The sequence below is a fragment of the Ralstonia psammae genome, from assembly GCF_958405935.1.
GTDB lineage: Bacteria > Pseudomonadota > Gammaproteobacteria > Burkholderiales > Burkholderiaceae > Ralstonia > Ralstonia psammae.
Genome location: NZ_CATZBU010000013.1, coordinates 113,901 through 154,972 on the forward strand (window position 1 = coordinate 113,901; position 41,072 = coordinate 154,972).

Genomic DNA, 41,072 nt, shown 5'->3' on the forward strand with positions numbered 1-41,072 from the left:
CGCGGGCAAAGCGCCCGTGACACAATCCTGCGCATGCGAAAACTGCCACCCCTGAGCGCGCTGCGCGCCTTTGAAGCCACCGCACGCCACCTCAGCATGAAGCGTGCTGCCGAAGAGCTGTCAGTCACACCCACGGCCGTCAGCCATCAGATCCGCCGCCTGGAAGACGCGCTGGGCGTGGCACTCTTCGAGCGCCAGGTGCGTGCGCTGCGCCTGTCGGCCGCCGGCGAGCAGTTGTATCCCGTGCTCAATACCGGCTTTGATGCGTTTGCGCAGGCCATCGATGCCATGCGCGGCGCGCAAGTGCGGCCGGTGCGCCAGCGCGTCACGCTCACGGCGCCGATGGGGCTTGCTGCGCGCTGGCTCGTGCCGCGGCTGGGTGAATTCGCTACGCGGCACCCGGAAGTGGATCTGCGCATTCATGCGTCCGACACGGTGGTCGATCTGCATGGCGGCAGCGCAGACCTTGCCGTGCGCTATGGCGACACGCCCACCACGGGTACCGGCCTCATCACCGAACATCTCTTTGGCGACGCCTATGCGCCGGTCTGCCATCCGGGCCTGAACGTCCAGTCGCACGACGATCTGGCGCGCGTGCCGCTCATCCACTCCGAGTGGCAGCGCACGCTGCCGCAACCGATCGGGTGGCCGATGTGGGCACGCGCCGCCGGTATCGAGCACACGCTCAAGACCGACACGGGCATCGTGCTGTCCGACGACGGGCACGCCATGTCGGCAGCAATGGCCGGGCAGGGCGTGATCCTGGCGAACCTGCCGCTGGTGCGCGATGCGCTTGAGGCTGGAGCGCTCGTCCAGCCTTTTCCAGCGCCAATCATTCAGCGCTATGCCTTCTGGGCCGTGGCGCCGTCTGCGCGGCTTGAAGACGCCGCTGTGCGTTCTGTGTGGGACTGGCTATCCGCGTGCCGCGACAGCCAGGCACGCGTGCATCGCTCAGCGCAATAGCGGCGACGTCGTGCGCGCCGGCGCAAACGCTTCGTGCCACGCGGCAGCAAGTTGCAGCAGCGCAAACTCCGACCGGGGCGGAGCCATGATCTGCAAGCCCAGCGGCAGGCCATCGGCGGTAAAGCCCGATGGCAGGCTCGAGGCCGGCACGCCCGCCAGCGTGGCGCCAATCACAACTTCCATCCAGCGGTGATACGTGTCCATCGCGCGGCCGGCGACGGTCTTGGGCCAATATTCTTCTGCGGGGAACGGCGCAATCTGCGTGCAAGGCAGGACGAGGAAATCGTACTGAGCAAACTGTCCCAGCAGCGCCTGGTACCAGTTCGCACGCGTGGCGATGGCACGGTTGATGTCGATGGCGGTACGGCTGCGTCCGTGCTCGATTTCCCAGATGGCTTCGGGCTTGAGCACCTCCCGCGTGGCCGCGTTGGCGTACAGCGGCCCCAGGTTGCCGGACACGCTCAGCGCGCGCAGCGTGCACCAGCATTCCCACAACGCATCCATTGCGAAGAACGGCCGGACGGTTTCGACATGGCAACCCAGCGTTTCGAACGTGTCGAGCGCTTGCTCGTTGACGGCAAGCACTTCGCGGTCGACTGCAAGGTAGCCACCAAAATCGCCCAACCAGCCAATGCGCGCCTGCCGGAAATCACGGCGCAGCGGCTGCACGAAGCACGATGGATCGTCACTCAGTGACAGCGGCGCACGCGGGTCGTACCCGGCCTGCGTGGCGAGCAACCAAGCGAGGTCTTGCGGGTTGCGGGCCATCGGCCCTTCGGTGCCCAGTTGTTGGAAGAACACGTCGCCGGTTGGGCCGTAAGGCACGCGACCGAGGCTCGGGCGCAGGCCGTAGATATTGTTCCAGGCGGCAGGGTTGCGCAGCGAACCCATCATGTCGCTGCCGTCCGCCACCGGCAGCATGTTCAGCGCCAGCGCGACGGCCGTACCACCGCTGCTGCCACCGGCCGAGCGCCCTGGGTTCCAGGCGTTGCGTGTGATGCCGTACACGCGGTTGTAGGTGTGCGACCCCAGGCCGAACTCCGGGGTGTTCGTCTTGCCGATCAGTACGGTGCCCTGCCGGCGGATGCGCTCGACGACGATGCTGTCGTGCGTCGGCACATTGCGCGCCATGGCAAGACTGCCCATCGCCGTCACCATGCCGGCGGTGGTCGCAAGATCCTTGGGCGCTTGCGGAAAGCCATGCATCCAGCCGCCGGACAAGCCTTGCGACAGCAGCACATCCCGCTCGCGTGCCAGGTCGATGGCCGATTCAGCGTCGATGCGCGCCACGATGGCATTCACCGCCGGGTGATGGCGATCGATCTGCGCGAGGTACGCTTCCATGACTTCCACGCACGACACATCGCGCGCGTGGATGCGCCGGGACAGCTCGATCGCGCTCCATTGCACGATCTCTTCGTTGGCGACCGCAGTGGTTGCAGCGTGGCTCAGATTTGCTTGCATTGCTTGACTCGAAGTTCACTTCACGCGCTCAGGTAGGTCTGCGCCAGACGCACCCACGCAGCAGCCCCCAGCGGCAACACCTGGTCGTTGAAGTCGTAGCCGGGGTTGTGCACCATGCAGCCGCCGAATTCGCCTTCGCCGTTGCCGAGAATCAGGTAACAGCCCGGCACTTCATTGAGCATCCAGGCAAAGTCTTCACTGCCGTTGAGCCCCTTGGGCGCCTGTGTGACAACGTTGGCCGCGCCCACCAGTTCGGTACAGACCTCCTGCGCCAGTCGCGTCTCGGCCTCGGTATTGACCATGGGCGGCGTCAATTGACGATAGTCGATCTGCGCCTCGACGCCATGCGCTTGTGCGGTCAGGCTGACGATCTCTCGGATGCGCATTTCCACCAGTGCGCGCGTTTCCGGCCGCGCCGCGCGCACATTCAGACCGATCGTCACCGACTCGGGAATCACGTTGTGCGTCGCGCCGCCACGAATGAAACCGACCGACACCACCGCCGTGTCATCGGGTGCAACGTTGCGTGCGACCACGGTCTGCAACGCGGTGATGATGGCGGCGGATGCGGCAATCGGATCGCGCGCGCGATGCGGCATCGCGCCGTGCCCGCCCATGCCCTTGATGATGACGTCGGCCACGTCGGAAGACAGGCTCACCGGCCCCGGCAGCACGCGGAAACTGCCGGCCGGCACACCCGGCATGTTGTGCAAGGCATAGACCGCATCGCACGGGAAGCGCTCGAACAGCCCGTCTTCGATCATGGCGCGCGCACCGCACAGGTTTTCCTCATCGGGCTGGAAGATGAGGTTGAGCGTGCCGTCAAAGCTGCGGCTCTCGGCCAGCGCCTTGGCCGCAGCGAGCAGGATGGCGGTGTGCCCGTCGTGGCCGCACGCGTGCATCTTGCCGTGGTTGCGGCTGGCGTAAGGCAGGCCGGTCGCTTCAACGATGGGCAGGGCGTCCATGTCCGCGCGAATGCCAAGGCGGCGCGTGCCGTTGCCGAGCTTCAACTGGCCCACCACGCCGCTCTTGCCGATGCCCGTGTGGACCTCGTAGCCCCAGCTCTTGAGTAGATCGGCCACCAATGTGCTGGTGGCGCCCACTTCGAAACCCAGTTCGGGCTGCGCGTGGATCTGGCGACGGATGTTGACGAACGTTTCTGCGTCGATGTGGACAGGCGGCAGCAGATGCGGCAGCAACTGGAACGGCGTAAGCGTGGGGGCTTGGGTCATGTCGGGGCTCCGGGTTGGAAAATCGGGCTTAGTGGGTTTCGCGCGCTTCGCGCAGGCTCAGCACGGTCAGCAGCGTGATGGCGCTGCACGCCATCATGTAAAAGGCAGGGGAGAGCGGATTGCCGGTGTGGGCCAGCAGCCATGTCACGACAAACTGGCACGAACCGCCAAACACCGTGACGCCGATCGCATAGATGACCGACAGGCCGCTGGCACGGACCTTGATGGGCAGTAGCTCCATCATTATGAGCAGCATGGGCGTGGTGCCCAGGTACAGCGTGCCGGTCAGCAACGCCGACAGCGCCAGCACCAGCGGCACGCTCGGGTAACGCGTCATCAGCCAGAAGGCCGGGTAGAGCGCCACCACGGTCACCAGCGTTGCGCCCACCACCAGCGGCTTGCGGCGCGGCAGGCGATCAGCCAGCCAACCCGAGAGCAGCGATGCACCAAAGCTTGTCAGCCCGGTCACGCAGCCGGCAAGCAGCGACAGCGAAGCGGGCAGATGCAGCTCGCGAATCATGTAGGTCGGCATGAAATAGATCACCAGATACGTACCCACTGTCCCGCCAATGATCGCGAGCACGCCCTTGATGACGAGCCCGCCGTGCTCGCGGAACAAGGTGCCGAGCGGGCTCGGAGCATGCGCTTCGGCGGTGTGCGTTTCATCGAGGTGCGAGCGGATATAGAGGCCCACCGGCGCGATCAGCAGGCCGAGGAAGAACGGCACACGCCAGCCCCAGCTTTGCAGCGCTTCCGGCGACAGGGTGCCGTACAGAATGGCCGCAGTCAGCGCGCCGCACAGGGCTGCAATGCCCTGGCTGCCCAATTGCCAGCTCACGCGAAAGCCGCGCCCCCGGATACCGCCAGACTCCATCAGCATTGCGGTTGACGCACCGATTTCACCGCCCAGCGAAAAGCCCTGCAGCAACCGCCCGGCCAGGATGACCAGCGGACCGAGCAGGCCCGCGGTGGCGTACGTAGGCGCAACCGCCAGGCACAGCGTGCCGATGACCATCAGCCCGATCGTCAGCGTCATTGCGGCCTTGCGTCCGTGGCGGTCTGCATAGTTGCCGATCACGAAGCCGCCCAGCGGCCGCATCACAAAGCCGATGCCGAACGTCGCCACCGCCAGCAGCAGCGAGCCATACGCGCTGTCGGACGGAAAAAACAGCTTGCCGATCATCAGCGCGAAGAAGCTGTAGACCGTGAAGTCGTACATCTCCAGTGCATTGCCGATCGAGCACGCGGCGATCAGTCGTGCCTGGCCGGAAGGCTTGGGCACAGCAGCGACCGAGGCGGGCAACGGCGGCTGCAGGGTGGCGTCATTCATTGAGGTTCTCCATCCGGGGTATTGGCAAGAGGGCTTCTGCGAACCCTTGGGCGCTTGCAGTATTCCGCCAAGCTGCCGTCCGGAAAAAATCGTAAATTTTCATCCCGATAACCAAATAGAATCGCCGTCATAACCGGCCCGCATCCGCCATCGGGGAAAGCCCGCGAACCCTGGAGGCCGAACGGGGTGACACGCCAAGTGCCGGGCACTGCGCCCAACAATGGGGAGGAGCGACGTGAAGCTGCACCAATTGCGCATCCTGCTGGCCGTGGCACAGCACGGCAGCATCCACGAGGCCTCGCGCGGGCTGCACATCTCGCAGCCGGCGTTGTCCAAGGCGATCGCGGAACTGGAACGGGAGCTGGGCGTCACGCTGCTGTCGCGCTCGGTGCGCGGTGTGAGCCTCACCGCATATGGCATGGCGCTGGTCAAGCGCGCCAGTGTCGTCGAACAGGAACTGCGTCACGCCCTGGAAGACATCGAAGCCATTCGCGGGCACGCGGAGGCCGAGCTCAACATCGGCTTCACTGCCGTGGCGTCGAGCGGCCCGCTGCCGGATGCGATGGCGGCGCTGCGCAAGCGGTTCCCCAACGTTGCGCTACGCGGCTTCGAACAGCGTCCGCAGCAGATCCTGGAAGGGCTGCGGGAAGGCCGGCTCGATATCGGATTGATCTCCAGCAACAGCGGCCCCGGCACGGGCAGTTTTCAGTGGGAGCCGCTGTTTTCGGTGCCAATGCGCTTGGCGGTGCGCCCAGGCCACCCGCTGCGCCGCGTGCGCCGGCTACGGCCGCTGCTGGATGCCGACTGGCTCGTGCTCGACCCGCTGGATGATCCCGGCAGCCCGATGGCGAGCCTGATGCGGCTGCACCGCCTCGAAATACCGCGCCGGATCGTGCAAAGCGCATCGAACCTGCTGGGGCTGCAATTGGCCACAAAGACGGACGTCGTCAGCATGTGGTCGGAGTTTGTCTTCAGCGGCACCGGCGGGCCGCTGCGCATGGTTCCGGGCTCGCTTGAAGTCTTGCCGATGGAAGATGAACTACCGGATTTCAGCGTCTATATGGTCTACCGCTCGGCTGACCTGATGACGCATGTGTGCGCGGAATTCAGCAAGGAGATTCGGCACGCGGCGCAGCACTATCGTCGTCGCTGAACCATCGCTGAACATCACGCCTCGATTTCTGCGGCTTCCGCGCGCATCGCCCCTGGCGGCCGTCCGACCACCCGCTTGAACGCGCGGCTGAACGCAGCGAGGGACCCGTAGCCGAGCCGGTACGCGACGGCTTCAATCGCCTCGCGGTCACGCGTGATCCATTGCGCGGCGAGCCGCATCCGCAGTTCGGTCAGATAGCGTACGGGTGTCATTCCGGTCGCTGCCAGGAAGCGCTCGGCAAACACCGAACGCGACACACCGGCTTGCGCGGCCAGCTCCGCGACACTCCAGTTGCGGCCCGGGTCGCGATGCAGCGCGACGATCGCGCGACCCAGTTTCGGCTCGCGCAGCGCCTGCACCCAGCCTGTCGCGTCTCCGCAGCCGCATTCCACCCAACCACGCACGATAAATGCGGCCACCACGTCCGCAAGCCGCGCAAGGATGCCCGCAAAACCTGCGCGCTCCGAGCACGATTCACGCTCCATCGCATCGAGCATCGGGCGAATTTCCGGATAGCGGGCGAGCAGGGTGCCGACGTGCATGAACTCCGGCATCGTACCCACCAGTGGCTGCATGCCGCCCAGGTCCAGCTCCATGCACGCGCTGAAAATGAGTGCGTCGCCCTGGGCCGATTCCGTACCGGCACCGACCGACGCCACCGTGTCGCAAATCTTCGCGGCTTCAAAGCCAGCGATCTCGCGGCACGGCGCATCCGGATCGGACAACAACGCGTGCGTGGTGCCCTGTGGCAGCAACACCGCATCGCCGGCCTCAAGTTGCATCGTGGCGCCCGTCGCGTCGCGCAACAGCACAGGCCCGCGCCCGACGAAGTGGAACTGTGCACGGCCCGGTGCCTGGCTAAAGCTCAGCCCGAACGGCCGCGCTACGTGGATGCGGCGGTACTGCACGCCGCTCAGCCGCATGCCCAGCAACAGCTCGCTGACAAGGTCGTGCACGTCGGGCAGGGCAGAAGGCAGGGGAGAGGGCATCTCGAAATCGGACGATTGATCAAGAAGACCGGATTGTATGCCATAGACCGTCCGGCTATCGGGCCCTACCATCCGGTCTTATTGGGACTTTCCCTGATTCTTTCCTACGGAACGACGCATGAACCCCGGAATCTCCACGGCCGCCTCAATCGCGGCCCCCCGTGAACCCGCCTGGGGCGCTGTCTTTGCGATGGCGCTGGGCGTGTTCGGACTCGTCACGGCCGAATTCCTGCCCGCAAGCCTGCTCACACCGATGGCGGAAAACCTCGGCGTGACCGAAGGCGTGGCAGGGCAGGCCGTCACGGCCACAGCAACAGTCGCGCTCGTCACCAGCTTGCTGACCGCCGCCGTCACGCGCGCCATCGATCGGCGGCGCGTGCTGCTCGCGTTCTCGGTGCTGCTGGTGGCGTCCAATCTTGCCGTTGCGTTTGCGACCAACCTGACGACGATCCTGATCGGCCGCGTTGTGCTTGGCATTGCGCTCGGCGGCTTCTGGACAATGGCCACCGCCACCGCAATGCGGCTCGTGCCTGCCGCGATGGTGCCGCGGGCGCTGTCGATCATCTTCAGCGGCGTGGCCGTCGCCACGATTGCCGCCGCGCCGCTCGGCAGCTACTTCGGCCACCTGATCGGCTGGCGCAATGTCTTTCTCGCCGCGGCTGCGCTGGGTGTCATTGCCTTCGTGTCGCAGGTCGCAACGTTGCCGTCGATGGCGCCAAGCGGCACAACGCGGCTGCGCACACTGATCGACGTGCTGCGCCGGCCGAGCGTCGGCATCGGGATGTTCGCAACGATCCTCGTGTTCACCGGGCACTTTGCGTTCTTCACGTACCTGCGGCCGTTCCTCGAACAGGTTGCTGGCGTCGGCGTGAATGGGCTGTCGGCGATCCTGCTGGGCTACGGCATCGCCAACTTCGTCGGCACTTCGCTCGCAGGCCGCGTGCTTGAACACCGGCTGCGGCCGATGCTGATCGCGATGCCCGCGCTGATGGTTGTGCTCGGCATCGCGCTCGTCGCGTTGGGCCGCGCGCCGGTCGTCGACGCCGTGCTCATCGCACTGTGGGGCATGGCGTTTGGCGGCGTGCCCGTTGCGTGGTCGACATGGGTCACGCGCACCGTGCCCGATGAAGCCGAAAGCGCGGGTGGCCTGATCGTCGCGGCGGTACAGCTTGCGATTGCAACCGGTGCGGCAGCCGGCGGCGTGGTGTTCGACGCGAACGGCGCGGCCAGTGTATTCATTGGCGCCGCCGTGGTGCTGGCCATTGCCGTCGCGACGATCGTGACGGGCGTGCCGAAGCGCGTGGAGGTGGTGCCGGCACTGGCTGAGTGACATGGAGAGATGCGCGCCGCTGGGCTGGTTGGCGATGAGCTGATGCAGCCCGGTGCGCGCATCTGTTGCTGCCCATCTTTTGTACGCATAATTTGCATTATGTTAAATATTGGATCGACCAGCAGTCACTGGCCCCGACCAACACACCCCGCTACGCCTTCTTCAAAAACTCCGGCTTGAGCAGATAGCTCACACCATCGATCTTGCAGTCGATCGGATGGTCGCCCGCCACCAGCCGGATATTCTTGATCTTGGTGCCCGCCTTGAGCGTGCCCGACCCGCCCTTGAGCTTCAGGTCCTTCACCAGCGTTGCGGAATCGCCCGCATTCAGCGGGTTGCCGTTGGCGTCTTTGATGACCACCGCCACCTCATCCTCATCTTCCTGTGCCGACGGATTCCATTCGTGCGCGCAGTCCGGGCAGATATAGAGTTCGCCGTCCTGATAGGTGTTCTCGGCGGCGCATTGCGGACAGGCAGGAATCGTAGACATGACGAAAGTCGTGAACGTGATCAAAGGGGTCGCACTATATCAGCCGGGATGCGCTCGACGGTTGCCGACTGTCACCAGGCAGCAGCCAACGCCTGTAGCTTGCAGCCGGATCCGCCACAAGCTATACCCTGGCAGTCCTGCCATGCACGGTTGCCGCCCACACATCAAAGACACAGGAGACTCACATGTGGATCCACGAAGACAGCATTGAAACGACCGCCTCCCCCGCCCGCGTCTGGGAACTGCTCGCCAACGTTGCGCAATGGGGCGACTGGAATGCCGGCATCGAGCGGATCGAACTCCACGGGCCGTTTGCCAACGGCACGCAGTTCACCATGCAGCCGCCGGGGCAAGCGCCGTTCGTCAGCACGCTTGTAGACGTGCGCCCGAATGAAGGCTTTGTCGACGAGACGGTCGTCGACGGCACGCGCGTACTGGTGGATCATCAGCTCGTCAGTCTGCCCTCCGGCTACACGAAGATCGTTTATCGCACTGAGATCACAGGACCGGATGCCGCCGCTTTCGGCCCGATGGTCACGGCCGATTTTCCGGACGTTTTGGCAGCCCTCAAGCGGTTGGCGGAACGCTGAGGAGGCTGCGTCCCCTGCCAAAGATGCCGCGCCGTTCGGTATGATCCACACTCCAATCATCTGAAATCAGGAAGAACATCATGGGCGAAGCCAAACGACGCGGCTCACAGGCCGACCGCATTTCTCAGGCTCACGCCCGGCTGGACGCGCTGCGCCCTGAAAAGCTGGTCTGCGGCGCCTGCCAGACCGCCTTTACCGAGTTCGAAGGGATGGAGCCACGCGACATGCCCGGCATCCACGCCATTTTCGGTGGCGAATGCCCGAACTGCGGCGAGAGCGTGATCTCGTTCAACGGCGAGCCCGAAGCCGTGGCCGCCGCCATGCTGGCGTACCAGGACGCCATGGAAGACGCCAAGCTCGGCGCGCAGACGCAAGAGGGCAAGCACATGCCCTACGTCGACCAGGAAGACAAGCCCACGCAACACTGAAGCCGCCATGCAGAACGTGCCAACCCGCCGCTACCGTCACTACAAGGGCGGCGAATACGAATGGCTGTGCGAGGCCACGTACGAGCCCGATCCCGCCATCCAGATGACGGTCTATCGCGCCGCCAACGGCACGATCTGGACGCGCCCCTCGACGATGTTTCACGAGATGGTTGAAGTCGACGGCCGCAAGGTGCCGCGCTTTGCGCTGATCGACTGAATGCCGACCGAAACCCTCTCCTTGCGAGCGGGCTTGCGGGCCCGTTTTACGTATTGGCGCGACCAGACCGGTGTTTGGGCCGCGCGCCATGGCCGGTTGGCGGCCGGGCTGCACGAGTTTGTTGTGTTCGGCATCAAGCAGGCATGGGCGTGTTTGTTTGGCGGCTTGATGGTTGCCCTGCTGATTGGCACGCACTTCTGGTATCCAGTTGATGCGCCGATTGCCCGTTACGATACGCTGACAGTGGCCGCCGTCATCATCCAGATTGCCTTGCTCCGGCTAAAGCTGGAGACGTGGGACGAAGCCAAGGTGATTCTGATGTTCCACGTGGCCGGTACGGGCATGGAGGTGTTCAAGACTGCGGTCGGCTCGTGGATTTACCCCGAGGCCTCGGTCCTGCGGATCGGTGGCGTACCGCTGTTCACGGGCTTCATGTATGCGTCGGTTGGTAGCTATATCGCGCGGGCGTGGCGCGAGTTTGACCTGCGTTTCTCGCATCACCCGCCGTTGGCGGTGACGGCCCTGCTCTCGCTGGGCATCTACGCGAATTTCTTCCTGCACCACTATTGGTGGGATCTGCGCTACGTGCTGATGGCGCTGGTTGCGGTGGCATTCCGGCGCTGCTGGATCCACTTCCGCATTGATCGCGCCCACCGGCGCATGCCGTTCCTGCTGGGCTTCACGCTGGTGGCGCTATTCATCTGGCTCGCGGAGAACATCGGCACGTTCACGCGCACGTGGCTTTACCCGAACCAGTTGCAAGGCTGGGAGATGGTGTCCATAGCCAAGCTCGGCGCTTGGTTCCTCCTGACCATCATGAGCTACGTAATGGTCACACTGGTCAGCCCGCCGCGGCCCGTTTCTCGCGCTTGAACCACGCGTGCTCGCCAGGCGCCCAGTCGCGCAGTTCGAAGGTGATGCGCACGCGGCGAGAGACTTGCAGGTAGACGCCGCACGTGAGCGTCAACGCAATCGCCATGACAATGCCGTCGATGAAGGTCGAGCGCGCTCCAGGAACACCGCCTGCCATCAGTGTCAGCCCGATCAGCGGCGGCAGCAGCGCCATGTGCACGATCATGGCCGGCCGGAACGCGCCGTCGTGCGTGGTGGCCAGCACCAGCACCGTCACGCAGGAAATCAGGTAAAGCAGCGTGGTCAGGTTGATCGCCCCGCTGCCCGGCGTTGTGGCGTTGAAGAGATCGGCGCCGGCCAGTTGCAGCGCATCGACCGATAACCCCTGCCAGAACACCCATGTTGGCCCGGCGATGGCGATAGCCAGCACCCACGACAGCCATCCGGCAATGCCGTACAGCGGATGATGTACCGCTGCGATCGGGTCGATGTCGACCCAGCGATGCGTCAGCATGATGCACCCCCAACAACGCTCGCCCGTTCTGATGACGGTTGCTTCCGACAAGCGCCAACGGCGTCTGCCTCCCCTTTTTCTAGCTTAGGTCGCCACGCAAAGCCCGCAATGCCGGGGGAACCCTAAACGCACAATCGGATTGCGCCGCCTCAACTTCCGGCCAGCTATCGACGGAACAGTCGCGGGCGGTCCGGATCGTAGAGCGGATCGGGCGTGATCTGCGTGAGTTGCAGTACGCCGGCGGGGTCGAAGTAGAAATGCATCAGCGACGGCCAGACGTCGTCCGCCTTGAAGCGGTACGACCAGACAAGCCGTTCCATGCGTGGGAAATACGCCGTTTCGACCGGCTGGCCGAAATGCCGCAGCACGTCATCCCGGGTCCAGACGCCGATCTTGGCCTGGGCAAATTCCAGGCTGCTCAGGACTTGCTTGAAGGCCACGAGCTTGCCGCTGGCATCAAAGTCCGCCGCGTAGGTGAACTGACCGTACGGCTTGGTCGGATAGAGCCAGCGGGTGCCTCCATCGAGCGGATAGGTCTCGCGCGGCGGCCCGAACTGCGCCTGCACGGCGGGCTCGTCTGCGCCCACCAGTCGCTGCCCCTTGGTGACGGGCGATTCCAATGCCGCACATCCCGCCGTTGCCGCCACCACAATCGCTACCGTCAGCCAACGCATTGCGCGCATGACAACCGTCCCTTTTGCACTGAGTGAAGCGGGCAGTTTACCGCCGCGCGGCGGCTCAGCGCGTGAGCAGCGGCGCGATATCGACGTGGGTTGCGGCGACGCGCGCATCTGCGTACGGCAATCGCGGAATCGTGCCCAGATGCGGTGCGTTGATCCAGCGGCGCAGGGTGGCGACGTTGTCGTCAAGCCCTGCCATGGACGCGTCGACCACGTTGCCGACCCAGCCGGCCAGATGCAGGCCGCGCGATGCAATCGCCTCGGCAGTGAGTGCGGCGTGGTTCAAACACCCCAGGCGCAAACCGACCACCAGCACCACGGGCAAGCCCAGTGCCACGGCCAATTCAGCCGTATCAAAATCGTCCGACAGCGGCACGCGAAAACCACCCACGCCCTCCACCACAACGGCATCCGCAAGCGATCTGGCATGCGCAAACGCATCGAGAATCGGCGGCAGCGTGATCGTCACGCCTTCGCGCGCGGCGGCCAAATGCGGAGACATCGGCGCGTCGAGCAACCATGGGCAAACGGTGTCGAGCGGCAGATCGACTGACGCGGCGGCGCGCAGTTGCTCGATGTCTTCGTTGGTGCGCGTGGGCGCCCCCGTCAGCGTGCCCGCGGCAATCGGCTTGAGGCCTGCGGCACGGTAGCCGGCATCAGCCAGCTTGGTGAGCAGGGTCGCGCTGACCAGCGTCTTGCCGATCTCCGTGTCCGTGCCGGTCACAAAGCAATCGAAGCGCACCGGCATATCAGGCTGCCTTGCCCGGCTGCAGCGATTGGCCGGCCGCTTCCAGCGCCTGGGCAAGGCGTTCGATGTCTGCGTCGGTATATGCTGCCGACAGCGTGATGCGCAGGCGGGCCGTACCCTCCGGCACCGTCGGCGGGCGGATGGCGGCGATGCGGATGCCTTCGCGTTCGAGCGCGGCGGCCAGCTCCAATGCGGGCGCGTTCTCGCCAATCACGATCGGCTGGATGGCCGTGGGCGATGGCATCCATTGCCAACCAAAGCGCGCAGCCAGACGTTGCGCATGTGCACTCCATACGGCGATGTGGCGGTCGAGGCGGGTGCGACGCTCCGCCCCCTCTTCGCCTGCAATCAGGTCCAGTGCTGCTTGCACCGCACATGCCGTGCCCGGCGGCGTGGCCGTTGTGAAGATGTACGTGCGTGCGCGCTGGACCAGCCAGTCGATCACCAGGCGATGCCCGACGATGGCCGCGCCCGATCCGCCGGCCGCCTTACCGAACGTACCGACATAGACAAGGCGTTTGGAGCGCAGCCCGAAGTGCGACAGCACCCCTGAACCGTTCTCGCCGAGCACGCCCAGGCCATGCGCGTCGTCAACGATCAGCCAGGCGTCGTAGCGCTCGGCCAGCGCAAGCAGTTCGGGCAGCGGCGCGATGTCGCCGTCCATGCTGAACACGCCGTCGGTCACGATCAGCTTGTTGCGGCTGGTGCTGGCGGCCAGCAGCGCTTCCAGCGCAGCCAGGTCGACGTGCGGATAGACCTTGATGGGCGCCCGCGACAACCGGGCGCCGTCGATCAGCGAAGCGTGGTTCAGCGCGTCGGAAAAGATCGTGCATTCGTCCGCCGGGCGAATGCCGCCGGCCTGCGCCATGGCACTCACCACGGCCAGATTGGCCATGTAGCCGGTGCAGAAGAACAGCGCGTCCGCCTCGGGAATGTGGGGGGCTTGCAGCGCAGCCATGCGTGCTTCCAGCTGCGCGTGTGCAATTGAATGGCCGCTGACCAGATGCGATGCGCCGCTGCCAAAGCCATATTGCTGCATGCCCTGCGTCACCGCCTCGGCCAAGGCTGGGTGCGCTGCCAGCCCAAGATAATCGTTGCCGCAGAAGCCGAGAATGTCGCGCGGCTCCCCACCGGGCACGCTGATGCGCTGGCTGCGGTCGGTCGGGCTGTACGCGGTGCGGCGCACGCGGCGCAGGTGCGCGGCGTCGATGGCGTCCAGGCCCGCCTGCAGGTCGTCAAGCAATCGCATAGGTGTGTCCTTCTGTTTCGCCCGTGGCTTGCGCGAGCGTGTCTTCAAGCGTCTGCAGCGTCCGTTCGACCAGGGTGTCGGTCTCTTCGTCGCTCAGCACATACGGTGGCAGCAGATAGACCGTGTTGCCGATGGGGCGCAGCAGCAGCCCATGCGTGCGCGCGGTCAACGCAAAGCGTTCGGCAAAGCGTGCGCCGGCCACTTCGGGGTGCACGTCGAACGCGGTAATCATTCCCGTCTGCCGCAGATGGGCAAAACGCGCATCGTGCGACAGCGGCGCCAGCCCCTGGGCGATGCGTGCCGCGGTCACGCGGTTGCGCGCAAAGACGTCTTCTTCAGCAAACAGATCGAGCGTGGCCAGCGCCGCACGGCATGCCAGCGGGTTGCCCGTATACGAATGCGAATGGAGAAAGCTGCGTACCGGCGCATCGTCGCTGAAGGCGTCATAGATGGCATCGCGCGACAGCACGATCGATAGCGGCAGATAGCCCCCGCTGATGCCCTTCGACAGGCACAGCAGGTCCGGCCACACGCCCGCCTGTTCGCACGCGAAGAACGTACCGGTGCGTCCGCAGCCGACGGCAATCTCGTCCGCAATCCAATGCACGCCAAACTCATCGCACAGCGCACGCACGCCGCGCAGATAACTCACGTCGTGCATGGCCATGCCGGCGGCGCACTGCACCAGCGGTTCGATGATGACGGCGGCGATGGTGCCGGCGTGGGTGCTCAGACAATCGCGCAGCGCGGCCAGCGCGCGCTCGGCCACGTCGGTGGCGGTCTCGCCCGGGCCGGCCAGACGCGCGTCCGGCGATGGCACCCGGTGCGATTGCAGAATCAGCGGGTCATACGCATCCCGGAAGATCGCGACATCGGTCACGCCCAGCGCGCCGAGCGTTTCACCGTGGTAGCCGTGTTCCAGGCAGACGAAACGGCTGCGCGCGCCCTGCCCTGCATTGCGATGGGCGTGGAAGCTCATCTTGAGCGCGATTTCCACGGCAGAAGCACCATCCGAGCCAAAGAAACTGTGGCCCAGCACGCCGCCCGTCAGGTCGATCAAGCGCTCCGCCAGCTCCACTGCCGGACGATGCGTGGCGCCCGCCAGCATGACGTGCTCCAGCGAATCGAGCTGCGTCTTCAGCGCCGCGTTGATGTGCGGATTCGCATGGCCGAAGAGGTTGACCCACCACGAGCTGGTGCCGTCCAGGTAGCGCTTGCCGTCAAAGTCGATCAGCCAGGGCCCCTGGCCGCGTGCGATCGGCAGCGGCGGCATGGCATCGAGCCGCGCGTTCTGCGTGCACGGATGCCAGACGGCCGCGCGGCTGCGCGCCTGCCACGCCGTGTTGGCGCTGGGCGCGCCGTCAACCGGCACCGGGATTGGGGGGTACGCCATACGAGGCCTCCTCGAAACAGAAGCGGGGGATTCGGCGGCGTATGGTAGAGGGCTTGTTGATCAAACAACAAGCCCGCACGTTAAATGAAATTAACGGCACATAAGGCGACAAAGAAAGAAGAAGCGCACTTCTTCGGCGGACATTCAACGTCCTGCGCGGAACTTGTCGTTAAAAAATCTTTTGCGACGCCGTAAAAAGCGTATTGAAAATCACATTGAGCGGACCTCGATCGAGTTCATCCATGGAAGCTGCGTGACGGTGGGCGCGAGGTCTTCTGATGGATTATTTACTTGGAGTGATGTTCAGAATGGACCGCATGTTTGCGTTGCATCATTGCTCAACCCTAGGGGTAACCCTATACTCGGGAAAACCCTAGATAACGCAACGAGAGAACACATCATGGTCCAGCAAGCCTATTTCACCCCGAAGTTCGCCGGCGAAGTGCAAGTCCAAGCCGCCAACCGTACGTCCCTGCTGCGCGCAGTAATCAACTATTTCCGCAACGGTTGGGATGACAACCTGGCGTACGCAGAAGTGGTTGGCAAGTCCGGTTCGTACCTGGGCTGAAGCCCGTGGCTGAATCGTCAGCCATGCCGCGAAGGCACGTAGAAAAAAAACGGCGCATCGGCGCCGTTTTTGTTTTGGGGCGGCGGACCACACGCCTAGCCTAAATCTCCACCACCTACCGGCAACACCGTTCCGGTGATGTACGAGGCCTCGGCCGACGCCAAAAACAGGATCGCCCGCACCTGCTCATCGATCGTTCCGTAGCGGTGCATCAGGCTGCTGGCGATGGTCTGGTCGACGATGCCCTGGTACCAGGCGGTTTCCTGCTCCGACATGGGCGCGGTATTGCGCGGGATCTTGCGCGGCGGCGCTTCGGTGCCGCCCGTGGCGACGGCGTTGACGCGGATGTTGTCCTGCGCATGCTCCAAGGCGAGGCTGGCCGTGAGCGCATTCACGCCGCCCTTGGCCGCCGAATACGGGATCCGATAGATGCCGCGGGTAGCAATCGAAGATACGTTGACGATCACGCCCTGCTGGCGCTCCACCATGTGCGGCAGCACTGCACGGCAGCACCACAGCGTGGGAAACAATGAGCGGCGGATCTCCGCCTCGATCTGCGCTTCTTCATAGTGCTGATACGGCTTCGCCCAGATCGTGCCGCCGACGTTGTTGATGAGTACATCAATGCAGCCGAAGGCATCCAACGCGGCTTGTACGGCATGTTGGGCGCCGGCGTAGGTTTCCAGATCGGCTGTGGTGGCATGGGCCCGACCGCCCGCTGCAGCAATTTCAGCCTGCACTTCGTAGACCAGCTCCGCGCGATCCACGAGCAGCACTTGGGCGCCCTCCTGCGCCGCAGCCAATGCCACGCCGCGCCCGATACCTTGCGCCGCGCCTGTCACGACGACGGCCTTGCGTGAAAATCGTTGCATGCTCATGCCGCCTTCGCGTCCGGTAGTGCGTTGGGCGTGAACTTCTCGTAGTGGAAGCTGTTGGGCTTCACGCCTTCGTCATCAAAGTACTTGCGCACGGCATCGACCATCGGCGGCGGCCCGCACAGATAGACATCCACGTCGCCATCGTTGAGCGCGTTGGCCGGCACGTGCTGCGTCACCCAACCCTTGCGCGGATGATTCGAGGCGGCATCGGCCACGACGGTGGCGTAGCTGAAGTTCGGCAACCGCGCCGCATAGGCGTCGATCGCATCGACCTGCACCAAGTCGAGGTCACGGGTCACGCCATAAATCAGATGCACCTGCTGCTGCGAGTTGGCGCGCGCCAGCACTTCAAGCATCGACAGGAACGGAGCGAGGCCCGTACCGCCGGCCAGGAACAACAGCGGCCGCTGCACATCGCGCAGATAGAAGCTGCCCAACGGCCCGTGCAGATCGAGCTTGTCGCCCGGCCGCGCAGTTTCCAACCACCGGCTCATCACGCCGCCGGGAATCTTCTTGATGAGGAAGCTGACCTTCGATTCGCCGGGCGCGGATGAGAACGAATACGAACGATGCAAGCCGCTGCCGGGCACACCGATGTTGACGTACTGGCCCGGCAGAAACACCGGCACCGCGGCATCCACGTCCAGCTCGAGTACGACTGCGGCATCGTTGTGCAACTCGACTTTCGACAGCGTTGCCCCGAAGCTGCTCTGCCCCGTCTTGCACGTGGTCGACGTGGTCGGCACCGCGATCACGCAATCGCTTTGCGGCACCATCTGGCACGTCAGAACAAGGCCGGAGTGCTTCTCGTCTTCGGTCAGGGCGTCGTCAATGTAGTCATCACCGAGGTCGTAGCTTCCGCTCTCGGCGCGGCACTTGCAGGTTCCGCAGACGCCATCGGAGCAATCCATGGGCAGGTTGATCTTGGCGCGGAAGGCGGCATCGAGCACCTTCTCCCCCGCTTTGCAATCGATGAAACGGGTCACACCGTCCTCGAAGTTCAATGCAACTTTGAAACTGGACATGGGATACCTCCGCTGCCTCTTGTGCGTGTCCTATACGTGGGTGCGATCTCAGACGTGATAGACGTCGAGCACCTGCCGGATGTAGTCGTTCTTCAGGACGATCTTCTTGGATGCGATCAGAAAGCCATCGCCGGCCCTGCGCAAGGTGACGAACATCGTGCCGAAGAAGTGATCGGTGACCTTGTACCGGTGGCTGAGCGTGTGAAAGTTGTAGCGCACGTCGACTTCATCGTCGCGTTCGGCCATGACCTCCACGTTGCTGACGGTGTGACTCGTTCTCGGCTCAGGCGTTGAAGCACCGCTGCGCTCGGTCTTGATGCGAAAGACGCGATCCTCCAGCCCGCAACGATTGGCGTAGTACATCAACGAGATCCGGCTCTGCGGGTCGTCGGTCAACTGGTCGTCGTCGTCCCATGCGGGCATCCAGTACGTGACGTCCTCGGCGTAGCACTCGAGCCACATGTCCCACTGGCGGTCGTCAAGAAGTCGCGCCTCGCGGTACAGGGTGGCGCAGATGTTCTGGTAATCAGCGCTCATGCTGGCACCCCTTCGCATTCCTGCTTTAGTGCCTCGCGCATGACGCGCACCCAGTATTCGTGCTGGCAGACGAACAAGCCTTCGTCTTCACTGCGCTCGCCCGAGATGAGCGGCTTCAACCCCATCTTCGTTGCGTTCTCGTCAGGGCCGTGAACCCATAGTGGCGCGCCGCGCGACAGGTCGTTCCACAGCGCTGCGGTGCCGGCATATCCGTTCTGGCAGGCGCGGAATTCCTCCAGGTCATCGGCGGTGCCCATGCCGGTAACGTTGAAAAAATCCTCGTACTGGCGGATGCGCGTTGCACGGTCGGTGGCGCTCTCGCCCTTTGGCGCGAAACAGAAGATCGAGACCTCGGTCTTGTCCACACTGATCGGCCGTACCACGCGAATCTGCGTGCTGAACTGATCCATCAGGAACACGTTCGGATACAGGCACAGGTTGCGCGTCTGGTTGATGATGAAGTCGGTCTTGATTTCGCCCACACGTGCCTTGATTTCGTCACGGTGTGCATAGACCGGTCGCACTTCCGGATTCATCGTCTTGGTCCACAGCAGGATATGGCCGTGCTCGAACCCGTAGACGCCGGCCACCGACTTGCTCCAGCTGTTCGCGTCCACTGCCTGCGTGCCGCCCTCCTTGCGCCGGCCCATCGTCGCGGCGTAGTTCCAGTGCACGGTGCTCACGTGGTAACCGTCGCAGCCGTTCTCCATCTGCATCTTCCAGTTGCCGTCATAGACGTACGAGGAGTTGCCGCGCAGCACCTCCAGGCCATCGGGCGCCTGATCGACGATCTGGTCGATGATCACGCACGCTTCGCCCAGATAGGCCTCAAGCGGTTGCACATCGGCATTGAGGCTGCCAAACAGGAAGCCGCGATAGTTCTGGAATCGCGCCACCTTCTTCAGATCGTGCGAGGCGTGCGTGTTGAACTGCACCGGATACTCGGTGGTCTTTTCGTCCTTGACCTTGAGCAGCTTGCCGGTGTTGGAGAACGTCCAGCCGTGGAACGGGCACGTGAAGCTGCCCTTGTTGCCATGCTTGCGCCGGCACAGCATCGCACCCTTGTGCGCGCAGGCGTTGATGACCGCGTGCAGCTCCCCGGTCTTGTCGCGGGTGATGACGATCGGCTGGCGGCCGATCCACGTGGTGTAGTAGTCGTTGTTGTTCGGAATCTGGCTTTCGTGCGCCAGATACACCCAGTTGTTCTCGAAGATGTGCTTCATCTCCAGCTCGAACAGATCCGGGTTGGTAAAGATGTCGCGGCGGCAGCGGAAAATTCCGGCTTCCGCGTCATCCACCACGGCGGTTGACAGAAGTTGGTCCAGTTCGTTGGCTTTGTCGATCAAGGCGGACATGGTCTTCTCCACGTTGAGGCAACGGGCCTCAGGCCTCGGCCGAAGCGCGCAGACGGTTCACGCGCTGGTTGTCCTTGCCCTGAACCAGCGGCGTCAAGACGACGTTGAATTCAATGTCCTTGTACATATCGGCCTTCAGGTCGAGTGCGGTACCGCCGGTTTTTTCCACCACGTGCGGAATCAGCTCTTCGCGGGTGGCATAGGCGAAGTCGTCCCAGATCAGCGGGTCGCCTTCGATGTTGAATTGCGTCGTCAGCTTGCGGTGTCCGTCGCTCGTGACGAAGAAGTGCACATGCGCGGGCCGGTTGCCGTGGCGCGCAAGCCCGTTGAGCAGTTGCTGCGTGGCACCCTGCGGCGGGCAGCCGTAGCCCACCGGCATCAGCGTGCGGAATTCATATTTGCCATCGGCACCTGTCCTGACAGCGCCCCGCAGGTTGAACGCGCTCTGCTCGCCGGTCGGATCGAAATGCGAGTAGAAGCCGTTCGAGTTCGCATGCCAGCACTCGACCACGGCACCGGCCACCGGCTGGCCGTCGGGCCCTGTCACCGTGCCGTGAATGATCAGCGGGCCTGCCGCCGGGTCCGGGTCGATGTCGATCCTGGACACGCCATCGCGCACCGTCGCGCCCGCCACGTACAGAGGGCCCTCAATCGTGCGCGGCGTACCGCCGTTGACGCCAAGCGCCTCGTCCGCAGCGTCCATGCGAATGTCGAGGTACTTTTCCAGGCCCACGCCGGCGGCCAGCAACGCCGCCTCCCCATCCTGGCCGAGCTTATTCAGGTAGTTGATGCCGGACCAGACCTCATCCGGCGTGATGTCGAGATCGTCGATGGCCTTGAACAGATCGGCCAACAGACGGTGGGTGATCTGCTTGAGGCGGGCGTTGCCCTCCTTGCCGTCCAGATTGGTGGCTGCCTTGAGCAGGTCTTGCACTTCTTTCGTTTGGAATACGCGCGCGTTCATGATGGGTGTCTCCACGTGGTTTTCTGGGGAATGTCTCAGGCGTCGTCGCCGTGAACCGACGACGGGTGACGGCACAGCGGCGTCACGGAAATCTGCATGTAGGGAAACAGCGGCAACGCCGTCAGGATGTCGTGCAGTTCGGCGTTGCTCTGCACGTCGAAGACGCTGTAGTTCGCGTACTCGCCAACGAGGCGCCAGATGTGGCGCCATTTGCCGCTGCGCTGCAGATCTTGCGAGTAGGTTTTCTCGCGCGCCTTGATCTCGTTGGCGACATCGGCGGGCATGTCGGCAGGCAGGCGGACATCCATACGAACGTGGAACAGCATCGTGGTCTCCTTGGTGGGGTGTCTGAGTCTGGTTGTTGTTATGGACGGCGCAGGCGCGCGAGCTTGTCGCGATCGATCTGGATGCCCAGGCCGGGGCCGGTGGGCACCTGCAACGTGAAGTCGCGGTACAGAAGCGGCTCGGTCAGCAGTTCTTGCGTGAGCAACAAAGGACCAAACAGCTCGGTGCCGAACTGCAGCTCGCCAAAGGTTGAAAACACATGGGCCGACGCAGCCGTCCCGACCGCGCCTTCGAGCATCGTTCCGCCGTACAGGCCAATGCCGGCAAGCTGCGCGATAGCCGCCACCTGCATGGCCGGCACGAGGCCGCCGGATTGCGCGATCTTCACAGCGAAGACGTCGGCGCTGGCCGAGCAAGCCAGCTCAAATGCATCCAGCGGACCGTGCAGTGCTTCGTCGGCCATCATCGGCACGGTGAACTGGCGAGCAAGGCGTTCCAGCGCGGCGCGGTTTTCTGCACGCACCGGTTGTTCGATCAGATCAATGCCGCCCGCTTGCAACGCGGCGATGCCGTTGGCGGCGTCGAGTTCGCTCCACGCCTGGTTGACGTCCACGCGCACGCTCACGGCGTCACCCAGTGCGCGCTTGATGGCCAGCACGTGGGCCACGTCCTCGGCCACCGGGCGCAGGCCGATCTTGAGCTTGAAGATGCGATGGCGACGCTCGGCGAGCATCGCTTCTGCCTCGGCAATGTCCTTCCGGGTGTCGCCACTGGCGAGCGTCCAGGCTACCGGCAGCGCATCACGCAGACGCCCGCCGAGCAGCTCCGACAGCGGCACGCCAAGCCGGCGGGCCTGCGCATCCAGCAGCGCCGTTTCCAGCGCGCACTTGGCAAAGCGGTTGCCTTGGATCGTCTTGCGTACGCGGGCCATGGCGGCAGCCACATTGCTTGCCTCCATGCCGATCAGCAGCGGCGCAATGTGCGTGTCGATGTTGACTTTGATGCTCTCGGGGCTCTCTTCGCCGTAATTGAGGCCGCCAATGGTGGTGGCCTCGCCCCAGCCTTCGATGCCGTCTTCGCAGCACACCTGCACGAGGACGAGCGTCTGCGTGTGCATGGTGGCCACGGACAGCTTGTGCGGACGGATGGTGGGCACATCCACTAGAATGGCCTCGATTGAGCGAATCATGTTTTCCAGGTATCAGAAGAACTGCTATCAACGTGGAAACCAGATTACGCAGCGCGATTTATTGCGTCCAACACCGATTTAGTATCAGTCTCATACCCCACAGGTATAGCAATGGAACTGCGCCACCTTCGCTATTTCGTTGCCGTCGCAGAAGAGCTGAACTTCACGCGTGCGGCTGAACGGCTGCACATCGCGCAGCCGCCGCTCTCGCGGCAGATTCAGCAACTGGAGGAGGAGGTCGGCGTGCTGCTGTTCGAGCGCGGCAGCCGCCCGCTCAAGCTGACCGAAGCCGGCCGCTTCTTTCACGCGCATGCACGGCAGTTGCTCGCACAGACGGCCGAACTGGCCTCGATGACGCAACGCGTCGGCCAGATCGAGCGGCGCATGTCGGTCGGCTTCGTCGCTTCAACGCTGTATGGGATGCTGCCGAAGGTCATCCGGCGGTTTCGGGCGGAGTACCCGATGGTCGATCTGACGATGCACGAGATGACCACCATGGACCAGATCCAGGCGCTCAAGGACGGCCGCATCGACGTCGGCTTCGGCCGTATCCGCTATGAAGATCCGAACGTGCGGCGCATCCTGCTGCGCGATGAACGTTTGATCGTCGCCTTACCTTCGGGCCACCCGCTCCTGGGCAACAAGACGACGGTATCCCTGCGCGACCTTGTAGGCGACACGCTCATCATCTATCCGCGCACACCGCGTCCGAGCTATGCGGACCAGGTGCTCGCCCTCTTCCACGATCGCGCGCTGGAACCCAGCAAGATCTACGAGGCACGGGAATTGCAAATCGCCTTGGGGTTGGTGGCGGCAGGCGAAGGTGTATCGGTGGTACCACGCAGTGTGGCGGGCCTGCGGCGCGAAGATGTCTGCTACATGGAACTCGACGATCCGCAATTGGTCTCGCCCATTATCTTCAGCACGCGCCTGCTCGATGAGTCTGAAGACATCCAGGCCATACTGGCGCTGACGTATCGGTTGTATGACGAGCAGAAGATCCCGTATTACGCTCCCTCGTAAGGCTTGCAATGGCGGCCCCAAAGTTACAAGCCGCTGGACACGACGGCCGCATGGGCTAGATTGAAGTCATAAGGCGCCCGTCCGCCTGCGATTGGAGCGCAAGCGAGTGAAAAGAATACGCGGCCCCATCATCAAGTTGTCCATCATCCTGGCGCTGTTGTTGGTGCTGGCGATGGCCGCCTTTCTTGCCGCTCACGAACTCCGCACCTCCGCCTGGCAAGCCCGCTACTTCGCACATCTCGCGACATCGCAAACCTTTCCTGTCAAGCCCGGACCGACCGATTCGGCCCGCTATCCGAACTCCGGCCCCTATGACGAGCGGCTCGGTTATCACGATCTCCCCACCTTTCTAGACCGTCTGCGCTCGCGCGGCTATGTCATCGCTCAGCAGGCCGTGCCATCCAAAGAGATGGTCGCGCGAATGGACGCCGGCATGAACCCGCCCTATCGCGAGAAAGACCAGGCCGGCCTGGAATTGGTCGACGACGATGGCCGCCCGATCTACCGCGTGCGGCACCCCGAACGTGTGTATGACGGTTTCGCGTCGGTGCCGCCGCTGCTGGTCAACTCACTGCTCGCGATTGAAAACCGCACGCTGCTGCAGACCGAATACCCCAAGCGCAACCCGGCCGTGGAGTGGTCACGCCTGGCGCGCGCCGTGTGGGACCGCGCCCTGCACACCGTCAACCCGGCGCATGAATCGCCCGGGGGCAGCACGCTCGCCACGCAAATCGAGAAGTATCGTCACTCGCCGGAAGGCCGCACCGACTCCCCCAGCGAAAAGCTGCGCCAGATGGCATCTGCATCCGTACGCGCCTACCTGAACGGCGAGGACACCACCGCCGCGCGTCACCAGCTCGCGGTTGATTACCTGAACACCGTGCCGCTGGGCGCGCGCGCCGGGTTCGGCGAGATCCAGGGGATTGGCGATGCGCTGTGGGTCTGGTACGGACGCGACTTTGCGCAGGTGAATGCGTTGCTGTCGGACGAATCCGTCGCACCGCTGGCAGACCGTGCACTGGCATACAAGGAGGCGCTGAGCCTGCTGGTATCGCAGCGGCGGCCGTCGTACTACCTCGAGAACCTTGATGAACTCGAATCGCTGACCAACGCCCACCTGCGCGTGCTGGCCGCATCGGGCGTGATTCCGCCAGCGCTGCGCGATGCGGCGATCGCGCAATCGCTCAAGCAGCAGGCACTGAACACGCGCATGCCGCCTCCGCCCATTGAGCACAAAGGCACGAACGCCGTGCGTGTGAACCTGGCGGCCATGCTCGGCATCTCGCGCATGTATGCGCTCGACCGGCTCGACCTGACCGCCAGCAGCACGCTCGATGCGCCGTTGCAGCGTGATATCTCATTGGAACTGCGCAAACTGCGCGACCCGGCACGCGCCAAGGCCGCCGGCCTCGTCGGCGACATGATGCTGGAACGCGGCGACCCGCGCGGCGTGACTTACAGCTTCACGCTCTACGAACGCGCGCCCGGGGGCAACCGTGTGCTGGTGCAGGCCGATACGTTCGACAAGCCCTTCGACATCAACGAAGGCGTCAAGCTGGATCTGGGCTCGACGGCCAAGCTGCGCACGCTGGTGACCTATCTCCAGATCGTGGCCGAGCTGCACAAGCGCTATGCCGGCCAGCCTGCAGCGGCGCTGCGCAAGATCAACATCCCCGTGCAGAACCCGATCGAGCGCTGGGCAGTGGACTACCTCGCCCACACGCAAGATCAATCGCTCACGGCGATGCTCGATGCATCGATGGAGCGCAAGTACTCCGGCAACGCCGGCGAGTGGTTTGCCACCGGCGGCGGCATGCAGAGCTTCGAGAACTTCGAGAAATGGGAAGGCACCCAGAACTTCACGGTGCGCGAGGGGCTCAAGCACTCCGTCAATCTCGTCTTCGTGCGGATCATGCGCGATATCTCGCGCTACTTTCAGCATCAGTTGCCCAACGCCGGCGCCGAGGCGCTGACCAACCCCGATTCCCCACAGCGACAGCCCTACCTGCAACGCTTTGCCGACCGCGAAGGCAAGCTCTTCATGGGCCGGTTCTATGCCAAGTACAGGGGCAAGACCGACCAGGAGCGCGAAGCCATCCTGGTGCAAAGCACGCGTGCCACGCCGGTGCGGCTGGCCACCATCTACCGCAGTGTCGACCCGGAGGCCGGGCCGGGCAAGCTGGCTGCGTTCATCCGCACGTACCTGCCCGGAGCCAAGCTGGATGAGGCCGAACTCACCCGCCTGTACGAGAAGTACTCCGTCCAACGCTTCGACCTGGCCGACCGCGGCTACATCGCCCGGCTGCATCCGCTGGAGCTGTGGCTGGTGGCGTATCTGCGAACCCATCCACAAGCCACGCTCGCGCAGGTGAACGAGGCCAGCGCCGATGAGCGGCTGTCCGTCTACAAATGGCTGTTGAAGTCGCACCGCAAGGGCGCGCAAGACAAGCGCATCAAGCAGATGCTGGAGATCGAGGCGTTCCAGCAGATTCACGCCATGTGGAAGCGGCTGGGGTATCCGTTCGAGTCGCTGGTGCCGTCATACGGCACGGCCATCGGCGCATCGGCAGACCGGCCGGCATCGCTGGCGGAGCTGATGGGCATCATCGAAAACGACGGCATCCGCCTGCCCAGCGTGCGCATCGACCGCCTGCACTTTGCGGCCAACACGCCGTATGAAGTCCTGCTCTGCCGCGACCCCAGCGCCGGAGAGCGCGTGCTGCCGCCCGAGATTCCGCCCCTGGTCAAATCCGCGCTGGCCGGTGTCGTAGAAGGCGGCACTGCCAAGCGAATCTCCGGAACGTTCGTCCAGAAGGACGACAAACCCATCGCCATCGGCGGGAAGACCGGCACCGGCGACAACCGCTTCAAAACCTTCAGCCGCGGCGGGGGCCTCATCTCCGAGCGGGTCGTCAGCCGCTCCGGCGCCTTCGTCTTCTATTTGGGAGACCGCTACTTCGGCACCGTCGTCGCCTACGTAGCCGGCGCAGACGCTGCCAAGTACAAATTCACCAGCGCCCTGACGGTGCAAGTACTCAAGGTCCTGGCCCCCACGCTAATGAACCACCTGGACCTGCAAGACGAGGCGCCCCCCTTCAACTGCAAGATGCCGCAGGCCACAGCGCCGGAACAAAAATTGGATTGACACTCACCGCAACGACCGCTGCAGCCAAATCGCACCCGCACAAACCAACGCCACCACCGCGCCCCAGGCAAACAAATCGCCCACAGCCAGCAACGTCGCCTGACGATCAATCTCGGCCGAGAGACGGATCAACTCAGAACCCTGCAACGGATGCGGCCACTGCCAGTCAGGCGTAAGCGCGCTCACATGCCCCACCAGATCGGTGCGATGCTGCGCCTGCCCCCGCTGCAGCAACAACGTGGCGCCCATCGTCCCAAAAGCCTGCGCCCAAGCCCGCATGATCCCCTTGAACTGGTAGGCATGGCCGAAATCCTTGGCCGGCAAATCCACGTAAGTCAGCCCCGCCACCTGGATCACCACAAACATCCCCACCATGCCTTCGATCATGAACCCCGGCACCACCGCCGCCACCGAAGCCCCCGGCATCGCTACACGCGACATCCAGAGCAGCGCCGTCGCCATCAGCACAAAACCGATCGAGATCAGCACGCGCTTGGTCGGCAGCACGTTCGTCAACTGAAAGTTCAGGACGCCTAACGCCACCGTCACCAGCCCGCCCAGGCTCATCAACTGCGCAGTGGTCTCATAGCGGAAGCCCAGGCCGTTCTGCAGCAGGCTCGACGAGAGAAAGCCCCAAGCGCTCGCAAACATGTAATAGATGGCGTAAAACACCATGCCCATCAGGAAGCGCCGCTGCAGCGTCGCCCGCAAATCCACCCACGGCAGCGGATGGCCCGTCTGGCGAATGCCAACCCAGATGATGAGCGCCACCACCGCGATGATCGGCACCACCTGTGCGGGCGAACCATCGGGGTGAATGAAGCGGGCCTGCTGGAAACCGTGCAGCGCAATCAGCGCTGCCAGCCCGAATGCGATAGCAGAGGGCCAGTCGAGCGAGGCGAAATCGCCCTTGCGCTCGTGCATCTTCGGATGCGGATAGAACGCCGCCACCAGCCCGCACACCACCACGGCCACCAGCAACTGCGCGACAAAGATGGCGCGCCAGCCGAATTGCTCCGTGAGCGCCGCCGACAGCATCGGTGACACGCAGCTCAATCCGAAGATGCCGTAGATCATGCCCTTCATCATCGTGCGGCGTTCGTGCGCGGGGCTGTGCTGCACAAAGATGCGCGAGGTGGACAGCATCGGCCCGCCGCCAAACCCCTGCACCGCCCGGCCGACAATCAGCATCGTGCCGCCCTCGGCCGCCGCGCACATCAGCGTGCCAATGATGAACACCAGAAGCGACAGCAGCGTGTGCTTGCGGTAGGTCATGTGATCGGCCAGCCGTCCCATCACGAGAATCGCCAGGCTGGCCGCCGCCGCATACGCCGTCACGGCCCAGAGATACACATCCTGTGACGCCAGCACCCCACCTTCGATATGGGGCCCAGCAATCGAAAACATCAGGTTGGACATGTAGTCCACGCCCGTCGCCAAGCCGATCACCATGCCCACCATGCGCAATTCCATCCGGCTGCCGACGGTCGATTCGGCAGCCGGTTTGCGGGGCGTGGGTGGTGGAGAAACCGTGTGGTCTGTGCTTGGCGTGTTCATGCAGGGATGGTAATTTGCCTTGAAACCGGCGGAAATCGCCTGCCAACAAATTCATTGTTCAATTATGCGAACGACGGACTGGAACGACTGGGACACTTTCTGCACCGTGGCCACGCTCGGCAGCTTCACGCGCGCGGCCGATCGGCTGGGGTTGCCCAAGTCGTCGGTCAGCACGGCCGTGTCGCGGCTGGAGGGCAAGATGGGCGTGCGACTTTTCGAGCGCAGTACGCGCCGCCTGCGCCTGACCGATGCCGGTGAAGCCCTGCTCCGCGACGCCGGCCCATTGTTCCAGCGGCTGCGTGAAGTGTCGGAAGACGCCGCAGCGACGTTTCAGTCACCCGCGGGCACCTTGCGCATTGCCATGCCGTACGAGTTTGCCGCCAAGCAGCTTGCCGAAGTGGTGCTGGAAATCATGCGCGAGCACACCGGCTTGCGCATCGAAGTGGATGTGGCGCCGCGCCAGATCGACCCGCTTGCCCAGGGCTACGACATCATGTTGACCGTGCCGCGCGGGCCGTTGCCCGATTCCGGGCTCGTCGCCCAGCGTGTCTTTGATTTGCGGCGCGCCGTGGTCGTCGCCCCGCAACTGCTGGAACGCCTCGGGCCGCTCAGTCACCCAGACCAACTTGCCGATTGGCCTTGCCTCGGCACCTCGAACGAAGCCGAATGGCAGTTCCGCACGCCCGGCGGCGAGACGATCAACCTGCCGCTCGACTTCCGCATGCGTACTTCCAATAGCGAATTGCGCATGCAGGCCGCCATTGCTGGCCTGGGGGTCGCCCGCATCACCTCCGTGTTCGCTACAGACCTGATCAGCTCTGGCGCGTTGCAGGAGGTGCTGACGGATTTCCAGTCCCCGCCGATGCGCGTGTACGCCGTATTCCCGGGCCGCCGCCTGATGCCCGCCAAGGTGAAGGTCTTCATGGACGCCCTGCACCGCCGCATTGAGCATTCCCGCCAACACACCGACATGCGGCCCACGTTCGTTGATGAAGCCGCCGCGTCCTGGCCGCCTGAGTCGCTACTCTGACTTCCAGTCCTTCCTTTTGTCTACCCAAAGCCATGCGCCCATTCACCAAACTTTCCGTCTTGTTTGCCGCACTCGCCCTGAGCACCGCCGGCTGCTCCCGCGCTGAAGACATCGGCAGCGTCAGCACCAATTTCCGCATCACCGGCTCCGACAAGATCGTCATCGAAGCTTTTGACGACCCGCTCGTGCAGGGCGTGACCTGCTATGTCTCGCGGGCCCGCACCGGCGGCATCAAGGGCTCGCTGGGCGTGGCCGAAGACGTCAGCGAAGCCGCCGTGGCCTGCCGACAGGTTGGCGCCATCAGCTTCGTCAAGCCGTTGCCGCAGCAGGACGACATGTTCACGCAGCGCCTGTCGCTCGTCTTCAAGACGCTGCACGTGGTGCGCACGGTCGACCGCAAACGCAATGTGCTGGTCTATCTGACGTATTCCGACAAGGTTATTTCAGGCAGCCCGAAGAACAGTGTGACCGCCGTACCGATCCCGACCAGCCAGCCGATTCCGGTCAAGTAAGGGTCAAAGGCATATAAATGCGATGAAAGCACCACATTGGTGCGTCACAACGCAAGCGTGGTGGCCGAGCAACGGTAGACGGCGCAGAAAGGGTGCATACGTAAGCCTACGTATGGTGCATTGCATCATCTGGTGTATGATCAGGGTATTCCCTAACCGGGATTTCCCTAAGAGGCCAATCATGCAAAACACGAACGACCTGAAGCTGACCGATCAACTCGAACGCGAACTGATCGAGCGCGAAATGTCCGAAGGTATCTACTACTATCGCCGTCCGAGCGGCCAATCGTTCTCGTTCGCCCAGTTCTTCTCGGCAATCGCGAACCTGTTCGGCACGCACCGCACTGCCAAGGCCTAACCCGCCACGCTATTGTTGAAGGGCGTGTGCCCGAGCTAGCTAGCTGTATGCAGTACTCGCAGTTTCAGTAGCACCGTGCGCCGGCCGTGTGTCATCACACCCGCCGCCACACCCGCCAGGTCATGACTGCCTGGTGCCAATCAAGGGCCGGATTCCGGCCCTTTGTCATTTCTACGGCATGGGTCTGGTTTGTTTGCATGCCGTAGCAATCGCCCTATTTCCTCCGACGGCCCCAACCGCACAGCGGTTGTCTTCTCCTTGGCCTGTGCTTTACTGAGTAGAGCCGCGACCACCGATATCGAGACCACGCGCGCATCTTCGCAGCAAGGAAGACGCGCAGCATGGCACCCGGCGACCATCCCCCAAGGAGACTCCCATGGCGATCAGCCTCAAGCTGTCGGTCAACGGTGCGCCTGTCACCGTCAGTGTCGAACCCCATACCCTGCTGGTCCAATTGCTGCGCGAGCAACTTCGCCTGACCGGCACCCACGTCGGCTGCGATACCGCGCAATGCGGCGCGTGCACGGTGCATATGAACGGGCGCGCGGTGAAGTCGTGCAACATCCTCGCCGTGCAGGCTGACGGCGCCGAGGTGACCACCATCGAGGGCCTGTCGAAGGACGGTGCGCTGCACCCGATGCAGGAAGCCTTTCGCCAATGCCACGGCCTGCAATGCGGCTTCTGTACCCCGGGCATGGTGATGGCGGCCACGGCGCTGGTCGCGCAACATCCGCATCCCGATGAACACACGGTGCGCGAGCAACTCGACGGCAACCTGTGCCGCTGCACGGGTTACCACAACATCGTGCGCGCCGTGATGCATGGTGCCGAAGCCATGGCTGAAGCCGAAGGCGACGACGCCTCGCTGCAAAGCCTGGCCGCCGCGCGCGCCCACGCCGCCTGACCCCAGCGAGGAGACCACCATGAACGCTCCCGCAGAACCCAACAACCACCTGATCGGCGCGTCCGTCAAGCGCAAGGAAGACTTCCGCTTCCTGACGGGTGCCGGGCAGTACACGGACGATGTCGTCCAGGCTCACCAGTCGTACGCGGTGTTCCTGCGCTCGCCGTATGCGCACGCACGCATCAAGCACATCAATTCGGATGCCGCACGCAACCATCCGGGCGTGCTGGCCGTGCTCACCGGCGACGACCTGGCCGCCGACAAGGTGAACGGTTTGCCGTGCGGCTGGCTCATCCACAGCATTGACGGCACGCCGATGAAGGAACCGCCTCACCCCGTGCTCGCGCAAGGCAAGGTGCGCCACGTGGGTGATCAGGTCGCGCTGGTGGTGGCTGAATCGGTGAAGATCGCCAAGGATGCCGTCGAGATGATCGACGTGGAATACGACGAACTGCCGGCCGTGGTCGACACCGCCACCGCAGATACCGCCGGCACCGCCGTCCACGACGACGTACCCAACAACACCTGCTACACCTGGGGCCACGGCGACAAGGCCGCCACCGATGCCGCCTTCGCCAAGGCCGCGCACGTGACGCAGCTCGACATCGTCAACAACCGGCTGATTCCGAATGCGATCGAGCCGCGCGCCGTCAATGCCAGCTACTCGCGCCAGGACGACAGCTACACGCTCTACGTCGCCAACCAGAATCCGCACGTGGAACGCCTGCTGATGTCGGCGTTCGTGCTGGGCCTGACCGAAGCCAAGGTGCGCGTGATCGCGCCGGATGTGGGTGGCGGGTTCGGCTCGAAGATCTTCCTGTACCCGGAAGATGTGGCGCTCACGTGGGCATCGAAGAAGGTCGGCCGGCCGATCAAGTGGACGGCCGAGCGCTCCGAATCCTTCCTCACGGATGCACATGGCCGCGACCACGTGACACATGCTGAACTGGCGCTCGACGCGCAGGGCAATTTCCTCGCCATGCGCGTGCATACGACGGCCAACATGGGCGCGTATCTGTCGACGTTTGCCAGCAGCGTGCCGACCATCCTGTATGCGACGTTGCTTGCAGGCCAGTACAAGACGCCTGCCATCTATGCCGAAGTGAAAGCGGTGTTCACGAACACCGCGCCGGTCGATGCCTATCGCGGTGCCGGCCGGCCCGAGGCGACGTATGTGGTCGAACGCCTCGTAGAAACTGCCGCGCGCGAGATGCAAGTCGACCCGGCGGAGCTGCGCCGCCGCAACTTCATCCGCACGTTCCCGTATGCCACACCGGTTGGTTTGACATATGACACGGGCGACTATGAACCGTGCCTGGACCGCGCCATCGAACTGGCAGACGTGAAGGGCTTTGCGGCCCGACGCGATGCCTCGCGCGCCAAAGGGCGGCTGCGCGGCATGGGCTACTCCTGCTACATCGAAGCGTGCGGACTGGCGCCGTCGAACATCGCAGGGGCGCTTGGCGCACGAGCGGGCCTGTTTGAAGCCGGCGAAATTCGCGTGCACCCGACGGGCTCCGTCACCGTCTTCACCGGCTCGCACAGCCACGGCCAGGGCCACGAGACGACGTTCGCGCAAGTGGTGGCCGATCGCCTGGGCGTGCCCATCGACAACATCGAGATCGTGCACGGCGACACGGGGCGCATCCCGTTCGGCATGGGCACGTACGGTTCGCGCTCGATTGCCGTAGGCGGCTCGGCCATCATGAAGGCACTCGACAAGATCGAGGCCAAAGCCAAGAAGATCGCCGCGCATCTGCTGGAAGCGTCGGCGGAGGACATCGAGTTCAAGGATGGCGTCTTCCGCGTGGCCGGCACCGACCGCACCAAGACCTTCGGTGAAGTGGCCCTCACAGCGTACGTGCCGCACAACTACCCGCTCGACAAACTGGAGCCCGGCCTGGACGAAAACGCCTTCTACGACCCGACCAACTTCACCTATCCCGCAGGCGCGTACATCTGCGAAGTGGAAGTTGACCCCGATACCGGCGAAGTCCACATCGATCGCTTCGTCGCAGTGGATGATTTCGGCAACATCATCAATCCGATGATCGTCGAGGGGCAGGTGCACGGCGGGCTCGGCCAGGGCATCGGACAGGCGTTGATGGAAGCCTGCGTGTACGACGAGAACGGCCAGTTGCTGACCGGCTCGTACATGGACTACGCCATGCCGCGCGCAGACAACCTGCCCAGCTTTACGGTGGAAACGGCCAAGGGCACGCCGTGCACGCACAACCCGCTGGGCGTCAAAGGCTGCGGTGAAGCCGGTGCGATCGGCTCGCCGCCGGCGCTGATCAACGCCATCGTCGACGCGCTGGCGCCGCTGGGCGTGAAGGACATCCAGATGCCCGCGACGCCGCATCGTGTCTGGCAAACCATTCAAGCGGCCAAGGCCTAGGCAGAGGAGCCAACCATGTACGACTTCGAGTACCAGAAAGCCACCGACGCCCAGACCGCCGTGACAGCGCTGAAGACGCACACGGACGCCAAATACCTCGGTGGCGGGCAGAGCCTGCTGGCAGCGATGAAGCTGCGGCTGGCGCAGCCGTCGATGCTGGTGGATGTCACGCGCATTCCTGGCATGTCAGGCATTCGCACGCAGCCCGGTGTGATCACGGTGGGCGCAGCCACATGCCATGCCGATGTGGCCGACAGCGCCGACATCGCCCGCATGCTGCCCGCGCTGGCGGAACTGGCCGGCGGCATTGGCGACCGGCAAGTACGCGCGATGGGCACGCTCGGCGGGTCGCTCGCCAACAACGACCCGGCGGCGTGCTACCCCGCCGCTGTGCTGGGCCTGAACGCGACCGTCGTCACCGAGCGGCGCAACATCGCGGCGGACGATTTTTTCCTCGGCATGTATGAGACCGCGCTGGCGGCGGACGAACTCATCACCGAGGTGCAGTTTCCCGTGCCGGACCAGGCGGCCTACGTGAAATTCCGCAACCCGGCATCGCGCTTTGCACTGGTGGGCGTATTCATCAGCCGCAAAGGCAACAACGTGCGCGTGGCGGTCACGGGCGCAGCACCGTGCGTGTTCCGCTGCACGCCGCTGGAGCAGGCGCTGGCGGCCAGCTTTACATCAGAAGCCGCGCGCAAGGTGGTGGTGCCTGCCGACGATCTCGTAGGCGACCTGCATGCCTCGCCGGAATATCGGGCGCACCTCATTCCGGTATTGACCGCTCGCGCGGTCGAACAGGCATTGGCGCACCATCACTGAGCGCATTGGCCAGGGAACGGCATGCCGGTCGATTCCATCGACAACTGCATCGCGCAACTGCAAGGTCAGGGCTATTTCGCCAGCCGTGAGCTGGCCACGGCTTTGTTCCTCGCGCTGCGCATGCAGCGGCCGCTGTTTCTGGAAGGCGAACCCGGCGTCGGCAAGACCGAGCTGGCGAAGGCGGCGGCCGGGCTGCTCGGCACGTCGCTGCTGCGGCTGCAGTGTTACGAAGGGCTGGACACCGCCAGCGCGCTCTATGAATGGGACTACCCGCGCCAGATCATGGCGCTGCGCCTGGCTGAGGCCGCCGGCGAGAAGCCACGCGCCGACACGCTCTACCGCGATGAATTTCTCCTCAAGCGCCCGCTGCTGCAGGCGCTGCTGCCCGACCCTGCCTGCCCCGACACACCGCGCGTTCTCTTGATCGACGAGATCGACCGCGCCGACGAACCCTTCGAGGCCTTCCTGCTGGAGTTGCTGTCCGACTTCCAGGTGTCGATTCCCGAATTCGGCACGGTGCGCGCGCAGGTGATTCCGCTGGTCATCATGACCTCCAACCGCACGCGCGAGGTGCACGACGCGCTCAAGCGGCGCTGTCTGTATCAATGGATCGGCTATCCGGATAAAACACGAGAGCTGCAGATCGTGGCGCAGCGCGCACCCGAGACTGCCGCCCGCCTGCAGCAGCGTGCGGTCGATTTCGTGCATCGCCTGCGCGGCATCGACTTGTTCAAGGCACCGGGCATTGCCGAAGCCATCGACTGGTGCCGCGCATTGGCAGCGCTGAACGTGACCGAGCTTGATCCGCAGTCCGTGCAAGACACGCTGGGCGTGCTGCTCAAGTACCAGGACGACCTGGCCCGCGTCGATCCGACGACCATCGAGCAACTGCTGGCCGCCCCGGCGCTGCCGGAGTAAGGGATGCAAGCGACCCAAGCGACCTTGCCAACGCAGTTACCGATGCTGGCGCGCAACGTGACGCACTTCGTGCGCCTGCTGCGCAACGCCGGCATGCCGCTGGCACCGTCGCGTGCAGTGGATGCCATCGAAGCCCTGAGCCACATCGACATCAGCCGCCGCGACGACGTGAAGGCCGCGCTGTCCGCCCTGCTCGTCTCGCACCCCGACGAACGCACGCTGTTCGATGCCGCTTTCAACGTGTTCTGGCGCGATCCGGATTGGGAAGGCAAGCTGCGCGCCCTGTTGCTGCCCAAGGTACGCGGCGGCATTCCGGCGGCGCGCAGCAACCGCCTGGCCGATGCGCTGCGTGTGCAGCCGTCGACCAACCTGCCACCCGGCCCAAAGCCGGATGGCGAACGTCATGACATCGTGGCGCCGCTGGCGTTTTCCGCGAACGAAGCCTTGCGCACGCGCGACTTCGACACGCTCAACGCTGCGGAATGGCGCACGCTGCAACACATGATCCGCCGTCGGCGCGTGCATCTGGCGCAGGAACGGACGCGCCGGCTGAAAGCAGCCTCGCGCGGGCGCCATCCAGACCTGCGTGCCACCGTCCGCCAAGCTGTGCGCGCCGGCGGCGAATGGACGGGTTGGAAATACCGTCAGCCCGTCGACCGCACACCGCCGCTGGTCCTGCTGCTCGACATCTCGGGATCGATGAGCCGCTACTCGCGCGCCGTGCTGTACTACTGCCACGCGCTGGTGCAGTCGCGCGAGCGCATCCAGGCCTTCCTGTTCGGCACGCGGCTGACCAATGTCTCCCGGCAATTGCGCGAGCGCGATCCGGATGTCGCCGTGCAAGCCATCGCCGAGCTTGTGCCGGATTGGTCGGGCGGCACGCGCATCGGTGCGGCGCTTGCCGAGTTCAACCGCCAATGGGCACGCCGCACGCTCTCCGGCCGTGCCACCGTCCTGCTCGTGACGGATGGACTCGATCACGAACACATCGACGTGCTCGACACCGAGATGGCGCGCCTGGCGCGCTTCGCCCATCGCATCGTGTGGCTCAACCCGCTGCTGCGCTTTGCCGGTTTCGAGCCGCGGGCACGTGGCGTGCGAGCCATCCTGCCGCATGTCGATGTGATGGTGCCGGCGCACCATTTCGACAGCCTGGCTGCGCTGGAACACGAATTGGCGCATGCTCGCCGCACGCGTCTCCCACGTACCCACACCCAAGCACGATCGACCGCGCCATGGAACTGACCCAGACCCATCTCCTGCCCGTGCCACTCCAGACCGCCTGGGATGCGCTGAACGACCCGGCCGTGCTGCAACGCTGCATTCCCGGCTGCGAGAGCCTCACCGCTGCCGAGGGCGGTGCCAACCCCGCCTACGACGTTGCCATGACCGCCGCCGTCGGGCCCGTCAAGGCGCGCTTCAAGGGGCGCATGGAACTGGCCGACATGGCGCCCCCGCGCAGCTATACGCTGCATTTCGACGGCCAGGGCGGCGCAGCCGGCTTCGGCAAGGGCAGCGCGCAGGTGCAGCTCACCCCCGAGGGCCCCACGGTCACGCGGCTCTCTTACTCCGCTACCGCGCAGGTGGGCGGCAAGCTTGCGCAAATCGGCTCGCGGCTGATCGACGGTGCGGCACGCAAACTGGCCGATGAGTTCTTCCAGCGTTTTTCGGCGGAATTCGGCACTGCTGACCCGGCCAGCGTCAACGGACATGCCGCGCCGCCCGTCGACGGCATGTCGGCACCGCAGGCGATTCCCGATCTGGCTGCCGGCGAACTGCAGGCCCACGGTGCGCCGCAGGGCGCCGCGCCCAACGTCAGCCCTGTGCTGCAGCCACGCAACCCATGGCCGTGGATCATCGTGGCGCTCGTGGCCGTAGTGGCCGCCTACCTGTTTTTGCACCACGGGGCATAATTGGTGCATCCCCGCAACAGACACATACAGCGCGCGAAAGCGCAGCAAACGCATCATGGACAGCGTCGATCTTGAAGTCTTGAAAACCAGCGTGCGCTGGCTGGAACAGGGGCGGCGCGTGCTGCTCGTCACGGTGGTCAAAACGTGGGGCTCGTCCCCACGGCCCGAAGGCGCGATGCTCGCGCTGCGCGATGACGGCATCGTCATCGGCTCGGTCTCAGGCGGCTGCATTGAAGACGACCTCATCGACCGCGTGCGCCGTGAGGGCCTCCACTACACCAAACCGGAAGCCGTCAAATACGGCATCAGCGCTGAAGAAGCGCATCGCTTTGGGCTGCCCTGCGGCGGCACGCTGCAACTCGTGCTGGAGCCTCTGAACGCCTCCAGCGGGATCGACGCCCTGCTGCACGCCGTGGAAGCCGGCCAGCTCGTCGCCCGCACGCTGGACATGGCGACCGGCGCCTCGACGCTGCAGCACGCCACCGTCACCGACGGCCTGCAGTTTGACGAAGCGCGCCTTGTGACCATTCACGGGCCACGCTACCGGATGCTCGTCATCGGCGCGGGACAGCTCTCGCGCTACCTGTGCCAGATCGCCGTAGGCCTCGATTACCAGGTCACCGTCTGCGACCCGCGCGAAGAGTACAGCGAAGAGTGGTCGATCCCCGGCGTTGCCATGGTCCGCACCATGCCCGACGATACGGTGACGGCCATGAAGCTCGATGAGCGCAGCGCCGTCATCGCCGTGACGCACGACCCCAAGCTCGATGACCTCGCGCTCATGGAGGCGCTCAAGACGCCCGCGTTCTACGTAGGCGCCCTGGGCAGCCGCCGCAACAACGCCAACCGCCGCGAGCGCCTGAAGGAATTCGATCTGAGCGATGCCGAGCTGGCGCGCCTGCATGGGCCGGTCGGCATTTACATCGGCAGCCGTACACCACCGGAAATCGCCATCTCGATCCTGGCCGAAGTGACAGCCGCCAAGAACGGCGTGTCGCTGCCGACCATCCTGCAAGTCGAAGGTGCCAAGGCCGCGCGCGAGATTGCCGCCAACGCCGCGTCGAGCTGCGCTGTCCCGCAGACTTGAGTCAACCCTCTGCTCGAATGGGATGCCGAAAGGCGGCTGAAAGGTTACATTCTTATAAATCGCTGATTGCGCACAGGTTTTGGCCGCATCGCATCACGCGAGCCCTGCGGCCCGCGAACCGTGTTTCGTGTGCGCGGCTTCACCTGCACGACTTGTCTGTTCCCTGCCCCCGGGCGCGCTGCCAATGCGCGCCTCGCCGGTGCGGCAGCGGTCGTGTTGTTTGCAAGCGGGACGGTCGCCCGTTTTGCCACCCAAGAGATTCAAGTTTTCTCGCATGAGTATTTTGCTAACCGGTGCGACCGGTTTCGTGGGCGGTGCCATTGCCGCCAATCTGGCAGCCAAAGGTTTGCTGGCCGACACACGCTTTGCCGTGCGCGGCGACACGCCCGCTGAAGGGTTGGCGCGGCTGCGCAGCAACCTGCGGCGCTTCGAGTTTGCACAGGGCACGCTGGACGGCATTACGGAATCGCAGATCGTGCCCTTCGACCTGCGCGAGGCGGGTGCCGCCAAGCTGGGTGATCCGGAAATCATCATCAACTGCGCGGCGCTGGCAACGTTCTCGAACCATCCGTCGCTGTGGGAAACCAACGTGGATGGCGTGCTCGCGCTGGGCCGGCTGGCAGCACAGGGCACACGCCTGAAGCGCTTCCTGCAGATCGGTACGGCCATGTCGTGCGGCCAGCTGGCGGATCGCCATGTCAGCGAAAGCTGGGATGTGCCCCCGTTGGAGCAGCACGCGGTGCCCTACACGTATTCCAAAGGGATGGCCGAGCTGAAGCTGCGCGAAGCGGTGCCCGAACTGCCACTGGTGGTGGTGCGGCCGTCCATCGTGGTGGGCCACAGCACGCTGGGGTGCGAGCCCTCGGGCAGCATCTTCTGGATGCTGCGCATGGTGGCGCTGCTCGAAACGTTCAGTTGCCGCCTGTCCGACCGCGTCGACATCCTGCCCGTGGACGACTGCGCCGAAGCCATCGTGCAGTTGTCGATCAAGCCCACGCTGGCGCACGACCTGTATCACATCAGCGCCGGCGACGCGAACTCGGAGCGCATCGAAACGCTGTATCCACGCTTCAAGCGCTGCAAGACGCCAGAAGAAGATGCCCAGGCGCTGGCCGGCTATGTGTACCAGGAAAAAATCGCCGAGAAAGCATTGGCACGTAAATTCCTGAGCCTGACGGGCAACGGCAACGTGCGCTTGGTCGCACGCTGCATCCACCTGTATGCCAAGTTCGCCAGCATGAGCTACGTGTTCGACAACACGCGGCTGGTGCAGGAGACGGGCTTTCAACCGCGCTCCCTGCTCGCTTACCTCGACCGCTGCCTCGAGACGTCGGACGTCGTGCCGATCCCCGAGCAGATGCAGTGGGACTATAAGTAGCCGTCCGGCCTGCCCGGCTCGCACGGCGTGTCATGGCGCCGTGCTATAACCATCGGCGCCCTTCACCAAGACTCCGGTCTACACAACAAGGAGCCGCCGATGACGCTGCAAGCCCTCGTCCATCTCAATGTCGCCACGCTGGTGGATTCGTTCATCAGCCTTGCCTCCGCCTTTGCGCTCGGATCACTGATCGGCTTTGAGCGGCAAGTCAGACAGCGGACGGCCGGGCTGCGCACCAACGCGCTGGTGGCCGTGGCTGCATCGGCGTTTGTCGACATGGCCGCACAGATCGGCACCGCATCGGACACGACCCGCGTCATCGCCTATGTGGTCTCGGGCGTCGGCTTTCTGGGTGCCGGAACCATCATGAAGGAAGGGCTGAACGTGCGCGGGCTGAACACCGCCGCCACGCTGTGGGGTTCGGCCGCCGTGGGAGCCGCGGCGGGCTCCGACCTTGTCGGCCAGGCCATTCTCATTACGCTGTTCGTGCTGGCTTCGAACATCCTGCTGCGGCCGGTAGTGGACCGTATCAACCGCACGCCGCTGGACAACCAGGCCAGCGAAGTCACGTACACGATGTGTGTCATCTCGACCAGCGCGCGCCAGAAGGAGGTTCTGGCCGATCTGGAACGCCTGCTGGAAGACGCCAGCTACCCGATCAGCGATCTGTCGGTCGAACCCTTTGGCGACGACCACGTGGAAATTGAAGCCATGCTGATGTCGACTGCCGTGAACGCGGCCGAGCTGGACCGCATCGTTGCGTCGCTGCAATCGCAGCCGCACGTGGCACAGGCATTCTGGAACCCGAGTACGACGGAATAATCGGGCTCAACGCGCCGGTCAAAGCTCCTGGCTGGCCGCCAGCGCGAAGATTTTCGCCCAGCGGTTCGCTTCCTGGCGATTGCGCATCGGGATCAACCACTCGGCCTGCGCCTGATGCTTCAGGCGCAGCGCCAGCGTCCAGGCGCCTTCGCGTTCAACAGCATCGGCGCCGGCAATATCGGCGAAGAGAAAGCGTGCGCCTTGTCCGTGCAACTGCAGCGTCCCGCGCTTCTGTTCGGCATCCACCCCGACCTGCCCCCAGCTTCCGCTGAGCGACACGATCCGTTGGCCTTTCACGTTGACACCATGAACGGCCCGGTAACGCCGGATGACGGTGATGAGCGCGCCAGCCAGCAACGCCACGGCAACCAGCACCGCCGCGCTGCCCGCCACCGCGCCATAAGCTGCAGCAACCACCGCATATAACCGGACGGCGCCGTAGATCAGCAGACCAACCAGCGCAAGCGCGGCAATGATGAACGGCATGATGCGAATCCTTGAATGGGCCAGTCGGTTATATCAACCGAAACGCCATTCAAGGCAAGTCTTTGCCATGCCCGTCCATCAACGGCGGCGATATCAGGCGAGGCGGAACGCAGCAATGGCGGCGTTCAAGGCCTCCGCCTGTTCTTCCAGCGATTCAGCGGCCGCAGCCGCCTGCTCCACCAGCGCAGCGTTCTGCTGCGTGGCTTCATCCATCAGCGTGACAGCCTTGTTGACCTGTTCGATGCCCGAGCTTTGCTCGTTCGAGGCGGCGGCAATTTCGCCCATGATGTCGGTTA

The 41,072-nt window shown here is 64.3% G+C and carries 41 protein-coding genes and 1 pseudogene; 22 read left to right on the plus strand and 20 right to left on the minus strand.

Translation table 11 applies throughout. The features are described 5' to 3' along the window. Nucleotides 1-33 precede the first annotated feature (33 nt). Nucleotides 34-963: a LysR substrate-binding domain-containing protein gene (locus R2N16_RS20900; RefSeq protein ID WP_316668193.1), complete on the plus strand. Its 930-nt coding sequence runs from the start codon at nucleotides 34-36 to the stop codon at nucleotides 961-963. On the opposite strand, the gene R2N16_RS20905 is transcribed toward R2N16_RS20900, so the two are convergent. From R2N16_RS20905 to R2N16_RS20915, 3 genes are read right to left on the minus strand one after another with little or no spacing between them, the layout of a single operon-like run. Continuing rightward, a complete protein-coding gene (locus R2N16_RS20905; protein ID WP_316668194.1) occupies nucleotides 952-2,427 on the minus strand; it encodes an amidase in 1,476 nt (491 codons plus the stop codon). The genes R2N16_RS20900 and R2N16_RS20905 overlap by 12 nt on opposite strands. 20 nt (nucleotides 2,428-2,447) lie before the next feature. Continuing rightward, nucleotides 2,448-3,659 carry a M20 aminoacylase family protein gene (locus tag R2N16_RS20910; RefSeq protein WP_316668196.1) on the minus strand — a complete coding sequence of 404 codons (1,212 nt, stop codon included), beginning with the start codon at nucleotides 3,657-3,659 and terminating at the stop codon, nucleotides 2,448-2,450. 28 nt (nucleotides 3,660-3,687) lie between these two features. After that, nucleotides 3,688-4,989, minus strand: coding sequence for an MFS transporter (locus R2N16_RS20915; RefSeq protein ID WP_316668198.1), 1,302 nt, complete (start codon nucleotides 4,987-4,989; stop codon nucleotides 3,688-3,690). A gap of 235 nt (nucleotides 4,990-5,224) precedes the next feature. On the opposite strand from R2N16_RS20915, the gene R2N16_RS20920 reads away from it, so the two are divergent. Continuing rightward, nucleotides 5,225-6,142 carry a LysR family transcriptional regulator gene (locus tag R2N16_RS20920; protein WP_316668200.1) on the plus strand — a complete coding sequence of 306 codons (918 nt, stop codon included), beginning with the start codon at nucleotides 5,225-5,227 and terminating at the stop codon, nucleotides 6,140-6,142. 14 nt (nucleotides 6,143-6,156) lie between these two features. Here R2N16_RS20920 and R2N16_RS20925 read toward each other — a convergent pair whose 3' ends face one another. Next, nucleotides 6,157-7,131 (minus strand): AraC family transcriptional regulator, encoded by a 975-nt coding sequence (locus R2N16_RS20925; protein ID WP_316668202.1) that lies wholly within the window; start codon nucleotides 7,129-7,131, stop codon nucleotides 6,157-6,159. Nucleotides 7,132-7,249: 118 nt separating this feature from the next. Between R2N16_RS20925 and R2N16_RS20930 the strand changes: the two genes are divergently transcribed. After that, on the plus strand, nucleotides 7,250-8,461 hold the full coding sequence (locus tag R2N16_RS20930; RefSeq protein ID WP_316668204.1) for an MFS transporter: 1,212 nt from the start codon (nucleotides 7,250-7,252) through the stop codon (nucleotides 8,459-8,461). A gap of 151 nt (nucleotides 8,462-8,612) precedes the next feature. Here R2N16_RS20930 and R2N16_RS20935 read toward each other — a convergent pair whose 3' ends face one another. Next, nucleotides 8,613-8,951 carry a zinc ribbon domain-containing protein YjdM gene (locus R2N16_RS20935; RefSeq protein ID WP_316668206.1) on the minus strand — a complete coding sequence of 113 codons (339 nt, stop codon included), beginning with the start codon at nucleotides 8,949-8,951 and terminating at the stop codon, nucleotides 8,613-8,615. A 185-nt stretch (nucleotides 8,952-9,136) separates the two neighbouring features. Here R2N16_RS20935 and R2N16_RS20940 point away from each other — a divergent pair, with 185 nt between their 5' ends. From R2N16_RS20940 to R2N16_RS20955, 4 genes are all read left to right on the plus strand, one after another. After that, nucleotides 9,137-9,541 carry an SRPBCC family protein gene (locus tag R2N16_RS20940; RefSeq protein WP_316668208.1) on the plus strand — a complete coding sequence of 135 codons (405 nt, stop codon included), beginning with the start codon at nucleotides 9,137-9,139 and terminating at the stop codon, nucleotides 9,539-9,541. A gap of 80 nt (nucleotides 9,542-9,621) precedes the next feature. Next, nucleotides 9,622-9,969 carry a hypothetical protein gene (locus R2N16_RS20945; RefSeq protein ID WP_316668210.1) on the plus strand — a complete coding sequence of 116 codons (348 nt, stop codon included), beginning with the start codon at nucleotides 9,622-9,624 and terminating at the stop codon, nucleotides 9,967-9,969. Between the two features lie 7 nt (nucleotides 9,970-9,976). Beyond that, on the plus strand, nucleotides 9,977-10,186 hold the full coding sequence (locus tag R2N16_RS20950) for a DUF1653 domain-containing protein (protein WP_316668211.1): 210 nt from the start codon (nucleotides 9,977-9,979) through the stop codon (nucleotides 10,184-10,186). After that, a complete protein-coding gene (locus R2N16_RS20955) occupies nucleotides 10,187-11,059 on the plus strand; it encodes a DUF817 domain-containing protein (protein ID WP_316668213.1) in 873 nt (290 codons plus the stop codon). Here R2N16_RS20955 and R2N16_RS20960 read toward each other — a convergent pair. The 5 genes from R2N16_RS20960 to bioA all read right to left on the minus strand — a co-directional run bounded on the left by R2N16_RS20960 (nucleotide 11,028) and on the right by bioA (nucleotide 15,622). Further along, entirely contained in the window at nucleotides 11,028-11,552 is a 525-nt protein-coding gene (locus R2N16_RS20960) for a hypothetical protein (protein ID WP_316668215.1), read from the minus strand. The genes R2N16_RS20955 and R2N16_RS20960 overlap by 32 nt on opposite strands. Before the next feature lie 164 nt (nucleotides 11,553-11,716). Beyond that, nucleotides 11,717-12,235, minus strand: coding sequence for a hypothetical protein (locus R2N16_RS20965; RefSeq protein ID WP_260780642.1), 519 nt, complete (start codon nucleotides 12,233-12,235; stop codon nucleotides 11,717-11,719). 55 nt (nucleotides 12,236-12,290) lie between these two features. Continuing rightward, nucleotides 12,291-12,980, minus strand: a complete 690-nt coding sequence (gene bioD / locus R2N16_RS20970; protein ID WP_316668219.1) for a dethiobiotin synthase — start codon at nucleotides 12,978-12,980, stop codon at nucleotides 12,291-12,293. A gap of 1 nt (nucleotide 12,981) precedes the next feature. Then, the gene (gene bioF, locus R2N16_RS20975; RefSeq protein WP_316668221.1) at nucleotides 12,982-14,229 is read right to left on the minus strand and encodes an 8-amino-7-oxononanoate synthase; all 1,248 of its coding nucleotides are present in this window, start codon (nucleotides 14,227-14,229) and stop codon (nucleotides 12,982-12,984) included. Continuing rightward, nucleotides 14,216-15,622, minus strand: a complete 1,407-nt coding sequence (bioA, locus tag R2N16_RS20980; RefSeq protein ID WP_316668223.1) for an adenosylmethionine--8-amino-7-oxononanoate transaminase — start codon at nucleotides 15,620-15,622, stop codon at nucleotides 14,216-14,218. The genes bioF and bioA overlap by 14 nt, the downstream gene beginning before the upstream one ends. 400 nt (nucleotides 15,623-16,022) lie before the next feature. Between bioA and R2N16_RS20985 the strand changes: the two genes are divergently transcribed. Further along, nucleotides 16,023-16,190 (plus strand): hypothetical protein, encoded by a 168-nt coding sequence (locus tag R2N16_RS20985; RefSeq protein WP_316668225.1) that lies wholly within the window; start codon nucleotides 16,023-16,025, stop codon nucleotides 16,188-16,190. Between the two features lie 95 nt (nucleotides 16,191-16,285). On the opposite strand, the gene R2N16_RS20990 is transcribed toward R2N16_RS20985, so the two are convergent. Genes R2N16_RS20990 through R2N16_RS21020 form a run of 7 tightly spaced genes read right to left on the minus strand, consistent with a single transcriptional unit; the run spans nucleotide 16,286 to nucleotide 22,423 of the window. Next, the gene (locus tag R2N16_RS20990; RefSeq protein WP_316668226.1) at nucleotides 16,286-17,068 is read right to left on the minus strand and encodes a 1,6-dihydroxycyclohexa-2,4-diene-1-carboxylate dehydrogenase; all 783 of its coding nucleotides are present in this window, start codon (nucleotides 17,066-17,068) and stop codon (nucleotides 16,286-16,288) included. Next, on the minus strand, nucleotides 17,065-18,093 hold the full coding sequence (benC, locus tag R2N16_RS20995; protein ID WP_316668229.1) for a benzoate 1,2-dioxygenase electron transfer component BenC: 1,029 nt from the start codon (nucleotides 18,091-18,093) through the stop codon (nucleotides 17,065-17,067). Before benC ends, R2N16_RS20990 begins: the two co-directional genes overlap by 4 nt. Nucleotides 18,094-18,141: 48 nt before the next feature. Then, nucleotides 18,142-18,630, minus strand: coding sequence for a benzoate 1,2-dioxygenase small subunit (gene benB, locus R2N16_RS21000; protein ID WP_316668231.1), 489 nt, complete (start codon nucleotides 18,628-18,630; stop codon nucleotides 18,142-18,144). Next, complete coding sequence (locus R2N16_RS21005; RefSeq protein ID WP_316668233.1) at nucleotides 18,627-19,985, minus strand: Rieske 2Fe-2S domain-containing protein; 1,359 nt, start codon at nucleotides 19,983-19,985, stop codon at nucleotides 18,627-18,629. Before R2N16_RS21005 ends, benB begins: the two co-directional genes overlap by 4 nt. 28 nt (nucleotides 19,986-20,013) lie before the next feature. Continuing rightward, nucleotides 20,014-20,949 carry a catechol 1,2-dioxygenase gene (gene catA / locus R2N16_RS21010; protein ID WP_316668235.1) on the minus strand — a complete coding sequence of 312 codons (936 nt, stop codon included), beginning with the start codon at nucleotides 20,947-20,949 and terminating at the stop codon, nucleotides 20,014-20,016. A 35-nt stretch (nucleotides 20,950-20,984) separates the two neighbouring features. Continuing rightward, nucleotides 20,985-21,275: a muconolactone Delta-isomerase gene (catC, locus tag R2N16_RS21015; RefSeq protein WP_316668237.1), complete on the minus strand. Its 291-nt coding sequence runs from the start codon at nucleotides 21,273-21,275 to the stop codon at nucleotides 20,985-20,987. A gap of 38 nt (nucleotides 21,276-21,313) precedes the next feature. After that, the gene (locus R2N16_RS21020; RefSeq protein WP_316668238.1) at nucleotides 21,314-22,423 is read right to left on the minus strand and encodes a muconate/chloromuconate family cycloisomerase; all 1,110 of its coding nucleotides are present in this window, start codon (nucleotides 22,421-22,423) and stop codon (nucleotides 21,314-21,316) included. A 111-nt stretch (nucleotides 22,424-22,534) separates the two neighbouring features. Between R2N16_RS21020 and R2N16_RS21025 the strand changes: the two genes are divergently transcribed. Both R2N16_RS21025 and R2N16_RS21030 read left to right on the plus strand, forming a co-directional pair. Beyond that, nucleotides 22,535-23,446, plus strand: coding sequence for a LysR family transcriptional regulator (locus tag R2N16_RS21025; protein ID WP_316668240.1), 912 nt, complete (start codon nucleotides 22,535-22,537; stop codon nucleotides 23,444-23,446). A gap of 106 nt (nucleotides 23,447-23,552) precedes the next feature. Then, nucleotides 23,553-26,591 (plus strand): transglycosylase domain-containing protein, encoded by a 3,039-nt coding sequence (locus R2N16_RS21030; protein ID WP_316668242.1) that lies wholly within the window; start codon nucleotides 23,553-23,555, stop codon nucleotides 26,589-26,591. A gap of 3 nt (nucleotides 26,592-26,594) precedes the next feature. On the opposite strand, the gene R2N16_RS21035 is transcribed toward R2N16_RS21030, so the two are convergent. Further along, nucleotides 26,595-28,148 carry an MFS transporter gene (locus R2N16_RS21035; RefSeq protein WP_316668244.1) on the minus strand — a complete coding sequence of 518 codons (1,554 nt, stop codon included), beginning with the start codon at nucleotides 28,146-28,148 and terminating at the stop codon, nucleotides 26,595-26,597. Nucleotides 28,149-28,212: 64 nt separating this feature from the next. Between R2N16_RS21035 and R2N16_RS21040 the strand changes: the two genes are divergently transcribed. The 12 genes from R2N16_RS21040 (at nucleotide 28,213) to R2N16_RS21095 (ending at nucleotide 40,290) form a co-directional block, all read left to right on the plus strand. Beyond that, nucleotides 28,213-29,178: a LysR family transcriptional regulator gene (locus tag R2N16_RS21040; protein ID WP_316668246.1), complete on the plus strand. Its 966-nt coding sequence runs from the start codon at nucleotides 28,213-28,215 to the stop codon at nucleotides 29,176-29,178. Nucleotides 29,179-29,210: 32 nt separating this feature from the next. Next, nucleotides 29,211-29,690 (plus strand): CreA family protein, encoded by a 480-nt coding sequence (locus tag R2N16_RS21045; protein WP_316668248.1) that lies wholly within the window; start codon nucleotides 29,211-29,213, stop codon nucleotides 29,688-29,690. Nucleotides 29,691-29,871: 181 nt separating this feature from the next. Then, complete coding sequence (locus tag R2N16_RS21050; RefSeq protein WP_009238172.1) at nucleotides 29,872-30,048, plus strand: hypothetical protein; 177 nt, start codon at nucleotides 29,872-29,874, stop codon at nucleotides 30,046-30,048. Nucleotides 30,049-30,424: 376 nt separating this feature from the next. Then, nucleotides 30,425-30,952 (plus strand): (2Fe-2S)-binding protein, encoded by a 528-nt coding sequence (locus tag R2N16_RS21055; protein ID WP_316668252.1) that lies wholly within the window; start codon nucleotides 30,425-30,427, stop codon nucleotides 30,950-30,952. A gap of 19 nt (nucleotides 30,953-30,971) precedes the next feature. Beyond that, complete coding sequence (locus R2N16_RS21060; protein ID WP_316668254.1) at nucleotides 30,972-33,350, plus strand: xanthine dehydrogenase family protein molybdopterin-binding subunit; 2,379 nt, start codon at nucleotides 30,972-30,974, stop codon at nucleotides 33,348-33,350. A 15-nt stretch (nucleotides 33,351-33,365) separates the two neighbouring features. Continuing rightward, entirely contained in the window at nucleotides 33,366-34,172 is an 807-nt protein-coding gene (locus R2N16_RS21065) for an FAD binding domain-containing protein (RefSeq protein WP_316668257.1), read from the plus strand. Nucleotides 34,173-34,193: 21 nt separating this feature from the next. Continuing rightward, complete coding sequence (locus R2N16_RS21070; protein ID WP_316668259.1) at nucleotides 34,194-35,090, plus strand: AAA family ATPase; 897 nt, start codon at nucleotides 34,194-34,196, stop codon at nucleotides 35,088-35,090. A gap of 3 nt (nucleotides 35,091-35,093) precedes the next feature. Then, a complete protein-coding gene (locus R2N16_RS21075; protein WP_316668261.1) occupies nucleotides 35,094-36,335 on the plus strand; it encodes a vWA domain-containing protein in 1,242 nt (413 codons plus the stop codon). Continuing rightward, the gene (locus R2N16_RS21080; RefSeq protein ID WP_316668264.1) at nucleotides 36,326-37,003 is read left to right on the plus strand and encodes an SRPBCC family protein; all 678 of its coding nucleotides are present in this window, start codon (nucleotides 36,326-36,328) and stop codon (nucleotides 37,001-37,003) included. Before R2N16_RS21075 ends, R2N16_RS21080 begins: the two co-directional genes overlap by 10 nt. Before the next feature lie 55 nt (nucleotides 37,004-37,058). Beyond that, a complete protein-coding gene (locus tag R2N16_RS21085; protein ID WP_316668266.1) occupies nucleotides 37,059-38,090 on the plus strand; it encodes an XdhC family protein in 1,032 nt (343 codons plus the stop codon). Nucleotides 38,091-38,364: 274 nt separating this feature from the next. After that, complete coding sequence (locus tag R2N16_RS21090) at nucleotides 38,365-39,468, plus strand: SDR family oxidoreductase (protein ID WP_316668268.1); 1,104 nt, start codon at nucleotides 38,365-38,367, stop codon at nucleotides 39,466-39,468. 99 nt (nucleotides 39,469-39,567) lie between these two features. Continuing rightward, nucleotides 39,568-40,290 carry an MgtC/SapB family protein gene (locus R2N16_RS21095; RefSeq protein ID WP_316668270.1) on the plus strand — a complete coding sequence of 241 codons (723 nt, stop codon included), beginning with the start codon at nucleotides 39,568-39,570 and terminating at the stop codon, nucleotides 40,288-40,290. A gap of 18 nt (nucleotides 40,291-40,308) precedes the next feature. Here R2N16_RS21095 and R2N16_RS21100 read toward each other — a convergent pair whose 3' ends face one another. Both R2N16_RS21100 and R2N16_RS21105 read right to left on the minus strand, forming a co-directional pair. Further along, nucleotides 40,309-40,776 (minus strand): hypothetical protein, encoded by a 468-nt coding sequence (locus R2N16_RS21100; RefSeq protein ID WP_316668272.1) that lies wholly within the window; start codon nucleotides 40,774-40,776, stop codon nucleotides 40,309-40,311. A 93-nt stretch (nucleotides 40,777-40,869) separates the two neighbouring features. Further along, nucleotides 40,870-41,072: pseudogene (locus R2N16_RS21105) on the minus strand (methyl-accepting chemotaxis protein); the annotation flags it as partial.

Excerpts from the sequence above, each read along its gene's own strand:
- R2N16_RS20900 (WP_316668193.1), top strand. The coding sequence starts at position 34 with ATGCGAAAACTGCCACCCCTGAGCGCGCTGCGCGCCTTTGAAGCCACC.
- R2N16_RS20905 (WP_316668194.1), bottom strand. The coding sequence starts at position 2,427 with ATGCAAGCAAATCTGAGCCACGCTGCAACCACTGCGGTCGCCAACGAA.
- R2N16_RS20910 (WP_316668196.1), bottom strand. The coding sequence starts at position 3,659 with ATGACCCAAGCCCCCACGCTTACGCCGTTCCAGTTGCTGCCGCATCTG.
- R2N16_RS20915 (WP_316668198.1), bottom strand. The coding sequence starts at position 4,989 with ATGAATGACGCCACCCTGCAGCCGCCGTTGCCCGCCTCGGTCGCTGCT.
- R2N16_RS20925 (WP_316668202.1), bottom strand. The coding sequence starts at position 7,131 with ATGCCCTCTCCCCTGCCTTCTGCCCTGCCCGACGTGCACGACCTTGTC.
- R2N16_RS20930 (WP_316668204.1), top strand. The coding sequence starts at position 7,250 with ATGAACCCCGGAATCTCCACGGCCGCCTCAATCGCGGCCCCCCGTGAA.
- R2N16_RS20935 (WP_316668206.1), bottom strand. The coding sequence starts at position 8,951 with ATGTCTACGATTCCTGCCTGTCCGCAATGCGCCGCCGAGAACACCTAT.
- R2N16_RS20940 (WP_316668208.1), top strand. The coding sequence starts at position 9,137 with ATGTGGATCCACGAAGACAGCATTGAAACGACCGCCTCCCCCGCCCGC.
- R2N16_RS20945 (WP_316668210.1), top strand. The coding sequence starts at position 9,622 with ATGGGCGAAGCCAAACGACGCGGCTCACAGGCCGACCGCATTTCTCAG.
- R2N16_RS20950 (WP_316668211.1), top strand. The coding sequence starts at position 9,977 with ATGCAGAACGTGCCAACCCGCCGCTACCGTCACTACAAGGGCGGCGAA.
- R2N16_RS20955 (WP_316668213.1), top strand. The coding sequence starts at position 10,187 with ATGCCGACCGAAACCCTCTCCTTGCGAGCGGGCTTGCGGGCCCGTTTT.
- R2N16_RS20960 (WP_316668215.1), bottom strand. The coding sequence starts at position 11,552 with ATGCTGACGCATCGCTGGGTCGACATCGACCCGATCGCAGCGGTACAT.
- R2N16_RS20965 (WP_260780642.1), bottom strand. The coding sequence starts at position 12,235 with ATGCGCGCAATGCGTTGGCTGACGGTAGCGATTGTGGTGGCGGCAACG.
- bioD (WP_316668219.1), bottom strand. The coding sequence starts at position 12,980 with ATGCCGGTGCGCTTCGATTGCTTTGTGACCGGCACGGACACGGAGATC.
- bioF (WP_316668221.1), bottom strand. The coding sequence starts at position 14,229 with ATGCGATTGCTTGACGACCTGCAGGCGGGCCTGGACGCCATCGACGCC.
- bioA (WP_316668223.1), bottom strand. The coding sequence starts at position 15,622 with ATGGCGTACCCCCCAATCCCGGTGCCGGTTGACGGCGCGCCCAGCGCC.
- R2N16_RS20985 (WP_316668225.1), top strand. The coding sequence starts at position 16,023 with ATGGTCCAGCAAGCCTATTTCACCCCGAAGTTCGCCGGCGAAGTGCAA.
- R2N16_RS20990 (WP_316668226.1), bottom strand. The coding sequence starts at position 17,068 with ATGAGCATGCAACGATTTTCACGCAAGGCCGTCGTCGTGACAGGCGCG.
- benC (WP_316668229.1), bottom strand. The coding sequence starts at position 18,093 with ATGTCCAGTTTCAAAGTTGCATTGAACTTCGAGGACGGTGTGACCCGT.
- benB (WP_316668231.1), bottom strand. The coding sequence starts at position 18,630 with ATGAGCGCTGATTACCAGAACATCTGCGCCACCCTGTACCGCGAGGCG.
- R2N16_RS21005 (WP_316668233.1), bottom strand. The coding sequence starts at position 19,985 with ATGTCCGCCTTGATCGACAAAGCCAACGAACTGGACCAACTTCTGTCA.
- catA (WP_316668235.1), bottom strand. The coding sequence starts at position 20,949 with ATGAACGCGCGCGTATTCCAAACGAAAGAAGTGCAAGACCTGCTCAAG.
- catC (WP_316668237.1), bottom strand. The coding sequence starts at position 21,275 with ATGCTGTTCCACGTTCGTATGGATGTCCGCCTGCCTGCCGACATGCCC.
- R2N16_RS21020 (WP_316668238.1), bottom strand. The coding sequence starts at position 22,423 with ATGATTCGCTCAATCGAGGCCATTCTAGTGGATGTGCCCACCATCCGT.
- R2N16_RS21025 (WP_316668240.1), top strand. The coding sequence starts at position 22,535 with ATGGAACTGCGCCACCTTCGCTATTTCGTTGCCGTCGCAGAAGAGCTG.
- R2N16_RS21035 (WP_316668244.1), bottom strand. The coding sequence starts at position 28,148 with ATGAACACGCCAAGCACAGACCACACGGTTTCTCCACCACCCACGCCC.
- R2N16_RS21040 (WP_316668246.1), top strand. The coding sequence starts at position 28,213 with ATGCGAACGACGGACTGGAACGACTGGGACACTTTCTGCACCGTGGCC.
- R2N16_RS21045 (WP_316668248.1), top strand. The coding sequence starts at position 29,211 with ATGCGCCCATTCACCAAACTTTCCGTCTTGTTTGCCGCACTCGCCCTG.
- R2N16_RS21050 (WP_009238172.1), top strand. The coding sequence starts at position 29,872 with ATGCAAAACACGAACGACCTGAAGCTGACCGATCAACTCGAACGCGAA.
- R2N16_RS21055 (WP_316668252.1), top strand. The coding sequence starts at position 30,425 with ATGGCGATCAGCCTCAAGCTGTCGGTCAACGGTGCGCCTGTCACCGTC.
- R2N16_RS21060 (WP_316668254.1), top strand. The coding sequence starts at position 30,972 with ATGAACGCTCCCGCAGAACCCAACAACCACCTGATCGGCGCGTCCGTC.
- R2N16_RS21065 (WP_316668257.1), top strand. The coding sequence starts at position 33,366 with ATGTACGACTTCGAGTACCAGAAAGCCACCGACGCCCAGACCGCCGTG.
- R2N16_RS21070 (WP_316668259.1), top strand. The coding sequence starts at position 34,194 with ATGCCGGTCGATTCCATCGACAACTGCATCGCGCAACTGCAAGGTCAG.
- R2N16_RS21075 (WP_316668261.1), top strand. The coding sequence starts at position 35,094 with ATGCAAGCGACCCAAGCGACCTTGCCAACGCAGTTACCGATGCTGGCG.
- R2N16_RS21080 (WP_316668264.1), top strand. The coding sequence starts at position 36,326 with ATGGAACTGACCCAGACCCATCTCCTGCCCGTGCCACTCCAGACCGCC.
- R2N16_RS21085 (WP_316668266.1), top strand. The coding sequence starts at position 37,059 with ATGGACAGCGTCGATCTTGAAGTCTTGAAAACCAGCGTGCGCTGGCTG.
- R2N16_RS21090 (WP_316668268.1), top strand. The coding sequence starts at position 38,365 with ATGAGTATTTTGCTAACCGGTGCGACCGGTTTCGTGGGCGGTGCCATT.
- R2N16_RS21095 (WP_316668270.1), top strand. The coding sequence starts at position 39,568 with ATGACGCTGCAAGCCCTCGTCCATCTCAATGTCGCCACGCTGGTGGAT.
- R2N16_RS21100 (WP_316668272.1), bottom strand. The coding sequence starts at position 40,776 with ATGCCGTTCATCATTGCCGCGCTTGCGCTGGTTGGTCTGCTGATCTAC.